The 50,550-nt window shown below is 65.6% G+C and carries 47 protein-coding genes and 1 pseudogene; 20 read left to right on the forward strand and 28 right to left on the reverse strand.

The window, feature by feature from the left end; genetic code table 11:
• Window positions 1-192 precede the first annotated feature (192 nt).
• The 5 genes from ACVOLO_RS13930 to msrB form a co-directional block, all read right to left on the reverse strand.
• Window positions 193-468 (reverse strand): DUF4031 domain-containing protein, encoded by a 276-nt coding sequence (locus ACVOLO_RS13930; protein WP_481570910.1) that lies wholly within the window; start codon window positions 466-468, stop codon window positions 193-195.
• A gap of 14 nt (window positions 469-482) precedes the next feature.
• On the reverse strand, window positions 483-968 hold the full coding sequence (locus ACVOLO_RS13935) for a hypothetical protein (protein ID WP_481570911.1): 486 nt from the start codon (window positions 966-968) through the stop codon (window positions 483-485).
• A 467-nt stretch (window positions 969-1,435) separates the two neighbouring features.
• Window positions 1,436-2,389, reverse strand: coding sequence for a flagellar motor protein MotB (gene motB / locus ACVOLO_RS13940; RefSeq protein ID WP_481570912.1), 954 nt, complete (start codon window positions 2,387-2,389; stop codon window positions 1,436-1,438).
• Window positions 2,390-2,399: 10 nt separating this feature from the next.
• Entirely contained in the window at window positions 2,400-3,254 is an 855-nt protein-coding gene (gene motA / locus ACVOLO_RS13945; RefSeq protein ID WP_481570913.1) for a flagellar motor stator protein MotA, read from the reverse strand.
• A 226-nt stretch (window positions 3,255-3,480) separates the two neighbouring features.
• The gene (msrB, locus tag ACVOLO_RS13950; RefSeq protein ID WP_481570914.1) at window positions 3,481-3,948 is read right to left on the reverse strand and encodes a peptide-methionine (R)-S-oxide reductase MsrB; all 468 of its coding nucleotides are present in this window, start codon (window positions 3,946-3,948) and stop codon (window positions 3,481-3,483) included.
• A gap of 135 nt (window positions 3,949-4,083) precedes the next feature.
• On the opposite strand from msrB, the gene ACVOLO_RS13955 reads away from it, so the two are divergent.
• On the forward strand, window positions 4,084-4,503 hold the full coding sequence (locus ACVOLO_RS13955; protein WP_481570915.1) for a classical arabinogalactan protein 4: 420 nt from the start codon (window positions 4,084-4,086) through the stop codon (window positions 4,501-4,503).
• A 193-nt stretch (window positions 4,504-4,696) separates the two neighbouring features.
• On the opposite strand, the gene ACVOLO_RS13960 is transcribed toward ACVOLO_RS13955, so the two are convergent.
• Entirely contained in the window at window positions 4,697-5,176 is a 480-nt protein-coding gene (locus tag ACVOLO_RS13960; protein ID WP_481570916.1) for a winged helix-turn-helix transcriptional regulator, read from the reverse strand.
• A gap of 148 nt (window positions 5,177-5,324) precedes the next feature.
• Here ACVOLO_RS13960 and ACVOLO_RS13965 point away from each other — a divergent pair, with 148 nt between their 5' ends.
• Complete coding sequence (locus ACVOLO_RS13965; RefSeq protein WP_481570917.1) at window positions 5,325-6,590, forward strand: D-amino acid dehydrogenase; 1,266 nt, start codon at window positions 5,325-5,327, stop codon at window positions 6,588-6,590.
• Complete coding sequence (alr, locus tag ACVOLO_RS13970; protein ID WP_481570918.1) at window positions 6,590-7,666, forward strand: alanine racemase; 1,077 nt, start codon at window positions 6,590-6,592, stop codon at window positions 7,664-7,666. The genes ACVOLO_RS13965 and alr overlap by 1 nt, the downstream gene beginning before the upstream one ends.
• 418 nt (window positions 7,667-8,084) lie before the next feature.
• Here the strand turns inward: alr and ACVOLO_RS13975 are convergent, their stop codons facing one another.
• Window positions 8,085-8,654, reverse strand: coding sequence for a DUF3016 domain-containing protein (locus ACVOLO_RS13975; RefSeq protein ID WP_481570919.1), 570 nt, complete (start codon window positions 8,652-8,654; stop codon window positions 8,085-8,087).
• 181 nt (window positions 8,655-8,835) lie between these two features.
• Between ACVOLO_RS13975 and ACVOLO_RS13980 the strand changes: the two genes are divergently transcribed.
• From ACVOLO_RS13980 to ACVOLO_RS14000, 5 genes are all read left to right on the forward strand, one after another.
• Window positions 8,836-10,851 carry a hybrid sensor histidine kinase/response regulator gene (locus tag ACVOLO_RS13980; RefSeq protein ID WP_481570920.1) on the forward strand — a complete coding sequence of 672 codons (2,016 nt, stop codon included), beginning with the start codon at window positions 8,836-8,838 and terminating at the stop codon, window positions 10,849-10,851.
• Window positions 10,852-10,916: 65 nt separating this feature from the next.
• A complete protein-coding gene (locus ACVOLO_RS13985; RefSeq protein WP_481570921.1) occupies window positions 10,917-11,213 on the forward strand; it encodes a DUF3247 family protein in 297 nt (98 codons plus the stop codon).
• A 210-nt stretch (window positions 11,214-11,423) separates the two neighbouring features.
• Entirely contained in the window at window positions 11,424-12,479 is a 1,056-nt protein-coding gene (locus ACVOLO_RS13990) for a class I SAM-dependent methyltransferase (RefSeq protein WP_481570922.1), read from the forward strand.
• On the forward strand, window positions 12,476-13,177 hold the full coding sequence (locus tag ACVOLO_RS13995; protein WP_481570923.1) for a pseudouridine synthase: 702 nt from the start codon (window positions 12,476-12,478) through the stop codon (window positions 13,175-13,177). Before ACVOLO_RS13990 ends, ACVOLO_RS13995 begins: the two co-directional genes overlap by 4 nt.
• Entirely contained in the window at window positions 13,174-13,875 is a 702-nt protein-coding gene (locus ACVOLO_RS14000) for an HAD family hydrolase (protein WP_481570924.1), read from the forward strand. The genes ACVOLO_RS13995 and ACVOLO_RS14000 overlap by 4 nt, the downstream gene beginning before the upstream one ends.
• Window positions 13,876-14,105: 230 nt before the next feature.
• Here the strand turns inward: ACVOLO_RS14000 and ACVOLO_RS14005 are convergent, their stop codons facing one another.
• Complete coding sequence (locus ACVOLO_RS14005; RefSeq protein WP_481570925.1) at window positions 14,106-14,672, reverse strand: DUF1415 domain-containing protein; 567 nt, start codon at window positions 14,670-14,672, stop codon at window positions 14,106-14,108.
• Window positions 14,673-14,874: 202 nt separating this feature from the next.
• Here ACVOLO_RS14005 and ACVOLO_RS14010 point away from each other — a divergent pair, with 202 nt between their 5' ends.
• Together ACVOLO_RS14010 and ACVOLO_RS14015 are read left to right on the forward strand one after the other, a co-directional pair.
• Window positions 14,875-16,338, forward strand: coding sequence for a benzaldehyde dehydrogenase (locus ACVOLO_RS14010; protein ID WP_481570926.1), 1,464 nt, complete (start codon window positions 14,875-14,877; stop codon window positions 16,336-16,338).
• 15 nt (window positions 16,339-16,353) lie between these two features.
• On the forward strand, window positions 16,354-17,484 hold the full coding sequence (locus ACVOLO_RS14015; RefSeq protein WP_481570927.1) for a helix-turn-helix domain-containing protein: 1,131 nt from the start codon (window positions 16,354-16,356) through the stop codon (window positions 17,482-17,484).
• 18 nt (window positions 17,485-17,502) lie between these two features.
• On the opposite strand, the gene ACVOLO_RS14020 is transcribed toward ACVOLO_RS14015, so the two are convergent.
• On the reverse strand, window positions 17,503-17,988 hold the full coding sequence (locus ACVOLO_RS14020; protein WP_481570928.1) for a YajQ family cyclic di-GMP-binding protein: 486 nt from the start codon (window positions 17,986-17,988) through the stop codon (window positions 17,503-17,505).
• Between the two features lie 1,000 nt (window positions 17,989-18,988).
• On the opposite strand from ACVOLO_RS14020, the gene ACVOLO_RS14025 reads away from it, so the two are divergent.
• The 4 genes from ACVOLO_RS14025 to ACVOLO_RS14040 all read left to right on the forward strand — a co-directional run bounded on the left by ACVOLO_RS14025 (window position 18,989) and on the right by ACVOLO_RS14040 (window position 22,716).
• Window positions 18,989-19,888, forward strand: coding sequence for a DMT family transporter (locus tag ACVOLO_RS14025; RefSeq protein WP_481570929.1), 900 nt, complete (start codon window positions 18,989-18,991; stop codon window positions 19,886-19,888).
• Window positions 19,889-20,148: 260 nt separating this feature from the next.
• The gene (locus ACVOLO_RS14030; protein WP_481570930.1) at window positions 20,149-21,156 is read left to right on the forward strand and encodes a methionine ABC transporter ATP-binding protein; all 1,008 of its coding nucleotides are present in this window, start codon (window positions 20,149-20,151) and stop codon (window positions 21,154-21,156) included.
• A complete protein-coding gene (locus tag ACVOLO_RS14035) occupies window positions 21,153-21,842 on the forward strand; it encodes a methionine ABC transporter permease (protein ID WP_481570931.1) in 690 nt (229 codons plus the stop codon). Before ACVOLO_RS14030 ends, ACVOLO_RS14035 begins: the two co-directional genes overlap by 4 nt.
• 79 nt (window positions 21,843-21,921) lie before the next feature.
• Window positions 21,922-22,716 carry a MetQ/NlpA family ABC transporter substrate-binding protein gene (locus ACVOLO_RS14040; RefSeq protein WP_481570932.1) on the forward strand — a complete coding sequence of 265 codons (795 nt, stop codon included), beginning with the start codon at window positions 21,922-21,924 and terminating at the stop codon, window positions 22,714-22,716.
• Window positions 22,717-22,840: 124 nt separating this feature from the next.
• On the opposite strand, the gene ACVOLO_RS14045 is transcribed toward ACVOLO_RS14040, so the two are convergent.
• From ACVOLO_RS14045 to ACVOLO_RS14110, 14 genes are all read right to left on the reverse strand, one after another.
• Complete coding sequence (locus ACVOLO_RS14045) at window positions 22,841-24,193, reverse strand: sensor histidine kinase (protein WP_481570933.1); 1,353 nt, start codon at window positions 24,191-24,193, stop codon at window positions 22,841-22,843.
• 10 nt (window positions 24,194-24,203) lie between these two features.
• Window positions 24,204-25,547, reverse strand: a complete 1,344-nt coding sequence (locus ACVOLO_RS14050; protein ID WP_481570934.1) for a sigma-54-dependent transcriptional regulator — start codon at window positions 25,545-25,547, stop codon at window positions 24,204-24,206.
• Between the two features lie 54 nt (window positions 25,548-25,601).
• Entirely contained in the window at window positions 25,602-26,333 is a 732-nt protein-coding gene (locus ACVOLO_RS14055) for an FtsX-like permease family protein (RefSeq protein ID WP_481570935.1), read from the reverse strand.
• Entirely contained in the window at window positions 26,240-26,815 is a 576-nt protein-coding gene (locus tag ACVOLO_RS14060; protein ID WP_481570936.1) for a hypothetical protein, read from the reverse strand. The genes ACVOLO_RS14055 and ACVOLO_RS14060 overlap by 94 nt, the downstream gene beginning before the upstream one ends.
• A 13-nt stretch (window positions 26,816-26,828) precedes the next feature.
• Window positions 26,829-28,160, reverse strand: coding sequence for an ABC transporter permease (locus ACVOLO_RS14065; RefSeq protein WP_481570937.1), 1,332 nt, complete (start codon window positions 28,158-28,160; stop codon window positions 26,829-26,831).
• Window positions 28,157-28,651 (reverse strand): nuclear transport factor 2 family protein, encoded by a 495-nt coding sequence (locus tag ACVOLO_RS14070; RefSeq protein WP_481570938.1) that lies wholly within the window; start codon window positions 28,649-28,651, stop codon window positions 28,157-28,159. The genes ACVOLO_RS14065 and ACVOLO_RS14070 overlap by 4 nt, the downstream gene beginning before the upstream one ends.
• Window positions 28,652-28,683: 32 nt before the next feature.
• The gene (locus ACVOLO_RS14075; protein WP_481570955.1) at window positions 28,684-29,907 is read right to left on the reverse strand and encodes an ABC transporter permease; all 1,224 of its coding nucleotides are present in this window, start codon (window positions 29,905-29,907) and stop codon (window positions 28,684-28,686) included.
• A 457-nt stretch (window positions 29,908-30,364) separates the two neighbouring features.
• Window positions 30,365-31,678, reverse strand: a complete 1,314-nt coding sequence (locus ACVOLO_RS14080; RefSeq protein ID WP_481570939.1) for an ABC transporter permease — start codon at window positions 31,676-31,678, stop codon at window positions 30,365-30,367.
• A 24-nt stretch (window positions 31,679-31,702) separates the two neighbouring features.
• A complete protein-coding gene (locus tag ACVOLO_RS14085; protein ID WP_481570940.1) occupies window positions 31,703-32,926 on the reverse strand; it encodes an ABC transporter permease in 1,224 nt (407 codons plus the stop codon).
• A gap of 128 nt (window positions 32,927-33,054) precedes the next feature.
• A complete protein-coding gene (locus ACVOLO_RS14090) occupies window positions 33,055-34,359 on the reverse strand; it encodes an ABC transporter permease (protein ID WP_481570941.1) in 1,305 nt (434 codons plus the stop codon).
• Between the two features lie 17 nt (window positions 34,360-34,376).
• Window positions 34,377-35,594 (reverse strand): ABC transporter permease, encoded by a 1,218-nt coding sequence (locus ACVOLO_RS14095; RefSeq protein ID WP_481570942.1) that lies wholly within the window; start codon window positions 35,592-35,594, stop codon window positions 34,377-34,379.
• 2 nt (window positions 35,595-35,596) lie between these two features.
• On the reverse strand, window positions 35,597-36,922 hold the full coding sequence (locus ACVOLO_RS14100; protein WP_481570956.1) for an ABC transporter permease: 1,326 nt from the start codon (window positions 36,920-36,922) through the stop codon (window positions 35,597-35,599).
• A gap of 15 nt (window positions 36,923-36,937) precedes the next feature.
• Complete coding sequence (locus ACVOLO_RS14105; RefSeq protein ID WP_481570943.1) at window positions 36,938-37,660, reverse strand: ABC transporter ATP-binding protein; 723 nt, start codon at window positions 37,658-37,660, stop codon at window positions 36,938-36,940.
• A 200-nt stretch (window positions 37,661-37,860) separates the two neighbouring features.
• On the reverse strand, window positions 37,861-39,129 hold the full coding sequence (locus ACVOLO_RS14110) for an efflux RND transporter periplasmic adaptor subunit (protein WP_481570944.1): 1,269 nt from the start codon (window positions 39,127-39,129) through the stop codon (window positions 37,861-37,863).
• A 215-nt stretch (window positions 39,130-39,344) separates the two neighbouring features.
• On the opposite strand from ACVOLO_RS14110, the gene glmS reads away from it, so the two are divergent.
• Both glmS and ACVOLO_RS14120 read left to right on the forward strand, forming a co-directional pair.
• On the forward strand, window positions 39,345-41,177 hold the full coding sequence (glmS, locus tag ACVOLO_RS14115; RefSeq protein ID WP_481570945.1) for a glutamine--fructose-6-phosphate transaminase (isomerizing): 1,833 nt from the start codon (window positions 39,345-39,347) through the stop codon (window positions 41,175-41,177).
• Window positions 41,178-41,704: 527 nt separating this feature from the next.
• A complete protein-coding gene (locus ACVOLO_RS14120) occupies window positions 41,705-42,136 on the forward strand; it encodes a CBS domain-containing protein (RefSeq protein WP_481570946.1) in 432 nt (143 codons plus the stop codon).
• A 136-nt stretch (window positions 42,137-42,272) separates the two neighbouring features.
• On the opposite strand, the pseudogene ACVOLO_RS14125 reads toward ACVOLO_RS14120, so the two are convergent.
• The 3 genes and pseudogenes from ACVOLO_RS14125 to ACVOLO_RS14135 all read right to left on the reverse strand — a co-directional run.
• Window positions 42,273-42,418, reverse strand: a pseudogene (locus tag ACVOLO_RS14125) (VOC family protein); the annotation flags it as partial.
• A gap of 33 nt (window positions 42,419-42,451) precedes the next feature.
• A complete protein-coding gene (gloA, locus tag ACVOLO_RS14130) occupies window positions 42,452-42,970 on the reverse strand; it encodes a lactoylglutathione lyase (protein WP_481570947.1) in 519 nt (172 codons plus the stop codon).
• The gene (locus tag ACVOLO_RS14135) at window positions 42,967-43,230 is read right to left on the reverse strand and encodes a hypothetical protein (protein ID WP_481570948.1); all 264 of its coding nucleotides are present in this window, start codon (window positions 43,228-43,230) and stop codon (window positions 42,967-42,969) included. The genes gloA and ACVOLO_RS14135 overlap by 4 nt, the downstream gene beginning before the upstream one ends.
• Window positions 43,231-43,400: 170 nt before the next feature.
• Here ACVOLO_RS14135 and ACVOLO_RS14140 point away from each other — a divergent pair, with 170 nt between their 5' ends.
• The 4 genes from ACVOLO_RS14140 (at window position 43,401) to ACVOLO_RS14155 (ending at window position 49,179) form a co-directional block, all read left to right on the forward strand.
• Entirely contained in the window at window positions 43,401-43,796 is a 396-nt protein-coding gene (locus ACVOLO_RS14140; protein WP_481570949.1) for a CopL family metal-binding regulatory protein, read from the forward strand.
• Window positions 43,797-43,905: 109 nt separating this feature from the next.
• On the forward strand, window positions 43,906-46,614 hold the full coding sequence (locus tag ACVOLO_RS14145; RefSeq protein ID WP_481570950.1) for a TonB-dependent receptor: 2,709 nt from the start codon (window positions 43,906-43,908) through the stop codon (window positions 46,612-46,614).
• Between the two features lie 55 nt (window positions 46,615-46,669).
• Entirely contained in the window at window positions 46,670-47,362 is a 693-nt protein-coding gene (locus ACVOLO_RS14150; RefSeq protein WP_481570951.1) for a PepSY domain-containing protein, read from the forward strand.
• The gene (locus ACVOLO_RS14155; RefSeq protein ID WP_481570952.1) at window positions 47,359-49,179 is read left to right on the forward strand and encodes a 2Fe-2S iron-sulfur cluster-binding protein; all 1,821 of its coding nucleotides are present in this window, start codon (window positions 47,359-47,361) and stop codon (window positions 49,177-49,179) included. Before ACVOLO_RS14150 ends, ACVOLO_RS14155 begins: the two co-directional genes overlap by 4 nt.
• 353 nt (window positions 49,180-49,532) lie before the next feature.
• Here ACVOLO_RS14155 and ACVOLO_RS14160 read toward each other — a convergent pair whose 3' ends face one another.
• Together ACVOLO_RS14160 and ACVOLO_RS14165 are read right to left on the reverse strand one after the other, a co-directional pair.
• Window positions 49,533-50,072 (reverse strand): DUF411 domain-containing protein, encoded by a 540-nt coding sequence (locus tag ACVOLO_RS14160; protein WP_481570953.1) that lies wholly within the window; start codon window positions 50,070-50,072, stop codon window positions 49,533-49,535.
• A gap of 55 nt (window positions 50,073-50,127) precedes the next feature.
• The gene (locus tag ACVOLO_RS14165) at window positions 50,128-50,424 is read right to left on the reverse strand and encodes an EF-hand domain-containing protein (RefSeq protein ID WP_481570954.1); all 297 of its coding nucleotides are present in this window, start codon (window positions 50,422-50,424) and stop codon (window positions 50,128-50,130) included.
• Window positions 50,425-50,550: the final 126 nt, after the last annotated feature.

Raw genomic sequence — 50,550 nt, forward strand, 5'->3', positions numbered from 1 at the left:
TGGAGTGCGGCGCCCCAACTCCTACACGTGCTTGTGCGCACCGCGGCATAACGGGCTGCCGCACTCCGCTCTCACCTGCAAACCTACTCCGGTGGCAGACACAAGCGGCCTTGGCCGCGAAGCACGTGCATTGTCGGATTGCGGGTCGCCCCCGCTGGCGTATTGCCATCGGTTTCGCGGCCAAGGCCGCTCCTACGGCTGGTACAACGCCCGTGCATTGGCGATCACCCGGCGCATCATTTCCCGGTCGGTATGCCGCGAAATGGCCTGCGCGCCCAATGCGATGGCCTGCTCACGCAGCGGCGCCGGCACGTCGTAGTGCACGCCGCTGGCGCGGTTCTGGAACGCGCGCCGGGGGATCCCGAGCTGCTGCGCCATGGCATGCAGCTCGGGCAGGGTGTCGGCCATCAGATGCGCCCAGCGCTCACCGCGCCAGGGGTGTACTGCATCGTCGATATAGACCGTCACGATGGGCCTTTGGCTCAGGCCTTGGGCTTGTCTTCGGCGTCAGCGTCCGCTGCAACCTCCGCAGCCGGGGCCGCATCGGCCTCGATCACGTCAGTGGCTTCGACGGCTTCCTCGCCATCGACACCCTCGAACTCGGAGACCAGGTTGGCCAGGTAGTCGTCGGCTGTCTTGCCTTCGTCGGCGGCCAGGTCGTCGATCATCTGCTGCAGCTGCGCGGAGTATTCCAGGCTGACCTTGCGGCCTTCCTTCTCCTGCACGTTGGCCAGGTGCTTGAGCATGGCCAGCATCGGCACGGGGTTGTCGGCATTGCCCATGGTCTGGCCACCGATGGCCAGCAGCCATTCGCTGCCCTGCAGGCCGATGGCGGCCACCACCTGGCCTTCTTCATTCACCAGCACGGCGTGGTTCTGCACCTGCTGCTGGGCATTGAGGCGGGCGAACGGGCGGCGCGGGGCCTGCTTCTTGCGCTTGTCGCGCTTGGCTTTGGAGAGCTTGGACATGGGTAAGGGTCGTAGGAGAAAACAGCGCCCATTGTAGGCGTCCACGCGGTATGTGCCCTGACTTGGTGGGTGAAGGCGGCCGGAAGTGGCGGAAAACTGCGGCTTTTTGGCCTTTGGGGTGTGCAAAAGCACCCCTCCCCAGCCCTCCCCTCCGCCTTTGGCGCAAGGGAGGGGGCAGAAGCATGGCTGCGCTGCGGGCTGATCGAACTGCATGAGCCGCTCCCTCCCCACCGCCTTCGGCGCAAGGGAGGGGGCAGAAGCATGGCTGCGCTGTGGGCTGATCGAACTGCATGAACCGCTCCCTCCCCACCGCCTTCGGCGCAAGGGAGGGGGCAGAAGCATGGCTGTGCTACGAACTGATCGAACTACATGAACCGCCCCCTCCCTTGCGCCGAAGGCGGAGGGGAGGGCAGGGGAGGGATAGCTTCTGCTCCGCTCCCCACCGGACAGCGCAGCCAATAGCGCCGTCAGTCGACGGCCGCAGCCGTCGGTGCAATAACCGCGTCCGCAGACGGCGCAGACGGCGCAGCCGATGCAGGCAATGCCATCGAACCGCTCTCGTTGAGCGCGGCAGCTTCGGCATCCCTGGTCATCACCACGATGCTGATGCGGCGGTTGATCGGGTTCTGCGGGTTGGCCTTGTCGAACAGCACCGACGAGGACAAACCGACCACGCGCGCCACCTTGGCCTCGTCCATGCCGCCTTCCAGTAGGGTGCGGCGGGCGGCATTGGCGCGGTCGGCGCTCAGCTCCCAGTTGCCGTAGCCCCGTTGCGTGGAATAGGCGGTGGTGTCGGTGTGGCCGGTGATGCTGATGCGGTTGGGCACCTGGTTGATGAAGTGCGACAGCTCGACCAGGATCGCCTGGGTGTAGGGCATCAGGCGTGCGCTGCCCAGGTCGAACATCGGCCGGTTCTGCTGGTCCACGATCTGGATGCGCAGGCCTTCGGGGGTGATGTCCAGCAACAGCTGGTCCTTGAACGGCTCCAGCGCCTGGCTCTTGCTGATGGCTTCCTGCAGCTCCTGTTTCAGCGCTTCCAGCCGCTGCTTCTCGCGCTCGCGTTCCTGCACGGGCGTCGGCACGGCTTCCTGCTGGTTCTGGAAGGGATCGTTGCTGTTGCCGCGCGAAACATCGGTGGCGCCGCCGAGCTTGATCATCGAGGTGCTGGCGCCGCCCGGGCCGGCCATGCCGGGAGCGGGTGTGCTGCTGGCACCGCTCAACGGGCTGGGGTTGCGGAAGTAGTCGGAGATGGCCGCACGCTCGGGCTTGGTGGTGGCCGCCAGCAGCCACATCACCATGAAGAACGCCATCATCGCGGTGACGAAGTCGGCGTAGGCCACCTTCCACGAACCGCCGTGGTGGCCGCCTTTCTGCACCTTTTTCACCCGGCGCACGATCACCGTTGGCTTGGTCTCGCTCATGGCGCGCGCCTTACTTGACCGACTTCAGGTGCTGCTCGAACTCGCTGAAGCCCGGACGCAACGCTGACGGTACGGTCTTGCGCGCGAACTCCAGGGCGATCTTCGGGTTGTAGCCGCGCAGGCAGGCCAGCAAGGCGGTTTTGACCGACTCGTAGATGCGTGCGTCCTGCTCGGCGCGTGCTTCCACCGCCGCCGCCAGCGGGCCGACAAAGCCGTAGCCCAGCAGGATGCCCAGGAAGGTGCCGACCAGTGCGCCGGCCACATGCGCGCCCACTTCCTTGATGTCACCGCCGATGGAACCCATGGTGATGACGATGCCCAGCACCGCCGCGACGATGCCGAAACCGGGCAATCCGTCAGCCACCTTGTTGAGCACATGCGCCGGTTCCAGCGCCTCGTGGTGGTGCTTGTCCAGCTCCAGTTCCAGCAGCGGTTCCAGTTCGTGCGGCTCGATGTTGGAGCCGATCATCAGCCGCAGGCAGTCGGTGATGAAATCCATCAGGTGGTGGTCGGCCAGGATCTTGGGGTAGTTGGCGAACACCGCGCTGTCCTGTGGATTCTCGACATGGTCTTCCAGCGCCATGAAGCCCTCGCGGCGCGCCTTGTTGAGCAGTTCGTACAGCAGGCTGAGTACGTCCAGGTAGTCCTGGCGCTTGTACTGCGGCCCCTTGAACGTACCGAGCACGGCGCGCAGGGTCTGCTTGACGGTCTTGAGCGGGGTGCCGATCAGGAACGCACCCAGTGCCGCGCCGCCGATGATGACCAGTTCGTAGGGCTGCCACAGCGCGCCAAGGCGGCCGTGGGCGCCGACGTAGCCGCCAAGCACGCTGAGGATGACGATAAGCAGGCCAACGAGGATGAGCATGGTGCGGACACGGCAGGGGGGACACCCCGTTGTCGGCACCGGGGCCTGCTTCTGAAGTGTGAAGTGGGTAAACGGCCAAATTGCGATCGAACTCGGCTGTCCGGCAAAAGCGCGATCAAAAATGAGAGGTCAATCCGCCAGCCTGTAGAGCGGAGCCGTGCTCCGCTGAGGCATTACAGGTGAAGCCCCTGCCGAGCATGGCTCGGCACTACGAAACCAGCGCCCCTCAACCAACCAACAACGCCTCGGCACCACCGCGTTGCAGCGGGTTCGGATAGGGCTCGCCCAGGCCGACGAAGCCCAGTGATACCGAATTCAGGCAATGCCGCTCGAAGGTCGGCGGCGGGCCATCGGGGAAAACGTGGCCCAGGTGGCTGCCGCAACGCGCGCAGACAATTTCCGTGCGCACCATGCCGTGGCTGGTGTCGCGGATTTCGCCGACATGCGCCGGGTCGAACGGTGCAAAGAAGCTGGGCCAGCCCGTGCCCGAGTCGAACTTGGCGCTGGAGCGGAACAGCGGCAGCGCACACAGCCGGCAGCAGTAAACGCCGTCGCGCTTGTTGTCCAGGAACACGCCACAGAAAGGCGCCTCGGTGCCGTGATGCAGCAGCACGCGCTGCTCTTCGTCGTTGAGCCCGGCGACGAGTGCGTCGCGTTGGCCGGCGGTGGGCGGGGTGAGGTCGAAGGCGGTCATGGCGATGGCTTCGTGGGGCAGGGCGTCATGGTAGGCCGATGCGACCCCCGCACCAATCCACCGTGCGCCGTGCGTTCACTCATGCGCCAGCCACGTCGGCGCATGCTGGGCGCAGGATTCAGGCAGGGGCGGCGGATGAAACGATGCACCGGATGGATGCTGTTGGCGGCGCTGTTGCCCGGCGTGGCCGTGGCCCAGCTCAAAACACCGCCGCCGCCCACGGCGACGCGGTCGGTGCAGTTGCCGCCGCCGCCGACCCCAACACCGAAAGCGGACGACCGCAGCCAGGCGGCCGAGAACGCTCGCCTGCGCGAGCGGTTGGAAAAACCGGCGCTGCGTACCGCGCCGGTCAACAAGCCCACGCCGATCACCCCGCCAACAACGCCGCGCCCGGTCTACGGCAGCAATGGGCAACCGTTGAGCCACATGCAGCAGGCCGGCCCCAACCGGGTGATGGACCGCCGCACCGGCAAGTACTACGACACCGTGCCCAGCGGTAACGGCCAGCGCGTGGTGCCGCCGCCGAAGAGCAGTCGGCCGGCCGGTGGTGAGTGAGGGTGGAAGCAGAAGCAACAGCACCCCTCCCCGGCCCTCCCCTCCGCCTTCGGCGCAAGGGAGGGGGATGCAGTCGCAGGCCTGAGCGGCGATCTGCCGGAGTCGGAGCGGGTGCCTCCTCCCTTGCGCATCGCGCAGGGGAGGATTGAGGAGGGGTGCCTATGCAGTCGCCATTACTCAACCCACACCAACCTCAATCATCAATCGGCAGGCACAAGGTCTCCTTCACCTCTTCCATCACGATGTAGCTCTTGGACTCGCGCACATGCGGCATGGTCAGCAAGGTGCTGCCCAGCAGCTTGCGGTAGGAGGCCATCTCATTGATGCGGGCCTTGAGCAGATAGTCGAAATCGCCCGAGACCAGGTGGCATTCCAGCACGTTGGGCAGCTTCAGCGCGGCGCGGCGGAACTCCTCGAAGATGTCGCCGGATTTGTAGGCCAGGCTGATTTCCACGAACACCAGCAGGCTGGCTTTGACGAACTGTGGATCAAGCCGGGCGTAGTAGCCGGTGATCACGCCCTCGCGCTCCAGGCGGCGCACGCGGTCGGTGCAGGGCGTGGTCGACAGGCCCACCCGTTCGCCCAGTTCGGTGAAGGAAATACGGCCTTCCTGCTGCAGGATGCGCAGGATCCTGCGGTCGATCTTGTCCAGTTCGCGGCTGCGGGTGGCCATGGCGCTCTGTTTTTGATGAACGAAACGGGAAATTACCCTGTTTGAGCGTTTCAATACAGAAGAAAACACTGGTCAGGCCTGAATATACTGCGGCGTTTCCAGTCCCTGGCCACCCTGGCGCAGGGAATGATGGGGTCAGGAGAAGACAATGCGAGTTCTCGTGCTCGGCGCCGGTGTGATCGGCACGACCAGTGCCTGGTATCTGCGACAGGCGGGCTTTGAGGTCACGGTCGTTGATCGCCAGCCCGCGCCGGCGCTGGAGACCAGCTACGCCAATGCCGGCCAGCTGTCGTTTGGCTACACCTCGCCGTGGGCCGCGCCGGGCGTGCCGTTCAAGGCCATCAAGTGGCTGTTCGAGGAACACGCACCGCTGGCCATCCGCCCCACCGGCGACCTCAACCAGTACCGCTGGCTGTGGCAGATGCTGCGCAACTGCACCTCGGCCCGCTATGCGGTGAACAAGGCGCGCATGGTGCGCATGTCCGACTACAGCCGCGACTGCATCAATGAACTGCGCGCGGCCACCGGCATCGATTACGAAGGCCGGCAGCTTGGCACCACCCAGTTGTTCCGCACCCAGCAGCAGCTGGATGCCGCCGCGCAGGACATCGAAGTGCTGCGCCAGTACGGCGTGCCGTATGAAGTGCTGGACCGCCAGGGCATCGCCCGCGTGGAGCCGGCACTGGCCAGCAAAACCGACATGCTGGTCGGCGCGCTGCGTCTGCCCGAAGACCAGACCGGCGACTGTGAGCTGTTCACCCAGAAACTGGCGGCGCTGGCGGCCGAAGCCGGCGTTGAGTTCCGCTTCGAGCAGACCATCACCGCGATCGAGCGTGACGGTGACCGCATCACCGGCGTGCACATCAACGGCAAGCGGGAAACCGCCGACCATTACGTGCTGGCGCTGGGCAGCTACTCGCCGCAGCTGGTAGCGCCGCTGGGCATGCAGCTGCCGGTGTATCCGCTGAAGGGTTACTCGCTGACCCTGCCGATCACCGATGCGGCGATGGCCCCCAATTCGACCATCCTGGACGAGAGCTTCAAGATCGCCATCACCCGTTTCGAGGACCGCATCCGCGTCGGCGGCATGGCCGAGGTGGCCGGCTTTGATCTGTCGCTGGAACCGCGCCGCCGCGCCACGCTGGAGAAGGTGGTCAACGACCTGTATCCCGATGGCGGCGACCTGTCCAAGGCCAGCTTCTGGACCGGACTGCGCCCGGCTACGCCGGACGGCACGCCGGTGATCGGCGCAACTCCTTATCGCAACCTGTTCCTCAACACCGGCCACGGCACCCTGGGCTGGACCATGGCCGCCGGCTCGGGCCGCTACCTGGCCGACCTGATCAGCGGCAAGCCGCCGCAGATCAGCACCGAAGGCCTGGATATCTTCCGCTACGGCAAGGGGCAGCACTGATGCGCCCGGCACAGGCACTGATCGACCTGGAGGCACTGCGCCACAACTACCGCCTGGCCAAGCAGTTGGGCGGTGGCAAGGCGCTGGCCATCATCAAGGCCGACGCGTACGGCCACGGTGCGGTGCACTGCGCCCGCGCGCTGCAGGACGAGGCAGACGGCTTTGGCGTGGCCTGCATCGAGGAAGCGCTGGAACTGCGTCAAGCCGGCATCCGTGGGCCGATCCTGCTGATGGAAGGTTTCTTCGACGCCGCCGAACTGCCGCTGATCGTCGAGCACGATCTGTGGACGGTGGTGTCCTCGCAGTGGCAGCTGGAAGCGGTGGAAGCATTCAGGACCGACGCCACGCTACGCATCTGGTTGAAGCTGGACAGCGGCATGCATCGGTTGGGCCTGTCGGTCGAAGAATTCCGCAACGCGCATGCGCGCCTGAGTGCGCTGCCCAACGTCGCCCCGCTGGTGCTGATGACGCACCTGGCCCGCGCCGACGAATTGGACAGCAACCGCACCGGCGAGCAGCTGGACGTGTTTGTCCGCGCCATCGACGGCCTGCCCGGTGAAACCAGCCTGTGCAATTCGCCCGCGTTGCTGGGCTGGCCGGACGTGCGCAGTGACTGGGTGCGCCCGGGCCTGATGCTGTACGGCGCCGACCCGCTGTACCCGCAACCCAGCCCGCATGCCGCGCAACTGCGCCCGGTGATGACGCTGCAGTCGCGGGTGATCGCGGTGCGTGAGTTGGCCGTCGGCGAACCGCTGGGCTACGGCGCCCGTTTTGTCGCCGACAAACCCACCCGCGTGGGTGTGGTGGCGATGGGCTATGCCGATGGCTACCCGCAGTTCGCCCCGAACGGCACGCCGGTGTTGATCGACGGCGTGCCGGGGCAATTGATCGGTCGCGTGTCGATGGACATGCTCACCGTTGACCTCACCGATCATCCGCAGGCCGCGCGCGGCAGCATCGTGCAGTTGTGGGGCAACGCCCCGACGATTTCCGAGCTGGCACCGCGTTGCAATACCAGCGCCTACCGGCTGCCCTGCAGCCTCAAGCGCACCCCGCGGGTGTATCTGAGCGAGTAGCCGCACCGCAATGCAGTGGGCCGGGGCAACAGCCTGGCCCACGATCACCACGCTCCGCGTAGGAGCGCCTTCAGGCGCGAAGCCGGTGTCGTATCCGGCATCAATGGCAGATGCGACGTGCAGGGTGCGGTTGTGGTTTTGTCGTGCTGGGTCAGCCTGTGTGTTTCGCGGCCGAGGCCGCTCCTGCGGGAGCCTGGCCGATGATCAGCATGCTTTGCGTAGGAGCGCCTTCAGGCGCGAAGCCGGTGCCGCATCCGGCATCAATGGCAGATGCGACGGGCAGGGTGCGGTTGTGGTTTTGTCGTGCTGGGTCAGCCTGCGTGTTTCGCGGCCGAGGCCGCTCCTACGGCAGCGTTTCCCGTATAGGCAAAAGGGCCGCTGGGCGGCCCTTCTGTGTACTGCACGTTCGGGATGGGGATTACAGCCCGGCGGTCTCGCGGGTTGGCTGCAGTTCGCGGCGCAGCCAATCGTCCAGCAGGCGCTTTTCGTAGCGCAGCGGGTCGGTGTTGCTCGGCAGTGAGCTGTTGAACAAATAGCCGGTGTCCGACAGCTTGCGCTCGCCCTGGTCGATCACCTGGCCATTGGCGTCGGTCAGGGTGAACTGCAGGCTGATGCGCGGCGGGTAGATGTCGCGCATGAAACGCACGTCGTCGAAGTTGGGGCCATGCCACGGCTCGTAGTCGCCGGCGCGCTTGATGTCGGTGATGGTCACGTCCAGCGACTGGCCGTCGGGCAACTGCTTGCTGGCCTGCTTGCGCAGGTGCTCGGCCAGTGTCTCCACCCAGTCGCCACGCTGGGCCTCCCAGCGGTTGCGGCTCTGGCGCAGTTCGGTGAACTGGGCCGGGTCGCCCCACTGTACCTGCACCGGCCCTTCCACTGTCAGGGCGCGCGGGGCTTCTGGATCGGCAACGTTTCGCGACTTGGCGTCAGCGCTGCCCACGGCAAGCAGGCAGGCCAGGGCAAGTCCAGTCACGGCAAGGGTTTTCATGACGAACTCCTGTGGCTTGGATGACGCCAGTGTGAGCTTGCAAGGCGAACGCGGCAATGAATGGCGGTGCCAGCGGCGCCGGGCAGTTGCTCAATGGTTCATCATCACACTGTGTAAATCGCGTGCTGCCCAGACTTTCCAGCGCGCCAGGATCCCGCCCTGCACCCTTTTGCCTGCATACATGCTCCCGCTCAATAGCGAACCGCCGCTGACCCTGGCCACCCTGGCCGAAGAAGATCTGGGTGACACCTCCCTGTACCGGGAGGTGTTTGATGCCGTGGGCTCGGGCTTCTGCGTGATCGAAATGGTGTTCGAGGAAGGCCGGGCGGTGGATTTCATCTACCGCCGGGTCAATGCGGCGTTCGAGCGGATCACCGGGCTGGAGGGCGTGAAGGGCCGGTCCGCGCGCAAGGTGCTGCCCGGCCTGGAGGAGTACTGGTTCCGTGTCCTGGGACGGGTTGCCACCGAAGGGGTGATGGCGCAGTTCGAGCGCGAGGTGCAGCAACTGGGCCGCTGGTATTCGGTGGAGGCCGTGCGCATTGGTGCCCCGGAGGACCTGCGGGTAGCGGTGCTGTTCTTCGACATCTCCGAGCGCAAGCGCATCGAGACCGACCTGGCCGAAAGCGAGGCGCGTTTCAGCGCGCTGGCCGATGGCCTGCCGATGCCGGTGTGGGTACTCGATGACCTGGGCCACGTGCGGTTTGCCAATACGGCGTTCACCGCGTTCTTCGGCATCGCCCAGGACAGTGACCTGGGCCCGCGCTGGTGGCGCCGGCTGCTGCATCCGGATGAACTGGCGCCGTTCGAATACGAACTGAAGGGCGCGCTGGTCGAACGCCGGGAGCTGCACATCAACGTGCGCGTGCGTCGCCATGATGGCCAGTGGCGCTGGCTGGAAATGAACGCGGTGCCGCGTTTCTCGCATGATGGCCGGTTCATCGGCCTGGCCGGCAGCAGCCCGGACATCACCGAGCGCCGCGAGATCGAGATGGCGCGCGAGGAGCTGCTGGAAGCCGAACGCGCCGCGCGCAACACCGCCGAAGGCATGGCGCGGATGAAGGACGAATTCCTGGCCACGTTGTCGCATGAACTGCGCACGCCGCTGACCACGATCCTGGGCTGGAGCGAACTGCTGCTGCAGCGCATGGAAAGTGACGACCCGATGCGCCGTGGCATGGAGGTGATCGCCAGCAGTGCGATCACCCAGAAGAACCTGATGTCGGACATGCTCGACCTGAGCAGCATGCTGCTGGGCAAGGTGCAGCTGGAAGTGGAAGTGCTGAACCTGGCCGAGCAGGTGCGCGAGGCGGTACGCGCGCAGGAGCTGGTGGCCGAAGGCAAGGCACAGACGCTGCGGGTGGTCACCCCGGACAAGCCGTGCCCGGTGCTGGGCGATGCCACGCGGCTGCGCCAGGTGCTGTCCAACCTGTTGTCCAACGCCATCAAGTTCACCCCGGTCGAAGGCCATATCGAGGTGGAGTTGTTGCAGGAAGAGGGGCACTACGTAGTGCGGGTGCACGACGACGGTGACGGCATTGCACCGGAGTTCCTGGAGCACTTGTTCAGCCGCTTCAGCCAGGCCGACGGCACCACCACGCGCCGCTACGGCGGCCTGGGGCTGGGCCTGGCCATCGTGCAGCAACTCACCGAGCTGCATGGCGGCACGGTATCGGCCGACAGCGACGGTGCCGGGCATGGCGCCACCTTCCATTTGCGCCTGCCCGAATTCCAGGTGCAGAAGGCGGCCAGCCGGCCACGCCGCAAGGTGCAGCGCGGCCGCATCGGCGACCAGGTAGTGGCGGCCAACGCGCTGCAGGGCGTGCGCATCCTGGCGGTGGAAGACCAGCCGGACATGCTGGGCTACATCCGCCGGGTGCTGGAAGAGCAGGGCGCCACGGTGGTTGCCTCCGGCAGTGCGGCCGAGGCGCTGGAGCTGCTGGACCTGCGCGGGCATACCGCGTTTGACGTGCTGATCAGCGACATCGGCATGCCGGGCATGGACGGCTACGGCCTGGTGCACACCCTGCGCGAAACCATGGGCGTACCCGGCGACGAACTGCCGGCGGTGGCAGTCACCGCTCTGGCGCGGGCCGATGACCGCAGGCGCGCGTTCTCGGCCGGCTTCCAGGGCCATATCGCCAAACCCTACAGCGTGGCCCAGCTGGTCGGTGCCATCCGCGACGCCCGCCTGCCCTGAGTTTCTTTGCATGGAGTTCACGCGTGACGGGGGTAGTGTGACCACGGTCACCTGCGGACGCCGTCATGGCCCAGTACGCGCCCCACGTCTATAGCGATCCCATGACGATCGCCTTGCTTGAAACCCTGGCGGGGGAACTGCCGGGGCAGGCGCGGGTGATGCTGGTGCTGGACTGTGGTGCGCGCGTGGCCGGCACCGTGACGATGCGCCCGGTGTTGCAGCATTTTGCCGACCGCGACGAATGCACCGGGGTGAACGCCACGGTGCGCCTGGACGACCTGGTCCGTACCTCCCAGCAGCACCTGCTGTGGCTGGACAACGTGCGCCAGGTAGTGCGGCTGCCGATGGCCGAGGTGCCGTAGGCGGTGGCAACTCATCCGGAATGACCCGGTGTTGCCGCCCCTGCCGCTTGCGCAAGAGGGCGGAGATCTTGGGCTTTCCCGCAGGTTGTGCTCCGTTTGGCGCCACGTTCCGCACAGGGCCAAGCGGCCAGGGAGCGGCTGTTTTGGCCCGTACGGGCCCGGTTACGGCCACGCCGGTAGAATGGACGCCCCGTTAGACCAAGTATCGGCATGCCCGCTCCGCACGACGCTCCGCTGGAAACCCTGTTCCTTCCCTTTTCCGCCTCCCATCTGCGCTGGCCGCAGGGGCCGGTGTTGTTCCTGCGGGCCCGCGATGGTTGGCCGCTGCGTGAGCATGCCGACGCCGCGCAGCTGGTCTGCGCGCAGAGCTTCCGCCCGTTTGCCGAGGCACTGGAGCGCAGCGGCTGGCAAGTGCGTGAAGAACAGGCGCTGGAGGAATCGGGCGAGCGTTACCCGCTGGTGCTGGTGCTGCCGCCACGGCAGCGCGACGAAGCCCGCGCCCTGTTCGCCCGTGCGCTGGACAAGGTGGCGCCGGGCGGCCAGATCGTGGCCTGCCAGTCCAACAACGAAGGCGCGCGCTCCGGCGAAGGCGACCTGCAGCAGCTGGCCGGGCTGGGCGGCAAGCTGACCAAGAACCACTGCCGCACCTACTGGACCGCGCCGCTGGACGGCGGCCATGACGAAGCCCTGCGCAAGCGCTGGGCCGCGCTGGATGCGCCGCGCGCGATCCTCGATGGCCGCTTCCGCAGCCGCCCGGGCGTGTTTGCCTGGGACCGCATCGACCCGGCCTCGGCGCTGCTGGTCGAGCAGTTGCCGGCCACGCTGGCCGGGCGCGGGGCAGACCTGGGCGCCGGCTGGGGCTATCTGTCGGCCGAAGTGCTGGCGCGCTGCCCGCAGGTCACCGCGCTGGATCTGTACGAGGCCGAGTCGCGCGCACTGGCGCTGGCCAGGCAGAACCTGGCCGGCGTTGCCGCCACGCTCGATTTCCGCTGGCAGGACGTCACCGCCGGTATTGATGGCCGCTACGACTTCATCGTCTCCAACCCGCCGTTCCACACGCCGGCGCGCGAAGACCGCCCGGACATCGGCCGCCGCTTCATCGCCGTGGCGGCGCAGGCGCTGCGCCCGGGCGGGCAGTTGTTCATGGTGGCCAACCGCCACCTGCCGTATGAGCAGATCCTCACCGAGAGCTTTGGCCAGGTGCGTGTTGCCGCCGAGCGCGATGGCTTCAAGGTCATCGTCGGCACCCGCGGGGGGCGTGCATGAAGCTGGTCAAGCACATCGCCAACCTGGGCTATGGCAGCCGCAAGCAGGTGCAGCTGATGTTCCGCGAAGGCCGTATCACCGATGCCGATGGCGAGGTGCTGTACGCCGATGACAAGGTCGAGCACGACGTCATCCGCATCGATGGCGAGCCGCTGGATCCTCCGCCCGGGCTGACCCTGATGCTGCACAAGCCGGCCGGCTATACCTGTTCCACCAAGGACCAGGGCCGGTTGATCTACGAATTGCTGCCGGAGCGTTTCCGTGACCGCGCGCCGGTGCTGTCCACCGTGGGCCGGCTGGACCGTGATACCAGCGGCCTGCTGCTGATGACCGACGACGGCGCGCTGCTGCACCGGATCATCTCGCCCAAGTCCAAGCTGTCCAAGGTTTACGAGGCCGAGCTGGCGCAGGACCTGCGGGGCGACGAAGCGGCCTTGTTCGGCAGCGGCACGTTGATGCTGGAGTCGGAAAAAACCCCGCTGCTGCCGGCCGAGTTGAACGTGCACGACCCGCGCCACGCGCAGCTGGTACTGCACGAAGGCCGCTACCACCAGGTACGGCGCATGTTTGCCGCCACCGGCAATCACGTCGCATCACTCCACCGCAGCCGCATTGGCGGCCTTGGCCTGGAAGGGCTGGAAGAAGGCCAATGGCGGCTGTTGACCCCCACGGATCTGGAAACCCTGTTCGCACCATGACCATGCTCGCTGCGCTGCCGTTCCTCCCCGACGCCGTCGTTTTCGACATGGACGGCCTGATGATCGACAGCGAGCGGGTATCCGTGGCGTGCTGGAGCCAGGCGGCCGAGGAGTTCGGGCTGACCCTGGAACGTTCCTTCTTCCTTGGCATGGTGGGGTTTGGCGACCGCGATTGCCGTGCGATGCTGCGCAGGCACCTGGCCGATGACGCGCAGGTGGATGCGATGAGTGAACGCTGCCACCTGCTGTACGACGAACGCACCCGCACCGGCCTGCCGCTGCGGCCGGGCATTGTCGAGCTGCTGGAGCTGCTCAAGGCGCACGACATCCCGCGTGCGGTGGCCACTTCCACGCGCCAGCCACGTGCCGACCACAAACTGGATGCGGCCGGCTTGCTGCCGTACTTCCATGCGGTGGTGACCAGCAGCGATGTGGCCCATCCCAAGCCCGCGCCGGATATTTACCTGCTGGCCGCGCAGCGGCTGGGGCACGCGCCGGCACGGTGCCTGGCGCTGGAGGATTCACCGGCCGGCATCCGCGCTGCACTTGGCGCGGGCATGACCGCCATCCAGGTGCCCGACCTGGTGCACCCGGATGAAACCGTGCGCGCGCTGGGCCACCGCATCGCCGGCTCGCTGCACGACGTGCGCGGCTTGCTGCAGCCGTGGCTGGGCAACTCCGAGATCGCCACCGCCTAGACGCACGCATGCTGCGCAACGCCATCCGTAGGAGCGGCCTCGGCCGCGAAACTGATGTGGTTGCAGCAGCGGGAATCCACGTGGCCTGCGAGTGCATGGGCTTCGCGGCTGAAGCCGCTCCTACTGCAATCCTTGGATAACTTCGCTGCTGCCGGAAACGGCACCGCCCTGCGCACCCTGGTTACAACTCCCGATTCCCGATTCCCGATTCCCCAATCCCCAATCCCCAATCAGTGCGGCTTGTCGTCGGTCAGCAGCCTGTTCCAGCCGTCGATTCCCAGCTTGTCCAGAGTCTGGATGTTGCGCTCGACGATCACGTCAGGGTCCGGGAAGGCGGCCACCGCACGTTCCACGCTGTCTTCGCGCAGCAGGTGCAAGGTGGGGTATGGCGCGCGGTTGGTGTAGTTGCTCACGTCCTCCGGCGCGGCACCGGCGAACTGGTACTGCGGGTGGAAACTGGCCACCTGCAGGATGCCCTGCAGATCCAGGGCTTCCACGGCCATTTCGGCGTTTTCCAAGAAATCGTTGTAGTCCAGGAAATCGGTCAGCACGTCCGGGTGGATGAGCAAGGTGGTGTCGATCTGCTCGGCCGGGGTGTCGCGCAACAGCACCAGTTCCTCGGCCAGTTGTTCCAGCAGTGCCTCGGGGGTGCTGGCATCGCTGAGCACGAAGCGCACCTGCTGCTTGACGTACACCGCCTTGGCGAAGGGGCACAGGTTCAGCCCGATGACGGCCTTTTCCAGCCAGTTCCGGGTGACGGCGATCGGGTCGGCGAGAGGAGTGGTGGCGTCGTTCATGGTGACCTTGCATGCATGCTGGGCAGGCGATTGTAGTGCCAGCACGGCCGGGTGCCGGTGTGAGTGTCCACGAACGGAACACCCATCACCGGCCAAATCCCTTGCATGACAAGGGTTTGGCCTGTTGCCACTGGCGGCCAATAGGCAACAGGCGTGGGCAGGTGTCCAATCGGCGAACTACCCCGCACTGGAGTTCCGCAAGATGACCACGCAAGCGTTTCTGCCGACCAAGCTGTGGTCGGGCAAGCAATTTGACGGGCAATGGAGCGCCGGCGGCCCGCTGCGGGACGCGGTGGAACCGGCAACCGGCGACGTGCTGGGCCATGTCGCGCTGGCCGACCCGGCGCAGGTGGCGCGCTCGGCGGCTGCAGCAGCGCAGGCACAGCGGTCGTGGGCCGAGGCCCCTTACGAAACCCGGGCCGGCGGGCGGCGCCGCGCGGCCGTGCTGGCCGAGGCGCATGCCGATGAAATCAAGGACTGGCTGATCCGCGAAGGCGGTGGCACCCGACTCAAGGCCGGTGCCGAACTGAACATCGTCATCCGCGCCCTGCATGAAGCCTCTGCCTTGCCGTCGCGGGCGGCGGGTGAAGTGCTGCCCGCGCAATCGGGCGGCCTGAGCCTGGCGCGGCGGCGCCCGCTCGGGGTGGTCGGGGTGATCTCCCCGTTCAATTTCCCGTTGTACCTGGCCATGCGCGCGGTAGCGCCGGCACTGGCGCTGGGCAATGCGGTGGTGCTCAAGCCCGACCCGCGCACCACTGTGTGCGGTGGTTTCGTCATCGCCCGGCTGTTTGAACTGGCCGGCCTGCCGGCGGGCGTACTGCATGTGCTGCCGGGTGAAGGCGACGCCGGTGCCGCGCTCACTGCCGACCCCAACATCCGCATGATCCAGTTCACCGGCTCCACTGCCGCCGGCCGCAAGGTGGGCGAGACGGCCGGCAAGCTGCTGAAGAAGATGTCGCTGGAACTGGGCGGCAAGAATTCGTTGATCATCCTGGACGATGCCGATCTGGACCTGGCCGTGGCCAATGCCGCATGGGGTGCGTACCTGCACCAGGGCCAGATCTGCATGGCCACCGGCCGTATCCTGGTACAGCGGGGCATCTATGAGCGCTTCCTGGAGAAATTTGTCGCCAGGGCCAAGGCGCTGAAGGTGGGTGATCCGGCGCGCGAGGATGTCGAGCTGGGGCCGCTGATCAACGCCCAGCAGCGCGACCATGCAGCGCAGGTTGTCGCCGACGCGTTGGCTGCCGGCGCGGTGCTCGCCGCGGGTGGGCATTACCGCGAATTGTTTTTTGAAGCGACGGTTTTGGCCGATGTCACCCGGGAAAACCCGGCATTTCGTGAAGAAGTGTTCGGCCCGGTCGCAGTGGTGGTGCCGTTCGACAGCGACGAAGATGCGGTGGCCCTGGCCAACGACACGGTCTATGGGTTGTCGATGGGCATCCTCTCCAGCGACGTTGGCCGTGCGCTCAAACTGAGCGAAAAACTGCACACAGGGCTTCTGCACATCAATGACCAGACGGTAAACGATGAAGCGATCAATCCCTTTGGTGGCGTCGGTGTATCGGGCAACGGGACCAGCATAGGCGGGCCGGCCAACATCGATGAGTTCACCCAATGGCAATGGTTGACCATCAAGGGCCAGGCACCGGCGTACTCGTTCTGAAGCAGGAACTCCCCCATGAGCGCAACCCGAGGACACGCCATGAATACTGCGGCGTTGGAACACCAGAAGTCGCTGGCTGCCGCACGCCGTGAATTTTCCAACGGCGCACCGCTGCCGGAAAACCTGCTGACGCCGCCGTTGCAGCGCTCTTGGGAGCGGCTGCGCGCCTCCGGCATGCAACAGCGTGAGGCGCCGTTCCAGCTGCCACGCGTAGCGCGCCCGCCGCAGCCCGAAGGCCACGCCGATCGCCGCCTGGCACGTTGCGCGCAGCACGACATGGATCAGTTGTGGTCCGCTTTTGGTGGCCGCCAATGGCTGATGTACTGCATCAACGCGCAGGGCGTGATCGTTGCCCAGCGGGAGCATGGCTTGACCGATTCGCCGCTGCTGCGTCCCATCCAGGTGGGCCGCCGCCTGCGCGAATCGCACCTGGGCACCAATGCACCCACCTGTGCGCTGAGCGAGGACACGCCAATACTGGTGCGTGGCAACGAGCACTATCTGGACCATTTCACCGCGATGTTCTGCCTGAGCGTGCCGCTGCACGGGCTGGACGGTGAAGTGACCGGGGCGCTGAACGTCACCGGCCTGGGTGAGCGCGATCCGGACTATCTGCTGGATTACTTCCGGCAGGGCGCGCTGTCCATCGAAAACCGGCTGCTGCAGGAGTGCCGCCCCTGTCACCTGCTGGCCCTGCAGCACGATGCGCGCTGGTTGAACACGCCCTTCCAGGGCCTGCTGGCCATCGAAGAGAACGGCCGCATCCGTGCTGCCAACCGCGTTGCACGGCGGCTGCTCGGCCTGCCGCGCCGTGGGCCGCTGCCGGAGGTGACGTTGGAGGAAGTGTTCGCCGGCGCCAATGTGCACCAACGGCGGCGTCTGCTGCAGGCCGGGCCGGCGCGGCGGGTGCCGTTTTCCGAAGACAGTGCCTTGCAGGTGCAGTACCTGCGGGCGCCGGTAACGCGACGCGGCAGCGTGGCCATTCCGGCCGCCGCACGCGATGCGGCCAGGGGTTCGCTGCGTGCGCAGGGCATCCAGGCCGTGCGCGATGCGGTGGACAGCCATCGCGGCAATGTCAGCGCCGCCGCGCGCAAGCTGGGTATTTCGCGTACCACGCTGTACCGCAAACTGCAGCAGGGCGACTGACCCTGCTGCAGCGGTGAATCAATCGCGGAAGTTGTCGAACTGCAGCGGCTGTTCGAACTCGTTCTTCTTCAACAGCGCGATGACTTCCTGCAGGTCGTCGCGCTTCTTGCCGTTGACGCGCAGCTTGTCGCCGTTGATCTGCGTATCAACCTTGATCTTGGCTTCCTTGATCTTGGCGGCGATCTGCTTGGCCAGCTTCTGCTCGATGCCCTGCTTGACGGTGACCTGTTGGCGCGCGCTGCCGAGGTTGGTCTCGATGTCGCCAAATTCCATGCAGCGGAAATCGATGTTCCGTGCGGACAGGCGCAGGCGCAGGATGTCGGCCATCTGCTTGAGCTGGAAGTCGGTGGGCGCGCTGAGCTTGATCAGCTTGTCGTCCTCCAGGTTGAACTTGGCATCCACGCCCTTGAAATCGAAGCGGGTGGACAGTTCACGGTTGGCCTGGTCGATGGCGTTGACCAGTTCGTGCTTGTCAACTTCGGAAACAACGTCAAAGGAAGGCATGGGCCGGCTCCAGTCAATGAAAACAGGCTCCATTCTAGGCGAACGGCCGCCTTCCTTCGTCAGAACGGGCAGGGAGCAGCGTCTCCGAGGCACACGAACGAAGGACAGCTCCTTCCCTTAAGGCTAGGGGAGGGTGGGAGGGAACGTTCGCGCAAAACCAAAAGCACCCCTACCCAGCCCTCCCCTGGGCTTGCGCCGAAGGGAGGGCGGGTCATGCAGGCCTGGCTTTTCCCTGCGTTCCTTCCATCGCGCAAACGGCAGGGAGCCTTTTCTAGAGTGTCGAAAAGCCTTTGCGTCCACCAGGCACGCAACAAGCTGCCGCCACAAAACCCAGGCGAAGAATCCCCCTCCCTTTCGCAAAGCGAAGGGGAGGGCCGGGGAGGGGTGCCGTTCGCGTAAAACCAACAGCACCCCTCCCCAGCCCTCCCCTGGGCTTGCGCCCAAGGGAGGGGGCGGATCGTGCAGGCCTGGTTTTTTCCTGTGTTCCTTCCATCGCGCAAACGGCAGGGAGCCTTTGCGACCGTGTCGAAAAGGCCTTGCGTCCACAAGGCATGCAACAAGCAGCCGCCACAAAACCCAGACGAAGAATCCCCCTCCCTTTCGCGAAGCGAAGGGGAGGGTCGGGGAGGGGTGCTGTTCGCGCAAAGCCAACAGCGCTCCTCCCCTGGGCTTGCGCCCAAGGGAGGGGGTGGTCATGCAGGCTTGGCTTTTCCCTGCGTTCCTTCCGTCGCGCAAACGGCAGGGAGCCTTTTCGACCGTGTCGAAAATGCCTTGCGTCCACCAAGCGCGCTACAAACAGCCGCCACAAAACCCAGACGAAGAATTCCCCCTCCCTTTCGCAAAGCGAAGGGGAGGGCCGGGGAGGGGTGCCGTTCGCGCAAAACCAACAGCATCCCTCCCCCGAGCCCTCCTCTGGGCTTGCGCCCAAGAGAGGGAGCGGAGCATGCAGCTCCACCGCTCGGAGATACCCGCAATCCGCATGACAGGGGATAATCCGCCCATGTCTTCTCCCACCCAATCCCCTGCGCGCGCCATCGTCTGGATGCTGGCGGCAGTCGCCTTTTTCTCGCTGATGGACGCCGGCATGAAGATGCTGGCCGCCAGTTATCCCACCCTGCAGGTCACCATGCTGCGCGGCGCGGCTTCGTTGCCGTTCGTGCTGGTGTGGGTGCTTGCCACCGCAGGGCCGCGCTCGATGATCCCGGTGCGCTGGGGCCTGCATCTGCTGCGTGGTGTGCTGGGCATGGTGATGATCGGCTGCTTCGTCTATGCGTTGCGCACGCTGCCGCTGTCCACCGCGTACACCATCTACTTCGTGGCGCCGCTGCTGGTGGCCGCCTTGTCGGTGCCGCTGCTGGGCGAATACGTTGGCCCGCGGCGCTGGGTGGCGATCGGCATCGGCCTGATCGGCGTGCTGGTGGTGCTGCGTCCCGGCGTGGACGGCATCATTTCCTTCCCCGGCCTGATGGTGCTGCTGGCGGCCGCGGCGTATGCCATTGCCGCCGTGACGGTCAGTCTGCTGACCCGAACCGACACCCCGCAGTCGATGGTGGTGTGGTTCCTGTTGATCATGGGCATCGGTGCCGGCGTGCTGGCCTGGCCGGAATGGCAGCCGCTGCAGTGGAAGCACGCCGCGCTGATCGCCGGCATGGGCCTGGCGGGCGCATTGGGGCAGATTGCGCTGACCCGGGCGTTCCAACTGGGCCAGGCCTCGATGATCGCGCCGCTGGAATACACCGGGCTGGTCTGGGTGATCGGCTGGGATCTGTTGCTGTGGGACAAGCTGCCCGACCGCTGGACCTGGGCCGGCGCGGCCATCATCGTCGCCAGCGGCCTGTACCTGTTGCATCGCGAGCGGGTACAGCGCGCCCAGCGGCCGGAGCAGATCGACCACCCCTGAGCGGCGGGAATCGGAGCCGGGCGCCAAGGCGACCCGTAACTTCCGTAGGAGCGGCCTTGGCCGCGAAGCCGCCGGTTCCGTTGGTGGGCTGGTTGCAAGCTCAGGCGGCCGCCTTGCTGGGTATCGCGACCAAGGGCGCTCCTACGACAGTCGCCTCTTAGAACTAAAAGGAATAAGCTTCGCCGACACAGCACGCGCGCCGGATGGCTGGCGCTGCTAGGCTGCACGCCCCCCTTTTTCCGCCCCCGGTTGCCCTGGCAGTGATTGCGTTCCAGAACCTGCAAAAATCCTACGCCGTCGATGGCCGCGCGATCACCGCGCTGCATCCGCTCGACCTGGAGATCCAGGCCGGTGAGGTGTTCGGCATCATCGGCCATTCCGGCGCCGGCAAGTCGACCCTGATCCGCCTGATCAACCGCCTGGAAGAACCCAGCGATGGGCGGGTACTGATTGACGGGCAGGATGCAACCGCGCTGGACGCCGATGGCCTGCGCGCCCTGCGCCGCCGCATTGGCATGATCTTCCAGCACTTCAACCTGCTGTCGGCGCGCACCGTGGCGGGCAATGTCGCCTTCCCGCTGGAACTGGCTGGCACGCCCAGGGCCGAGATCGACGCCCGCGTGGCCGAGCTGTTGCGCACGGTGGGGCTGGAAGCGCATGCAGCCAAGTATCCGGCGCAGTTGTCCGGGGGCCAGAAGCAGCGCGTCGGCATTGCCCGCGCGCTGGCCACGCGCCCGCAGATTCTGCTGTGCGATGAAGCCACCAGCGCGCTCGACCCGCAGACCACCGCCTCGGTGCTGGCGCTGCTGGGCAAGATCAACCGCGAACTGGGCCTGACCATCGTGCTGATCACTCACGAAATGGATGTGATCCGCCGCGTCTGCGACCGCGTGGCGGTGCTCGATGCCGGCCACCTGGTCGAGATGGGCCCGGTGACCGATGTCTTCCTGCATCCGCAACACGCCACCACGCGCCGCTTCGTGTCCGAATCCGAACACGTGGATGAAGGCGAGCAGTTGCAGAACTACGCTGCCGTGGGCGGCCGCATCATGCGCCTGACCTTCGTTGGCAATGACACCTACGAGCCGCTGCTCGGGCGCATCGCCCGCGACACGGGCGTGGACTACAACATCCTGTCCGGCCGCATCGACCGCATCAAGGACACACCTTACGGCCAGCTCACCGTCGCCCTGGTGGGCGGCGACCAGAACGCGGCGCAGGCCGCCTTCGTTGCTGCCGGGGTACATGTGGAGGAGCTGCGTCGATGATTCTTGCAACCGCGGGCGGCTTCTTCCGCCATCTGGACGCCGGCAAGTGGGCCGACATCGGCCAGGCCACGATTGACACGTTGTTGATGCTGGCCGGCTCGCTGCCGCTGACCATGATCATCGGCCTGCCGTTGGGCGTGCTGCTGTTCCTCACCGGCTCGCCACAGCTGCGGCGCCGGCCGCTGGTGTATGGGGTGACGGCGCTGCTGGTCAACCTGCTGCGTTCGGTGCCTTTCATCATCCTGATGATCGTGCTGATCCCGGTGACACTGGGCTTGATGGGCACCTCGCTCGGCGTGCGTGGCGCGATCCTGCCACTGGTGGTCGGTGCCGCGCCGTTCTACGCGCGCTTGGTGGAAACCGCATTGCGTGAAGTGGATCGCGGCGTCATCGAAGCCAGCCAGGCAATGGGTGCGACCACCGGCCAGCTTGTGTTCAAGGTACTGTTGCCGGAAGCGCGGCCCGGGCTGATTGCCGGTGCCACCGTCACCACCATTGCCCTGATCGGCTTCACCGCGATGGGCGGTGCCATCGGTTCCGGCGGCTTGGGCGATTTGGCCTTCCGCGATGGCTACCAGCGCTCGCACACCGATGTCGCACTGGTCACGGTGGTGCTGCTGCTGGTGCTGGTGCAGGTGCTGCAGATGCTGGGCGACCGCCTGGTCGCGCATTACAGCCGCAAATAATGGAATAAGGGCAGGGCGGCACAGCTGCGTTGGCCCTGTTAGCGTAGAACCACCCCTTTCCCGACGGGATATGTCACCGATGAACAAGCTGCTTGCCTTCCCCCTGCTTGCTGCCGCGCTGGCGCTTTCTGCCTGCGGCAAGCCTGCCGCCGACGATGCCCGGTTGGTGGTGGCCGCGACCGCCGTGCCGCATGCCGAGATACTGGAAGTGGTCAAGCCGCTGATGGAGAAGGAAGGCGTCAAACTCGACGTGCGCGTGTTCAACGATTACGTGCAGCCCAACGACCAGTTGGTGCAGAAGCAGGTGGATGCCAACTACTTCCAGACCGAGCCTTACCTGAAGGCCTACAACCTGGACCGCAAGACCGACCTGGTCACGGTTACCGGCGTGCATATCGAGCCGTTCGGCGCTTATTCGCGTCGTTTCAAGTCGCTGGCCGAGCTGCCCAATGGCGCTGACGTGGTGATCCCGAATGACCCCAGCAACAACAGCCGCGCGCTGATCCTGCTGGACACCGCCGGGGTCATCAAGCTCAAGGATCCGAGCAATGCGTTGTCCACCCCGCGCGACATCACCGAAAACCCGAAGCAGCTCAAGTTCCGCGAGCTGGACTCGGCCATGCTGCCGCGCGTGCTGGACCAGGTTGACCTGGCGCTGATCAACACCAACTACGCCCTGGATGCCGGCCTGAACCCGACCAAGGACGCGCTGGCCATTGAGAGCAGCCAGTCACCGTATGTGAACTTCCTGGTGGCGCGCCCGGACAACAAGGACGATGCCCGCGTGCAGAAGCTCGCCAAGGCGCTGACCAGCCCGGAAGTGAAAGCCTTCATCGAGCAGAAGTACAAGGGCGCAGTGCTGCCGGCGTTCTGATCCGCCTGGCCGTGCGGTGCCTGGCCTTGTGCCAGCACGGCACGGCCGTCTTTCCTGCGGGAATGCCGGGCTTGCCAGGATCGAACCCCGACACGGCGGGGGTGTTCAACGACTGCCCCTGTCCTCAATCGTGCGGCAGCAGGATGGACACGCACAGGCCGCCTTCATTGCGGTTCTGCAGTGAGATGCGGCCGCCGTGGGCCTCGATGATTTCGCGGGTCAACGCAAGCCCCAAGCCGGTGCCGTTGCGCTTGGTGGAATAGAACGGCATCAGCGCGTTCTGCAATACGGCTTCATTCATGCCGCTGCCACGGTCCAGCACTTCGATGCGCAGCCAGTGCGGCAGGCGGGCCACGCGCAGCTCGACCGCATCGTCGGTGGCGCCGTTGTCGCTGCTGGCTTCGTGCGCATTCTTGAGCAGGTTCAACAGCGCCTGCGAGAACTGGGCCTGGTCGATGCGGCTGCTGAGGTCTTCGGCCGGCGGTTCCATGCGGAAGGGAATCTGCTGCTGCAGGCCGTGCAGGAAATTGCGCCAGACCACGGTCTGCAGCTGCGGCTGTGGCAGCTTGGCAAAACGCGCATAGCCGCGGATGAAGCCTTCCAGGTGGCGGGCGCGTTCTTCAACGGTGGCGAAGATGTCTTCCAGGCGATCAAAGCGATTGCGCCGCACCAGCTCGGCGCCGGAGTGCGCCAGCGAGGCAATCGGTGCCAGCGAGTTGTTCAACTCGTGGCTGATGACGCGGATGACCTTCTTCCAGGTTTGCACTTCCTGGCGGCGCAGCTCGGCGGTGAGCAGGCGCAGCAGCAGCAATTCGTGCGGGCGGCCATTGAGATGGAAGTTGCGGCGCGACAGGTGATAGATCTGCTCGTCTTCGTCGTCGCCCTCAGGTGCATCGGGCTCGCGCACTGCGAACAGGCTGTCACCGCCGCGCGCGATGGCGTTGCGCAGCTCGATCGGCATGTTCTCCAGCAGCTCCTGCACGCGCTTGCCTTCCAGCTTCCAGCCGCCGTGCAGCAGCTTGCGCGCAGCGGTGTTGGAAAAGGCCACGCGCTGGATACCGTCGCCACCATCGGTGAGCAGCAGCATCGCCACCGGCGTGTTCTGCACCATCGTGTCCAGCAGCAGTTCGCGCTGCACCAGCGACTGCCGCTGCTCGCGAAGCACTTCGCCAAGCTCGGCGTGGGCCTTCACCAGTTGAGCGAACTCATCGTTGCTGCGCCAATGCACGCCAAAGTTGTACTCGCCGTCGCGGTAGCTGCTGGTGGTGCCGGACAGGGCGCGCAGCAACGAGCGGATGGGTGAGGTGGCGCGGTGCAGGGCATACCACATCAATGCCAGCAGGATGGCGGCGGAGGTGACCACCACGACCCAGCCGTGGTCCATCCAGTAGGCCAGCATCCACGGCAGGGCCGCGGCCAATGCAAGTACCGGCAGCAGGCGCAGGAACAGGCTGAAGGTAAAGGAGCGTGGTTTCACCGGGGCATTCTCATTCGCGCGGGATGCCGTGGCGATCCATGCGCCGGTACAGCGCCTGGCGGCTCAGGCCCAGCTCGGCGGCGGCCTGGGCGATGACGCCGCCGGCATGTTCGAGCGCTGCAATGATGCGCGCGCGGTCGGGTTCCTCGGCGCCGAGGGTGACGGGGCGCGACTGGGCACGCGGCAGGTTGAGGTCGGCCACTTCAATGCGCGCACCCTGTGCGAGCAGGCTGGCGCGCTGGATCACGTTGCGCAGTTCACGCACGTTGCCTGGCCAGTTGTGCCGCTGCAGCGCCTGTGCCGCCTGCGACGACAGGGCCTTGCCATCGTCGCCGAGGAAGTGCCGGGCCAGCGGCAGGATGTCCTCGCGGCGCTCGGCCAGCGGTGGCAGTGCCAGCTCCACGGTGTTGAGGCGGTAGTACAGATCCTCGCGGAAGCTGCCATCGCGGATCATCGTCGGCAGGTCGGCATTGGTGGCGCTGACCACGCGCACCTTGACCTGGCGCTCGCGGTTGGAACCCAGGCGCTCGAAGCGGCCGGTTTCCAGCACGCGCAGCAGCTTCATCTGGCCGGTGAGCGAGAGGTTGCCAATTTCGTCCAGGAACAGCGTGCCGCCATCGGCCGCTTCAAACTTGCCTTCGCGTGCCTTGTTGGCGCCGGTGTAGGCGCCGGCCTCGGCACCGAACAGTTCCGCCTCGATCAACTCGGAGGGAATGGCGCCACAGTTCAATGCCACGAACGGGCCTTTGTGGTGGGCCGAGTTGGCCTGGATGATCTCGGCGATTTTTTCCTTGCCGGCGCCGTTGGGCCCGGTGATCAGCACCGGCAGCTCCGAACGTGCCACCTGGCATGCCAGTGCGATCACACGTTCACTGGCCGGGTCGGCAAACACCAGTGAACGCAGGTCATAGCGCTCATGCAGGCGCTTGCGCTGGGCAAGCTCGCGCTGGCGGCGGCGGGCCAGCTCGCGGCGGGTTTCTGCCAGCTCCAGCAGGTTGTTGACGGTGGTCAGCAGGCGGCCGTCGTCCCAGGGCTTGGCCAGGTAGTCGGCGGCGCCGGCCTTGACCAGCTCCACTGCGCTGTCCAGGTGCGTCCAGGCGGTCAGCAGGATCACCGGCAGGTCCGGGTGCGCGTCGCGGATGTGGCGGAACAGGGCCTGGCCTTCTTCACCGGAGGTGGTGTCGGCAGTGAAGTTCATGTCCTGCAGGACCAGGTCGAACTCCTGCTCGGACAGCATCGCCAGCCCCTGCTCGGGCGAGGTGGCGTGGCGGGTTTCGATGTCATGCAGGGAGAACAGCACGTCCAGCGCGGTGGCCACGGCGGTGTTGTCGTCGATGATCAGGATCTGCGGCATCAGGGGTCACGGGAAGCGGTGGACAGGTGCCGGTACGTCGGCGAAGTCAGCACATTACACGCTGCGGGTGGCGCTGGCAGGTGGCAGGCGCGCGGCGCGGCGTGCCGGCAGCAGCACCGCCAGCTGGCCGAGCGCGGCCAGCAGCAGGGCCGCAGCGGGCAGATAGACCAGCGGCAGACGTGCCAGTTCGTAGTGCTGCATCAACCATTGATTGATCAGCACCGCCAGCAGCAGCCCGCCGAACAGGCCGACGCCGGTGAGCAGCAGGTTTTCGGCCAGGAAGTGGCGCAGGATCTGCCCACGCGTGGCCCCCAGGGCACGGCGGATGCCGATCTGGCGGGTGCGCTGCTGGATCCAGTAGCCGCTCAGGCTGGCGATGCCGATCAAGGTGATGGTGGCGACCACCGCATTGACGGTGACCAGCAGCCACACTGCGGCACGACGCGTGCGCAGGCCGTCCGCCCGCAGTTGTTCGTAATCGGCCACGACCGGCGCGAAACCTTTGGCCATCTGCCCGCCGTAGGTGCTCTGCAATACGCCGGGTACGGCCTTGAGCACCGCCTCGCGCTGCGCGGCGTCGGCACGGATGACAAAGCTGAGCATCGGCAGGCCTGCGGCACGGCGTGGCAGCAGGATGGCGTACTCGGCTTTGCCGTCGTCCAGCTCGGCCAGTTGATAGCGCATCAAATGCGCTACGACACCGACCACCACGTAGTGGCCGCTGTTGTCGCCGGCAGTGAGTGGCTGACCCACCGGGTTGTCATCGCCGAACAAGGTGCGCGCCAACGGATGACCGGCGTGGTCGCACTGTCATCGCCATCGCCCAGTTGCAGGTCACTGTATTCCTCGTCGAGGAAGTCGCGGCCACGGCTGAGCTGCAGGCCCAGTGTGTCGATGAGCCGGTCGCCGATGAAGCCGCTGACCAGCACCGTTGGCCCGGCGGCCGATTTGATGTCGTAGACCATGGTCAGGGTCTGCCGCATCGGCGCACCCACAACCGCAGAGGCGCGCTTCACCCCGGGAATGGCGGCCAGGGCGTCGGCACCGGCACGGGCTTGAGAGGCTGACCAGTTGCCGCCGCCGTTGACCAACTGGTCCACGACGATGACTTCGTTGCGGGCGATGCCATCGTCCACCAGCAGGGGGCCGGCCTGTTGCACCAGCAGGAACAGGGTGTTGCAGAGAATGGCGCTGGCCACGGCAATCTGCAGCACGATCAGCCACGGCATCAGCGGGTGGCGGCGCAGGGGGGAAAGAAGAAAGTTCATGCGGCGGTCCCGTTCATAGCGTTTTTACCTGCAGTGCAGGCTCCTGGCGAGCGGCACGGATGGCCGGCAGCAGGCCAACCAGCAGGCCGGTGAGCAGGGCCAGCAGCACCAGCAGCAGGAACAGGCTGGGATTGAGCCGCGCCAGTGGTGCGTAGGCTTCACCCTGCTGCCGCATCAGCCACAAGCCGGCCAGCGTCAGGGGCAGGGCCATGGCACCGCCGAGCAGGCCGGCGAAGGTGGACTCCACCATGCAGGCGGCGATGATGGCGCGGCGGGGTGCGCCGAGCACGCGACGCACGCCGTATTCGCTGGAGCGGCGCAGAAAGCGCGCAGCGAGCAACCCGGCCACGTTGACCAGGCACAGCACCAGCAGGCCGATGGCCAGCCACAGGTTCAGGCGCACGCTGTCGGGTACGACGCGGTTGTGGTGCAGCCATTGCGGCATCGACAACAGGCGGGTGAAGGCCGGGCGCGCGAAGATGCCGGCGGCGTGACGGTCGGCGGCGAAGGCCTGCAGGCTTTGCGCATAGCTGCGCTGCTGCTGCGCATCTTCCAGCTCGGCCCACAACACCAGCCAGCGGCACTGCTCGACGTTGACCTGGTCGAAGCGGAAGCCGCCAAAGCCGGTGCCGTCACAGATACGGGTACTGCTGATTTCAATGCCCGATGCCAGTGCGGCCTCGGCCGGCAGGAACACTTCATCGCCATCGCCGCGCCAACCGGCATCGCTGGCGGGCAGGAAGTGCGGGCGCGGCCGTGGCGCCCAGCGCTCGCTGATGCCGATGACGCGGAAACTGTGATTGCCCAGCCGCACTTCGCCGCCGGTGCCATCTTCGCGGCCGAGCAGGCGTTCGCTCAAGGCGCGGCTGATGACCACCACCGGCACACGCGAGGCTTCTTCCTCCGGCGTCCAGAAGCGCCCATGGCGCAATGGCACATCGAACATCGGCAGCATCGGGCCAAGTGCCATGGCGGCCGAAACATTCTTCTGTTTGCTGCCGTCGGTACTGCTGACGGTCACCGGCGCGGTCACCAGTGCCACCTGGCGGATGTCCGGGCGCAGCTGCTGCATGGCGCGCGCATCGGAGAGTTTCCACAGCGGTGGGATCGGCGAGCCATCCCCATAACTGTCGGTTTCGCCACTTCTTGCCGCCGCGCGGGAATCCGCCCAGGCAATGTGCAGTTTGTGGCTGACGCCAGGCAACGGATCAGCGCCCAGCACCGAGAGCAGGGTCAGCATCGTCATCACCGAGGCCAGGCCCAGGCCGAGCGTCAGCACCACCAGGGCCATCGTGCGTGGATGGCGCGCACAGCCGCGCAAGCCGGTTTCAAGCGTGTAATTCAATGGTTCGGCTCCTGCCTGTTGGCGCGATGCGCATAGCTCATCACGCGGGTGATCTGCCATTGCCCCTGCTGCTGCCGCCAGAGGATGGTGAAGTCGGCCAGGCCGTCGCAGCGGTGGGTTTGGCTGTCGCAGAAACGGTGCTGGCCACGGCTGAGTGCGCCGAAATCCTTGATTGCAAACACTTCCAGAGAACCTGGAATCAGCTCACGGGTGAAGTTGCCGCAGACATGCTTGCGGGTGTTGGCGAGCATGGCCTCGCGGGTCCAGGTGACGCCGCCGGTGTCGTGATAGAACTCCACCGCCGGGTCGAAGTAGCCGGCATGCTTGTGCAGCTGTGCGGGATCGGCGCAGCGGTTGAAGCTGTCAAACACCTGGAAATCCAGCGCGGCAATGGTGTCCTGCAGCGACGGGGTTGGAGTGTCCGCGGCGGAAGCGGTGGGAACCGCCAGCGGCGCCAGCGCAAGCAACAAGGTCAGCAGATGTCTGTTCATGGGAGCGAACCGGAGAAGGGGCTTTTGAAGGATCATGCGCTGCGCGTGGCCACGGCCGGTGGCACGGCGGCGGCACGGCGCGCCGGGCCGAACACGGCCACCTGGCCGAGCACCCACAGCAGCAGGGCGCTGGCGGGCAGGTAGCTCAACGGCAGGCGTGGCAGTTCATAGCGGCTCATCAGCAGCATGTTCAAGCCATAGGCAAGCAACAGGCCGATGACGATGCCGGCGCTGCTGAGAATGAAATTCTCCAGCTGGAAGTAGCGCAGGATGTGCCGTTGGGTGGCGCCCAGCGCCCGCCGGATGCCGATCTGCTTGGTGCGTTGCTGCACCCAGAAGCTGGCCTGGCCAATGATGCCGAACGCGGTCACCGCCAGCAGTGCAAGGCATACGGCGAGCAGCAGCCAGATCACCGCGCGGTCGCGGCGATGGAAGTCGGCACGCATTTTTTCCAGCGTGTCCTTCTGCTCGATGATGCGGTTGGGGTCGGTGCGGTTGAGTGCGGTGACGGCAGCAGCCAGCACGGCGTCGCGCTGGTCCGATGTGGTGCGCAGTACATAGGCGCCATTGGAGACGCGGATCGGGAACACCATCGAGTGATAGCGATTGGCGAAGGTGCCGGCTTCGCCGGGCGTCATCAGGTCGCTGACCACGCCAACCACCGGCGAGGGCGGCTGGTTTTCGCCCCACACATAGACATGCTTGCCGACGGCGCTCTGGCCGGGGAACAAGCTTCGGGCCAGCGACTTGCCCAGCAGGATGGCCGGAACCGACGAGCCGATCCGGTTGGGATCGAACGCACTGTTTTCCAGATACTCGTCGGCATTGAAAGCGCGCCCTTCGAGAACCTGCACGCCGAGTGTCTGCAACAACTGGCCATCGTCCATGTAGAGCGAGGCATGCACGCTGGGCCGGTTTTGGCCCGCTTCCAGGCGCACATCCGAACCCCAGATGTTGCCGCCGTAGGGAACCTGGTTGACGCTGCTGGCGGCCTTCACGCCGGGCACGGATGAAAGTGCATGCACGTCCTGTTTGCGCAGGGCGTCCATGTTGACGTCGGGCAACAGGCTGCTGGTCGCCAGATAGACCAGCTCGTCATTGGCCACGCCGCTGTCGAGCTGCAACTCGGCGATGCGGTTGCTGATGATGAACACCGCATTGCAGATGATGGCGCAGCTCAGCGCGATCTCAAGCACGATCAGCAGCGCGGCGGTCTTGTGCCGGGACAGCGTGATGAGAATGGGGCGGATGTCGATGGTCGTTCTCCTTGGACCGTTGGGCTGCGATGCATTGCCCAGTGTTCAGAAGCTGGGTGCGGAGGAATGCCGAAGCGGGGTCTGCAAAACAGTGGATATGCCAGGAAGCAGTGGAGAGGAACCAGCAACCGCAGCGTGTGCAGCTTGGCTCTGCGCCCGCGGGTTGTTGGTTCCTCTCCGCTGGTTCCTGCGATCCGGCGGAAGTGGATGAGCTTCGCTCTGGTGGTTGCTTGCGTGGAGGGAAGAGCACGGCAACGGCACCCCTCCCCAACCCTCCCCTTGCCTGCGGCAAAGGGAGGGAGTGGTCTCTTGTGCGTTGTCAGGCCGCGGCGAAGTCCGCTCTTGCCCCCTCCCTTGCGCGTAGCGCAGGGGAGGGTTGGGGAGGGGGGCTGTTTGCACACGCACACGCACCAGCCGCAACACGCCCATCCTGCCGATCTTCATCATGCTCTCCACCTCATTGGCTCTTGAGCTGCAACGCAGGCGGAATGCGCATCGCCCGCCAGGCCGGCAACAACCCGGCCAACAGGCTGACCAGCAGCGCCAGGGCAAAGGTCAGCCACAACGTGCTCAGGTCCATGTGCGCCAGGCGTGCGTACTCATCCGGTTGCTGGCGGATCAACCACAGGCCGACGGCGGCAAGCCCCAGGCCGATGGCGCCGCCGAGCAGGCCGATGGTGCCGGCTTCGACCAGGCACTGCTTGAAGATGTCGCTGCGCGATGCGCCCAATGAGCGGCGCACGCCAATCTCGCCGCTGCGGCGCAGGAACTTGGCCAGCAACAGGCTGACGGTGTTGATCATGCACACCAGCAGAAAGCCGAACGCCAGCCACATCTGCAGGCGCACGTCGTTGGGCACGATGCGGTTGAAATCCAGCCAGCCCATCACGTTGAGCAGGCGCACGTTGTTGGGGCGCTCGAAGCGTCCACTTGCGCGCTGTGTATCGGAATAGTCGGCCAGGTACTTCAGGTAGTCGGCGGCCTTCTGCGGCGTATCCAGCTCCACCCAGTACTGCAGCCACGCGCATGGCGCGTTGAGGCTGTAGTTGCCTTCGGTTTCGTCATTGCTGATGCCCCAGCAGTTCACGCTGCCCTGTGTATCCAGCCGCAGGTCGCGCGAGGTGGAAAAGGGCAGGAAGACCTGCTCCACCGCGCCGTAGCGCTGGTTGCTCAGGTCGTAGAAACGAGGGGCTGGCTTCCAGTCTGCCGACACACCGACGACCCGGAAGGTGCCTTGCGGCAAGCGCAGTTCCCGGCCGACGGCCTCCTCCGTGCCGAACAGCCTGGAAGCCAGCGTGCGATGGATGACGGCCACGCGTGCATGGTCGTCATCGTCCTTGTTGCTCCATGCGCTGCCGCCGAGCAGCGGCACGTCGAACATGGGGAAGAAATCGGCCGAGGTGTAGCGGGCCGAGACACGGAACGGTTGGGTGATGTTGCCGCCGGGCTGCAAGGTCACCGAGCCACCGCTCATCACCGCCTGGCGATCGGCACGCTTCTGCCGCAACAGTTCCTCGGCGTCGTAGCGGCTCATCTGCTTCAGCGGATCCTTGTCCAGCGTGGCGTTCTTGCCGAGGCTGCGTGGCTCCAGCTGCGGATAGAACAACTGCGCACTCTTGTGTGGAATGGGATCACCCGAGAGCACGAAGTACACGGCCAGCGTGGTCATCGTCGCGCCGATGCCGACGGCGATGGTCAATACCATCAACGTGGTCAGCACCTTGTTGCGGCTGAAGCTGCGCAGCGCCAGTTGCAGGTAGTAGCCGAGCATGCGGTCCCCCTTGATCGTCCGTACTCAGGTGCTGCGGGTGGCCACGGCCGGCGGAATGGCGGCGGCCTTGCGGGCCGGGCCGAACACCGCAACCTGCCCCAGCAGCCACAGCGCAGCCGCACCGATTGGCAGGTACAGCAGCGGCAGGCGCGGCAGCTCGTAGCGGCCCATCAACCACTGGTTGAGCAGGTAGGCCAGCAGCATGCCGACCACGATGCCGATGCCGGCCAGCAGGAAGTTCTCGGTCTGGAAGTAGCGCAGGATCTGCCCGCGGGTAGCGCCCAGGGCACGGCGGATGCCGATCTGCTTGGTGCGCTGCTGTACCCAGAAGCTGGCCAGGCCGATGATGCCCAGCGCGGTCACCAGCAACAGCAGGCCGCTGACGATCAGCAGCAGGCCGATCATGTCGCGGTCATTGGCGAAGTGTTTGGTGCGCTTCTCCTCGATGGTCTGCTTGGTCAGGACCAGCCGGTTGGGATCGTTCTTGTCCAGCGCGGCAAGGGCCTGCTTGAGGATCTCGTCGCGGCGTGCCGGTTCGCTGGTGCGGATGATGTAGCGGCCGCCGTTGGCGAAGTTCATCCGGATCGGGAAGATGATCGAATGGGTGCGGTTGTTGCTCTGCATGTTCGGGCGCAGCAGGGTTCTGGCCACGCCGACGATGGTGACCGGGATGTTCGCCATGTACAGGGTCTTGCCGATGGCATCGCCCCCGGGAAAGAACTGCTTGGCCATCGCTTCGGTAAGGATCACCGGCGCACGCAGGGAGCCGAGGTCTTCCACCTTCTCCAGCACGTCGCTGCTCTGGTATTCGTCGGCGTTGAAATCGCGGCCGGCAACGAGCTGGATGCCCAGGGTCTTGAGCGTGTTCTCGCCGACCATGTACTGGGCGCCGTTGACCGACTGTGCGTCGGGGTCCGTGCTGGCCGCAAGCGAGGTGTTCCAGGAGCCGCCCTGGAACGGCATCTGGTTGACGATGGCCACGCTCTCCACGCCGGGGATGGCGCGCAGCGAGGCGATGTCCTCGACGGTGCGTGCATCGGCATCGACTTGCTCGCCGATGCCGCTGAGCCCGATCTCGATCAGTTTGTCGTCATCAATGCCGCTGGCCAGCTGCATGGTTTCCACGCGCTGGGAGACGATGAACAGTGCATTGCAGATGATTGCGCAGCTCAGCGCGATCTCCAGCACGATCAGCGCGGCGGCGGTCTTGTGCCGCGTCAGCGTGGAGAGGATGGGGCGGATGTCCATGAGGTTTCTCCGGGGGAGCGTGGAGCTGGGAATGGGGTTTGGTTGGGAGGCGAGGGCGGCTGCAACTGCTGAAAGCACCCCTTCCCAGACCTCCCCTGCGCGTCGCGCAAGGGAGGGGGGTTATGGCGTCACTGGCTCTTGAGTTGCAGTGCCGGAGTCACCTGCATGGCGCGCCAGGCCGGGAGGATGCCGGCCAACATGCTTGCAAGGACCGCAAGCACGAAGGTGAGCAGCAGCATCGTGCCGTCCAGGTGGGCCAGCGAGGCGTACTCGGCTGGGCGCTGGCGCACCGCCCACAGGCCGAACAGCGCGAACACCAGGCCCAGCAGGCCACCGGCCAAACCAATCGTGCCGGCTTCGACCAGGCACTGCTTGAAGATTTCCGTACGGCTTGCGCCCAACGCACGGCGCACGCCGATCTCGCCACTGCGGCGCAGGAACTTGGCCAGCAGCAGGCCGACGGTGTTGACCAGGCACACCAGCAGGAAGCCGAAGGCCAGCCACATCTGCAGGCGCACGTCGCCCGGCACCGCGTTGCGGTACTCCATCAGTTCCATCACGTTGCGCAGGCGGGTGTTGGCCGGGCGCTCGAAGCGGCCGGTGGCACGCTGCTGCTCGGAGTAGTTGTCCAGGTAGCCCTTGAAGCCGGAGGCATCGGCGGGCGAATCCAACTCCACCCAGTACTGGATCCAGGCGCAGGGGACGTTCAGTGCCATCGCGTCATTGACCAGCTCGCGGCCAAAGCAGTTCATGCTGCCATTGCGGCCCAGCTTGAGCTCCAGCGCGGTGCTGAAGGGCACGAACACGTCTTCTTCCGAATCGAATTTGCCTGCGTACAGGTCGTAGAACTTCGGCGCCGGCTTCCATTCCTTCAGCACGCCGACAATGCGCAAGGCATCGCCTTCGATGAGGACGTCCTTGCCCACGCTGTTGGCACCCTTGAACAGCTTTTCGTTGAGCGTGGCGCTGATCACCGCGACGCGGCCACGGCCCTGGTCCTGCTCGCTGCTCCAGCCCTGGCCGAACGCGAACGGGGTGTCGAACATCGGGAAGAAGTCTGCCGAGGTGTAGCGCATGTTGATGCTGAAGGGCTTGAGCGCATCCACGCGTGGATCAATGATGCCGCCACCGCCGGTCATCATGGCCTGGCGCGGTGCCTTCTTCTGGCGCAGCAGTTCTTCGGCATCGAAGCGGGTCATCTGCATCTCCGGTTCCTCGCCCGGCACGTAGCCTTCGCGGTTGTGGGGGTCCAGCTGCACGTAGAACAGGCGGTCGCTCTTGTGCGGGATGGGATCGCCGGAGAGCACCTTGAACACGGTCAGGGTGGTCATCGCTGCACCAATGCCCAGCGCAATGGCCAGCACCATCAGCGCGGTGAGGATCTTGTTGCGGCCAAAGCTGCGGACTGCAAGTTTGAAGTAATAGCTGAACATGAGCGTTCCTTGGTCGGTCAGGCGCTGCGTGTGGCGACGATGGGAGGGATGGCCGCGGCACGCAGGGCTGGGCCGATGACGGCCGCCTGCCCGAGCAGCCACAGCAATGCGGCTCCCAGGGGCAGGTAGTACAGCGGCAGCCGCGGGATCTCGAAGTACTGCATCAACAACTGGTTGCCGGCATAGGCCATCAGCATGCCGAGCACGATGCCGATGCTGGTCAGCAGGAAGTTCTCGGTCTGGAAGTAACCGATGATCTGCCGGCGGGTGGCGCCCAGGGCGCGGCGGATGCCGATCTGCTTGGTGCGCTGCTGCACCCAGAAACTGGCCAGGCCGATGATGCCCAGCGCGGTGACCAGCAGCATTGCCAGGCAAACGCCCAGCAGCAGACGGGTCATGGCGCGGTCCTGCTGGAAGTAGGTATCGCGCAGCAGCGTCAACGGCCGGCTGTTGTCCACCGACAGGATGGCGTCGGGCGTTACCTTGGGCGCAGCGGCGATTGCATCGCTGATGATGCGTGGCAGGTCGCTGGCATTGGCGCGCAGCACATAGGTGCCACTTTGGCTGTGGGTGGTGACCGGCACGATCACCGAATACTGCGCACCGGCCACGCCGTCTTCGCTGCGGCCGGGGTCAGGCCGGGCGAAATGCTCCAGCACGCCGGCGACGGTGAGCTGGTGCTTGCTCATCCAGAACTGCTTGCCGAGCGGCGATTCACCGGGCCACAGGTGGTCGGCAAAGGCACGGGTGATCCACACCTGAGCGCTCTGCGGCAGGAAGTTGTCGGCGTCCTGGAAATCGGCATCGTTGAAGCTGCGGCCCTGTATCGGCTTGAGCTGCATCACCTCGATGGCGCCGGGGTCGAGCAGATAGAAATGCGGGACGCCACCGAAGTGCTTGCCTTCCGGGTCCAGGGTGATGCCGGCGACACCGGCGCGCGGGCCGAACGGCACCGCGTTGGCGACGCCCACCGCCTGCACGCCGGCCTGGCCGCGCAGTTGCTGCAACCAGCGGCCGTTGAGATCGGCCGGCTCGCAACCGTCACAGCCGTCAAGGCTGAGCGTGGCAACGGTGGATTCATCCACGCCGCTGTTCAAGCCGATCATGTCCATGCGTGAAACCGCAAGGAACAGCGCATTGCACAGCACGGCACAGGCCAGTGCGATTTCCAGGGTGATCAGGGAGGCCGCGACGCGGTGACGCGAGAGCGTGGCCAGGATGGGTTTGATGTCCATGCTCACAATGCCTTGATCTGCAGGGCAGGGTCGATGCGGGCGGCGCGCAGCGCCGGCAGCAGTCCCGCCAACAACGTGGTGACGATGGATGCGAGCAGGGTGACGCCGAGCATGGTGAGGTCCAGCTGCATCATGTCGGCATAGGCCAGCGGCTGCTGGCGCACGCTCCACAAACCAAACAGCGTCAACAGCAACCCGGCGATGCCACCAGCAAAGCCGATCAGTGCCGCTTCCATCAGGCATTGCTGGAACACCATCGCGCGGGTGGCGCCGAGGGCACGCAGTACGCCGATTTCGCTGGTGCGGCGCAGGAACTTGGCCAGCAACAGGCCGATGGTGTTGAACAGGCAGATGCCCAGGAAGGCCACCGCCATCCACGCCTGCAGGCGCACGTCACGCGGCACCACGCCGTTGAAGTCCAGCCACTGCATCAGGCTGGACAGGCGTGTCAGCTCCGGCTGGCTGATGCGGCCGAGCTGGTGCTGCTGCTGTGCGTAGCCCTGCAGGAATTGTTCGTAGGCCGCGACCTGGGCCGGGGTGTCCAGTTGCACCCATTGCTGCAGCCACACGCAGTTGCTGTTCTCCAGGTGGCCGGGCTGCTCGGGCAATCCCCAGCAGGTGAACTGCCGGAAGTTGCCGGCGTTGATCTGCAGGCCGGTGAAGAACGGCACCATCACTTCCTGCGGCGGACCGTAGAAGTCGGCGGTATCGCCCTGTGCAAAACGGCCACCGGCAACCCGGTAGTACAGCGGTGCCGGGCGCCACGGCTTGAGCACGCCGACGATGCGCACTTCGCTGTCGCGGATGCGCAGCATCTGCCCGACGCTGTCCTTGCCGGCGAACAGACGCTGGTTCAGCTCCCACGAAATCACGGCCACGCGCGCCCGACGCTGGTCGTCTTCGTGCGACCAACCGGCGCCATGGGCCATCGGCACCTGGAACATCGGGAAAAAGTCGGCCGTGGTGGCCAGCATCGCGGTGATGCTGGCCGGTGCGCTGCTGCCGGGCGCGGACAGCTTGATCGGGCTTTCGGAGATCAACACCTTGCGCTGCGCCGGGCCATCGCGCCACAGGTCGATGGCCGAGGTGTAGTCGAGCATGTCCAGCGGGTCCTTGCGCGCCTTCTCGCCACGCGGGGACGCGTCCACCTGCGGGTAATACAGGTGCTGGCTGCGTCCGGGCAACGGGTCGCCGGAGAGCAGGTGCATCACCGTCAGCGTGGTCATCGACGCGCCGATGCCCACGGCGATGGACAGCACCATCAGGCCAGTGAGCACCGGCGTGCGCCGCAGACTGCGCATGCCTTGTTGCAGGTAGTACGTGAGCAGGGACATGCCGGGTCCTCAGCCCTGCGTGTTGGTTGCGGCGATGCGCGAGGCATGCGCCAGCACCGGCTCGCGCAGCAGGTCGGTGGCCTGGCCGTCGACGATGTGCACGTTGCGCTGCGCGCGTGCGGCCAGCTCCGGATCGTGGGTCACCATGACGATGGTGGTGCCCTGGGAGTTGATCTCCTCCAGCAGTTCCATCACCCCGCGCGCCATCTGCGTGTCCAGGTTGCCGGTCGGTTCGTCGGCCAGCAGCAGGCGCGGGCTGCCGGCCAGGGCGCGGGCAATGGCGGCACGCTGCTGCTGGCCGCCGGACAGTTCGGCCGGGTAGTGCTTCATGCGCGAGCCCAGGCCGACGCTGGTCAGGGCCTTTTCGATGCGCTCGCGACGCTCGGCGGCTGCCATGCCGCGGTAGCGCAGCGGCACATCGACGTTGTCGAACAGGTTGAGGTCGGGGATCAGGTTGAAGCCCTGGAAGATGAAGCCGATCTTCTGGTTGCGCAGGCGCGAGCGGGCGTCATCGCCGAGGTGGCTCACGTCCTGGCCATCGAGCAGGTACTGGCCGCTGGTGAAGGTTTCCAGCAGGCCGGCAATGTTGAGGAAGGTGGTCTTGCCGGAGCCGGACGGGCCGGTGACGGCGACGAACTCGCCCTCGCGCACATGCAGGTCCAGCGAGCGCAGCGCGTGGGTTTCAACCTGTTCGGTACGGAAGACCTTGGAGACGGATTGCATCTGGAGCATGGGTATTCCTTTCAGCGACGGGGAATGTGGTGGGTGGAGCGGGAGCGGGGTTCTTGGACGGGGCTTGAATCGGTGATGCCAGGGCCGGCGACGGGGAATGGAATTTGAAGACTGGAGCGGTGACGGCCGGACGCACGACAACCTGGACGACTGCAGCGGTTTCCAATCCCGATTCCCGACTCCCCAATCCCTGCCTTCAATCAATTGATCGATACACGCTCGTTGTCGCCGAACAGGTCCGCGCCGGAGACAACGATCTTTTCGCCGGGTTGCAGGCCGGACACCACTTCAACTTCGCCCAGGCTGCTGACGCCGGTCTGGATCGGGCGACGGGTGGCGGTGCTGCCGTTGACGACGTAGGCATAGCGGCCACCGGACTGCTCGACGAACGGGCCGCGTTCGACCTTGAGCACGTTCTTGCGGGTGTCCAGCAGAATCCGCGAGCTCATCCGCTGGCTTTGGCGCAGGCCTTCGGGCTGCTTGTCGGAGAAGCGGATGCGGGCGACGACTTCACCGTTCACCACTTCCGGCGACACCGCGGAGATTTCGCCCGGGAACGGCTGGCCCGAGCCACTGGTTAGCTGCGCCGGCATGCCGATCGCCAGCTCGCGGGCAAAGCTTTCCGGCACCTTGATCTCAACCTCGAAGCGCGACAGGTCGACCACGCCCAGCACCGGCGCGTTGGCGATCACCTGGGTGTGCTGGGTGGCCTGCACCTGGCCAACCTGGCCGTCGAACGGCGCGCGCAGGGTCAGGGCATCGACCTGGCGCTGCACTTCATCCACCACGGCTTGCTGGCGCTCGGCCAGCAGCTTCTTGTTGCGGGCGTCCAGGTCGGCACCGCGGCTCTGCAGGCTTGCATCCTGATGGGCGTGCTGCAGTTCGATCTCGGCCTTCTTCAGTTCGTCCTGGGCCTTGGCCAGATCCACCTGCGGCACCGCGCCGCCGTCGAAGCCGCGCTGGTAGCGGTCCAGGTCGCGTTGTGCGGCGGTGCGCAGCAGCCCGGCCTGGTCGGACATCTTCTCGCCGGTGGCGCGCGCCAGCGTGGCATCCAGCGCGGCGCGGCCGGCTTCGGCTTCCAGGCCGGCCAGGGTGGCCTGTTCCTGCGCCAGCTTGCTGCGCAGTTCCGGACTGTCGATCACCGCCAGCTCCTGGCCCTGCTTGACCACGTCACCGGCGACCACCTTCAAGGTGACCGTGCCGGCGGAGATGGCGTACAGCACAGGGCTGTTGGCGGCGATGACGCGGCCATCGGCGGCGATGTCACGTACCAGGTCGCCGCGGCTGACCTCGGCGATGCGCAGGCGCCCGCCATCGAAGGAGCGGCTGGCGCCGAGCCAGCCACTGGCGACATAGCCGATACCGCCAACAACGACGACAGTGGCAACGGCGGGCCACAGCCACCGCCGCCACTTGGGCTGCGGGCGCTGGGTGGAAACCTGGTCCTGGGCGGAAGTGTCGCGGATCATCGGGGGCTTCGCTGCAAGGGTTGCTAACCATTAAGCAGGCCCCGTGCCAACTATAATTAATTGAATTTATTGAACATTTATAGAGCGATGCGGGTGTCCGGGTGTCCGCGGACACTTTCGCGGACAGTGTCCGCCGGCCACTTGTCCGTCGATGTCTGCTGCGTGACCGGATCGCTGACTTAGAATGTCCGATCACCAAAGTGGACGGATGAGCTATGTGCGGCATTGTGGGAGCGATCGCTGATCGCGACGTGGTTCCAGTACTGATTGAAGGACTCAAGCGGCTGGAATATCGCGGCTACGACTCGTCGGGCATCGCGGTGCTGAATGGAAATGAGGTCCGTCGCGTCCGCCGTACCGGCCGTGTGGCGGAGATGGAAAACGCCGCAGCTGCCGAGCAGTTCCAGGCCAGCCTGGGCATCGGCCATACCCGTTGGGCCACCCACGGTGGCGTCACCGAATCCAACGCCCATCCGCACATCAGCGCCGGCGTGGCGCTGGTGCACAACGGCATCATCGAGAACCACGAAGAACAGCGCGAGAAGCTGATCGCGCTGGGCTATGTGTTCGAGTCGCAGACCGACACCGAGGTCATCGCCCACCTCATCCACCACCACCTGCAGGCAGACCATGACGACCTGCTCGGCGCCTTGCAGCGCACGGTGAAGGAGCTCACCGGCGCCTATGCGCTGGCCGTGATCAGCCGCAAGGAGCCCGAGCGCATGGTGGTGGCGCGCATGGGCTGCCCGTTGCTGGTGGGCCTGGGTGACGGCGAAAACTTCGTTGCATCGGATGTATCGGCGATCCTGCAGGCCACCCGCCGGGTGATGTTCCTGGAAGAAGGTGACACTGCCGAGCTGACCCGCCAGGGCGTGCGCGTGTTCGATGGCAACGACGCTCCTGTGCAGCGTGAGCAGCGCATGTCCGATGTTTCGCTGGCCTCGCTGGAACTGGGCCCGTACCGCCACTTCATGCAGAAGGAAATCCACGAGCAGCCGCGCGCGCTCGGTGACACCATCGAAGCGGCGATCGATGCCGGTGGCTTCCCTGCCACGCTGTTCGGCAAAAACGCCGAAGCGGTGCTGAAGGATGTGGAAGGCGTGCAGATCCTGGCCTGCGGCACCAGCTACTACGCCGGCCTGACCGCGCGTTACTGGATCGAAGCCATTGCCGGCCTGCCATGCAGCGTGGAGATCGCCAGCGAGTACCGCTACCGCGCCGCCTACGCCAACCCAAAGCACCTGATCGTCACCATCTCCCAGTCCGGCGAAACCCTGGACACGATGGAGGCGCTGAAGTACGCCAAGTCGCTCGGCCACCTGCACACGCTGTCCATCTGCAACGTGCCGGAAAGCGCCATCCCGCGCGCCAGCGAACTGGTCTGCTACACCCGCGCCGGTGCCGAAATCGGCGTGGCCTCGACCAAGGCCTTCACCACCCAGCTGGCGGCGCTGTTCCAGCTGACCGTGGTGCTGGGCAAGCTGCATGGCAAGGTCAGCGCCGAGCAGGAAGCGGACTACCTGGAGCAGCTGCGCCACCTGCCGGGCAGCGTGCAGCATGCGTTGAACCTGGAGCCGCAGATCATCGCCTGGGCCGAGCGCTTTGCCGGCAAGTCCAACGCGTTGTTCCTGGGCCGTGGCCTGCATTACCCGATCGCGCTGGAAGGCGCGCTCAAGCTCAAGGAAATCTCCTACATCCACGCCGAGGCCTACCCGGCAGGCGAGCTCAAGCACGGGCCGCTGGCGCTGGTGGACGCGGAAATGCCGGTGGTGGTCATCGCCCCCAACGACAGCCTGCTGGAGAAGGTGAAATCCAACATGCAGGAAGTGCGTGCCCGTGGCGGTGAGCTGTTTGTGTTCACCGACCAGGACAGCAACTTCAATGCGTCCGAAGGCGTGCATGTGATCCGCACGCCGCGTCATGCCGGTGTGCTCAGCCCGGTGGTGCATACCATTCCGGTGCAGCTGTTGGCCTACCACACGGCCTTGGCACGCGGCACCGACGTGGACAAGCCGCGCAACCTGGCCAAGAGTGTGACTGTGGAATAACGGGTGTAACGAAAGCGTAACCATGGCCGCGGATAATCCCTTCCAGCAGCCCGGTTCTCTCTCTCTCCCCCGACGCTGTGAAGAAGCCCGGCCCTGAGCCGGGCTTTTCTTTGCGCGTCCGAGCACATGCTGATCGGATTGCGCCAGGCCTCGCCGACAGGATGGGCGGCCGGCTACGGCGATGTCCTCATGAAGAGCGGCGACATTCGTCCCGGCCCGGCCCGGCGGCTGCGGTGAGCGTTCAGTGCCGGTTTCGTTCGCGGTGCGATGCTGCGGATCGTCATCCGGTTCCACGACGAACCGTCCCATCCGTGGCGGCTTCCGCCCTCGGGAGGCAGACGTAGAATCGGGTTGACCGGGGCCGGCGCGTGTAGTGCCAGCCGCGTTCACGATGCAGCACTTCGCCTGCCGATGAACCTCGATGCAGGCAGGTGTGCCAACGTGCGCTGGAAGGTCTGTTCCTGGGGAGGGACGTATCGGCAGAGCACAACCCGACTTCAGTGGCCTGTAACAGGAAGCAAGAAAGAATGAACGTCCGCGAACTCCTGCAATCGAAGAAAGAAGCCGTCATCACCATCGACACCGAAGACACGATCGGTGCCGCCGCGCACAAGATGAGCGCGAACAGGATCGCCGCGCTGGTGATAATGAAAGACGATGCCCCGGTCGGCATCATTTCCGAGAAGGACATCGTGCGTGCCCTGGCCGACGATGGTCCGCAGGCGGGCCGCAGGGTGATCTCCAGCCTGCCGGCGACCGGCCTGGAAGGCATCGCGCCGGAGGCCAGCCTGAAGCAGGCGATGTCCCTGATGACGTACTCGCGGCGCCGCCATCTGATGGTCACCGAAGGCAACCAGTTGGTCGGCATCCTCAGCCTGGGCGATATCGTGAAGAACCTGCTGGGCGAGCTGGAGCTTGAAAAGGCCGTGCTGCAGGACATCTACATGGCCGCGCACTGAGGCAGCGGCCGATTCTTCAACGGGTATCTGATTGCGGCCAGGTGCATCTGCACTTGGCCGCATGCGTTTTGTTCGCCCGGCTACTGCCCGCCATCGGTTTGCTGCGGTGGAGTACGGGCGCAGGCATTCACGCGGATCAGAACGTGAGCTTCACCGAATCGGCGCTGTAAGCGCCGGGCCGTGCTAGACCACTTCGATGTTGTTGCCGTCCGGGTCCAGCACGAAGGCGGCGTAGCTACCGGGGTGGTAGGGGCGTTCGCCGGGCGCGCCATTGTCGATGCCCGAGACGCCGTGATCCTCCGATCTCCTTCGCGCTCAGGTGTTGGAGATGATCTCCACCCAGTAGCCATCCGGGTCCTTGATGAAGGCCAGGTTCTTCATGCGGCCATCGCTCAGGCGCTTCTGGAACGGCACCTGCAGCGACTCGAAACGCGCGCAGGCCGTTTCGATGTCCGGCACCGACACGCAGATGTGGCCGAAGCCGCGCGGGTCGCTGTTGCCGTCGTGGTAGACCGGGCCGTCCTGGTTCTCGGTGCCGTGGTTGTGGGTGAGTTCCAGCACACCGGGGAGGCCAGCCATCCACCGGCGGCGTTCGTCGTCATTGGCGGGTACCTGCGTGCCGGCCGGCACATAGGCCAGGAAGTACAGGCTGAATTCGGCTTCGGGGAAATCACGCTGGTCAATCAGCTGGAAGCCGAGCACACGGGTGTAGAAATCCAGCGACGCGCGGATGTCCTTGACCCGCAGCATGGTGTGGTTGAACACAAAGCCGTGGGTTTCGGCGGGAACCGATGCGGCAACGCCGGGTTGCTGACGGAGGGATTCAACGGTCATTGATTGCATCCTGTTGCAGTGAATGGGGGGGAGAAATGGACTGCGATGATGCGATCTGCAAGTTGCATCGGCAAGCAATCCGGCAGCAAAAAAGTTACACGAGAAACCTGTTTTTCAGGCAAAAGCAGCGGTTTCGTACGACGACAGAAAAAATCATCACTGCCATGACTTAACGCACCTTTGCGCTGACGAATGCGCTGGCTATGCTGCGACGCAGGATAGTCATTGATGTCATGCCTGCAACTGAAGTGCGATTGCATCGCGCTTGAACAGGGCACAGACGTCGCCGGTACAAGGGGTGTACCGGCACACGCGCAAGGCGCGCACCCAAGGACACACACACGCCGGATGCCAGGGTTGTTGACAGGCTTTGTCCGGACGCGCTATTCATTGTATGTATATACAAATAACGAGGTCCACCCGGAACCCCATGCCGTACCGTTTCTGGCTGCCATTGCTGCTGATCTGCGTGCTTGCGGCAGAAGGCGTGCTGGGTGCATGGGCCGGTGCGCGCATGGCGCTGGATTCGCTGGCCGAGGTGGCTGCCGATGGCAGCATGCTGGACGCGGACTGCGCGCCCGCCGAGCCCACACCGGCCACGGCACATGCCGGCCATGGCAATGAGGGCGGTGCCCGCCATCATGCCGATTGCACATGCGTGGACAGCATGGGCTGCGAATGCGTGTGCGTGCTGGTGCTGTATCCACCCACACGGGTGGCATTGTTTGCCGGTACCCATCCACCTGCCTCCCCCGATACCGCGTTGCCGGTACTGGAATTGCCGGCAAGCAAACTCTCGCGGGTATTCCGACCTCCCATCGCCTGAGCTGTGGTCGACGCGTCCCCCTGACGCAGCAGTGCCCCGTGTGCGCATGAACGTGCACGCACATCGCCCAGAGACAGCTTCCCCTGCGGGAGAGAGAGAGAACATGTACATGAAGTCCAATGCCCTGGCCGTGGCCATCGGCAGTTTGTTGAGCGTGGCCGTCGTCCAGGCCGCACAGGCGCAGGAAACACAGAACCAGGCCGAGGCCGCCCGCACGCTTGATGCCGTGCAGGTCACCGGCAGCCACATCAAACGCGCGCAGTTGTCCGGCGTCGGCCCGGTCAGCGTGGTTGATGCTGAAGCCATCGAGCGCTCCGGTGCCACCTCGGTGGAAACCCTGCTGCAGCGGTTGCCGGCGTCGGCCGGTTTTGCCGGCAGCCAGAGCAATGCCTACTGGGCCGAGAACGGCTACGGCACCACCCAGGTGAACCTGCGTGGCCTGGGCATCAACCGCACTCTGGTGCTGCTCAATGGCCGCCGCATCGTCAACGGCGGCACCGGCGCCAACAGCTCGGTTGATCTGAACATGATCCCGGTGGCGCTGATCGAGCGCGTGGAAGTGCTCAAGGACGGTGCCTCGGCCATCTACGGTGCCGATGCGGTGGCCGGTGTGGTCAACATCATCACCAAGCAGGGTTTCGACGGTGCCGAGGCGGCGGTCCGCTACGGCCAGACCACCAAGGGCGACGGCGACGAGACCGCGGTGGATTTCGCCTGGGGCGTCACCAGTGACCGTGGTTCGCTGATGGCGGGCATCAACTACGCCGAAGGTGGCACGGTGAACATGGGCTCGCGCGCACCGTGCGGCCTGGCCGAAGTGGACGGCAAGCTGGTCTGCTCGGGCAGTTCCACCACCGTGGGTGGCCGCGCGCTGCTGGCCGACGGCAGCCGGGTCAACTTCAACCAGGTGGCCGGCGGCAACGGTGACTTCTACGAGCCGTACTCGGCGGCCAAGCACAACTACAACGGCAACCCCACGCTCAACGCTGTCAACCCGATCAAGCGCATCAGCATGAGCGTGTTCGGCGACAGCCAGCTCAGCGAGAACACCACGGTGTTCACCGAGTTGATGTACACCAACCGCCAGTCCGACCAGCTGGCCGCGCCCGGCGGGCTGGGCGTGTACCGCCCGATCAACATTGCCGCTGACCATCCCACCAACCCCACCGGCCAGGACCTGCTGCTGCAGCGCCGTCGCCTGGAAGAAGCGGGCCCGCGCCATTTCTCGCAGGAGGTCAACACCTTCCGTGGCCTGCTGGGCGTGAAGGGCCAGTTCGGCACCGGCTGGGACTGGTCGGCGGCCTTCAACTGGGGACGCAACACGGGCGTGGATGCGTCGGACAACGTCGCCAACCTGGATCGCGTTGACCAGACCTTGAACCGCAGCATCTGCAGCCCGGTGCCGGGTGCGGCCATTCCCTGTGGTGATTACCTGGGCCACGGCGATCTGAGCCGCGAAGTGCTGGACTACATCCTGTATTCCTCGCGCGATACCGGCGGCAACGAACAGAAGAGCTTCACCGCCAACTTGAGCGGCCAGATTCTTGAACTGCCGGCCGGTTGGGTGGGGTTTGCCACTGGCGTGGAAGTACGCAAGGAGCGCGGCTGGCGCAACCCCGATCCGCTGACTGTGATGGGTATCGGCAACACCAACCAGCAGGACCCGATCGCCGGCGAATACACGGCCAAGGAAGTGTTCGCCGAGTTGGCCATCCCGCTGCTGCAGGACAGCGTCATCGCCGATTCGCTGTACCTCAACCTGGCCGGGCGTGCCTCCGACTACGACCTGTTCGGGCGTGACTACAACTACAAGGTTGGCCTGGACTGGCAGGTCAATGAATCACTGAAGCTGCGCAGCACCTACGCCACCGCGTTCCGCATCCCCAACATCCCGGAGCTGTTTGGCGGCGTGTCCGAGGGCAACCTGACCACCACCGACCCGTGCAGCAACTGGAGTGCGATGCCGGCCGATTCGGTGGTGCGCGGCAACTGCCAGGCCTATGGCGTGCCGGCCGGTTACGTGCAGCCGGGCAACACCATCCTGACCACCGCCGGCGGCAATGCCGAACTGGAACCGGAAGACGCCACCTCGTTCACCGCGGGCGTGGTGTGGACGCCGTCGTTCCTGTCCGGCCTCACGCTGACCCTGGATTACTACAACATCCGCATCAAGAACGCGATCCAGCGCATCGACGGTTCCACCAAGCTGGCCATCTGCTACAACACGCCGGGCCTGGCACACCCGTTCTGCGACGCCAGCAACTTCACCCGCAACCCGCGCACCGGCGAAGTGGACTTCCTGTCCTCGCAGCCGGTCAATGCGGCCAACGAGCGGGTTACCGGCGTTGACCTGGGTGCGTTGTACGAGTTCGACGTGGCCGGTTTCGATGCCAGCGTCAGCGCCGACGTCTCCTACCTGCAGCGTTACGACGTGCGTCCCTATGACGGTGCGGAGATGATCGAATACGCCGGCAAGATCACCGGCGGCCGCGGCAGCTACACCAAGTGGCGCGGGCTTGTGGCACTGAACGCGGCGCGTGACCAGTGGTCGGGCACGTGGTCCACGCAGTACATCGGCCGTGCCGAGGACATCAATGCATCGCGTGGCGACATCGGTGATCACGCGCCGTCGGTGTTCTATCACAACCTGCAGCTCAAGTACGCGGTGAGCAAGGCGTTTGATGTGTCGCTGGGCCTGGACAATGTCTTCGACAAGAAGGCGCCGTTCATCCAGAGCTACACCGATGCCAACACTGACACCATGACCTACGATCTGCTGGGTCGCCGCTGGTATGCACGCATCGGCTATCGCTGGTGACCGCAGGCGCCCCGCCGTGTGACGGCGGGGCGCAGCATTGATTGAGGAAGATTGGATGAAACCCGCATTCTGGGCACGCCGTGCCCACAAATGGATCGGCCTGGTCATCGGCGTGCAGGCATTGCTGTGGATGATCAGCGGCGTGTACATGACCGTGGTGCCGCTGGACGTGATCCACGGCGACCATCTTGCGCACGTGCACGGCGAGCCGCTGCCGCCGCAGGCAGCGCGCATCGATGCCGACGCGCTGGTCGCGCGCTATCCGCAGTTGCAGTCGTTCCGGCTCAAGCACGTGCTGGAACGTGAGGTGTATGAAGTGCGGCAGGGCGGGACGAAATTCCTGGTCGATGCGGCCAGCGGCGAGCGTGTGCCGCAGCTGGACCGTGAGGGCGCGATCACCCTGGCCCGTTCGCTGTACCAGGGCGAAGGGCAGGTCACCCGGGTGGAGTGGATCACCCAGGCGCCGTCGGAGGTCAAGACCCGGCCGGTGCCGATGTGGGCGGTGCATTTCAGTGGCGGTGGCGCCACCACGCTGTACCTGTCGCCGGATAGCGGCGAATTGCTCGCGCGTCGCCACAGCCTGTGGCGCTGGTTCGATTTCCTGTGGATGTTCCACATCATGGATTACGAGAACCGCACCGACGTCAACAACAACCTGCTGCGCGCCGCCTCGGTCATCGGCCTGGGTTTTGCGCTCAGTGGCATCTGGTTGCTGTTCTACAGCTTCGGCAAGCGGAGGTCCGCATGACGCCCTGGATGCGAACCCTGCACAAATGGGTTGGCTTGTTGATCGGCCTGCAGTTCGTGGTGTGGCTGGGCAGCGGCCTGATGATGAGCCTGCTCGACCCGGACAAGATTGAAGGCCGTGCACAGCGTGCACCGGCGCTGGAAATGCCGGCGTGGCCGGCCGATACCGTGTCCCCGGCCGAGGCGCTGCGCGCGGCCAAACACCCGGCGGCGACGCTGGACAGTGGCTGGTTGTTGCAGCAGCCGGTGTATCGCCTGCAGTCGCCGGAAGGCACCGAGGTGATTGATGCACGCAATGGCCAGCGCATCGACATCAACGCCGCACTGGCATTGCGGGTGGCGCAGGCCAGCTATCGTGGTGATGGCGTGCCGGCAACGCCCACGTACCTGGGCAAGACGCTGGAAACCCGCGCGAACCCCGACCCGGTGTGGCGCGTGGACTTCAGCGATGCACAGGACACGACGATCTATGTGTCCGCGCACAGCGGCCAGGTGATGGAGCACCGCACCGCGACGTGGCGCCTGTTCGACATCTTCTGGATGTTGCACATCATGGATTACACCGAGCGGGTGAACTTCAACAACCCGTTGGTGGTGGGCGTGGGCATTGGTGGCCTGTGGCTGGCGCTGACCGGCTTCTGGCTGCTGGTGGCCAGCTTCCACCTGCAGGAATTCATCCCGCGCCGCTGGCGCAGGCAGCGCCAGTTGATGGTGTTCGCCCCGGGCGGCGCGCATCTGCGCACGGTGACGGCAGCCAACGGTGACAGCGTCTATGTGGCCCTGGCGCGCGAAGGCGTGAACCTGCCATCGAACTGCGGTGGCGGGCAAAGCTGTGGCCTATGCGAAGTACGCGTGCGTGGCGGCGCCGACAAGGCCACTGCGGCTGATCGCTCGCATCTGCCCGATGCCAAGTTGAAAGTGGGTTGCCGCCTGGCCTGCAATCTGCCGGTGAACGAAGACCTGGAAATCGAAGTGGCCGGCGGCGCCAGCCTGTGGACCGAGCATTGGGCCACGGTGGTCAAGGTGGAGGCGGTGACGCCCTTCCTGCGCGAGATCCATCTGCAGCCCGAGCACGCGGCCGATGCCCAGTTCCAGCCGGGTTGCTACCTGCAGTTGCATGTGCCCGAGTACCAGTTGCCGCGCAGCGCGCTGTGGCATCCGGACGATCACCGCGATGACTGGAAGCCACTGCCGTTGCCGGCGACGCTGCACAACAAGGCAGCGGTGCGGCGCTCGTATTCGCTGGCAATGCCGGTCAATGCGAGCGATGGGCAGTTGGTGCTGCTGGCGCGTTTCAGCCCGGGCTGGCAGGAAAGCAAGCGCCATCCACCCGGCAAGGGCTCCACCTATCTGTACACGCTGCGCGAAGGCGACCGTGTGCGTTACAGCGGGCCGTTTGGTGATTTCGCCCTGAGCGGTGTGGAGCGCGAAAAGATATTCATCGGCGCGGGTGCGGGCATGGCGCCGCTGCGGGCGATGATCCAGCAACGCCTGGAAGAGGGTGGCGGTGAACGCATCCACTTCTGGTATGGCGCCCGCAATGCGCGTGACTGCCCGTATGCCACGCAGATGGAGATGCTGGCCAAGCAGCATTCCAACTTCAGTTGGCATCCGGTGTGGTCGGGCGAAGCGGAGGGAACTTCACCACGTCGCGTGCATGACGCGATTCATGAGGATCTGCTGCGCACGCATCCGGATCTGGCCGGTTGCGAGTTCTACCTGTGCGGGCCACCGGCGATGCTGGCAGCGACGCGGCAGCTGCTGCGCACGCTGGGCGTCGAGGAGGCGCGGATTGCGTATGACGATTTCAAGATCTGAGGACGGGGGGCGTGGTTAAAGCGGCCCTCACCCCAACCCCTCTCCCGCTCGCGGGAGAGGGGCTAGTGCTGCACGAGCGCTAGTGATGCTTGCTTCCCTTCTCCCCTTGCGGGGTGAGCACATGCGGCTTACGAGCCATTGGCTCGTGCATGCGCGAACGCTTCGCGTGTTACGCGAAGCCGGGGCGCAGAGCGAGGTGCCCGAAGGGCGGAAGAGGGGGGCTTCTTGCTCTATTTGCTTCAAGAGCGCCCTCTCCCCAACCCCTCTCCCGAGATGGGAGAGGGGCTAACGCTGCAGTTGCGCGTGATGCCTGCGCTCCTTCTACTACTTACACAGGCAAACGCTCACACGCATCAGTGCTTCGTGAACTCACTCAAGCTGCCATCCTCGGCCCACAGGGAAACCGTGTAGGGGCGGCTGAAGCCATCCGGTGATTCCATGCCCGGCGAGCCGATCGGCATGCCCGGCAGTACCAGGCCGCGGGCCTTCGGGCGCTCGGCCAGCAGCTTCTGTACGGCGCTTACCGGCACGTGGCCTTCAATCACGTAGCCATCGATCTCCGCGGTGTGGCAGGACATCATGTTGTCGGCAATGGCCAGGCGTGCCTTCACCGTGCCCATGTCGTCGGTGTTGTTGACCTGCACCGGGAAGCCGGCGGCCTGCATGTGCTCGGCCCAGCCGCCGCAGCAGCCGCAGTTCGGATCCTTGTGAACCCTGACCACGGGCAGGTTTTGTTTCACTGCGGCGGCTGCAACTTCGGCCACCGCGGCCGTGGCCGCGCCGGTGGTCGCGGCAACGGTGGACGTTGCAGGCGTTGCGTTGCAAGCGCTGATCAGCAGCGTGCTGCCAGCCAGGGCCAGGCCGTAGAGGGACATCTTTGATTTGATTTTCATGGTGTTTGTTCCTTGCAGAAGGTCGCGCCGGGATACCGCGGCGCGACGGGAGAGATCAAAGCATGGACAGGCCGCGCTTGAATTCAGTGAGGTCGAGCTTGCCGTCGCGGTTGGCATCGCTCATGTCGAAATGCGGCAGCAACGGGTGCTTGGCCGGCAGTTCCTGGCGGGTGATGAAGCCGTCGTTGTTGGCATCCAAACGCTTGAACATGGCGTCGCTGTCAGCGGCCGCCGGCTTGGCCTGGTGTGCGCTGTGGTCGTGCGCGCCGTGACCGGCGTGTTGTGCGTTGGCCAGTGCGACCGGGATGAACGCAGCGGCGGCGCCGAGCAGCAGGGTGTGCAGAATCTTCATGTTGTTGTCCGTACGCGAAAGAGAGGGCGGCACCCCCAGCGGCGGGCCCCCGCGGGGCTGCACCCCAGATACGCCAGCCGGCGCCGCAAAGGGCAGCGGGCGCACCATAGCCGGCGGCGCGGGGCC

The organism is Stenotrophomonas sp. STEN056 (assembly GCF_056759635.1).

What these genes read in the sequence shown, in the direction of transcription:
- ACVOLO_RS13935 (WP_481570911.1), bottom strand. Translation starts at nt 968, where the DNA reads ATGTCCAAGCTCTCCAAAGCCAAGCGCGACAAGCGCAAGAAGCAGGCC.
- motB (WP_481570912.1), bottom strand. Translation starts at nt 2,389, where the DNA reads ATGAGCGAGACCAAGCCAACGGTGATCGTGCGCCGGGTGAAAAAGGTG.
- motA (WP_481570913.1), bottom strand. Translation starts at nt 3,254, where the DNA reads ATGCTCATCCTCGTTGGCCTGCTTATCGTCATCCTCAGCGTGCTTGGC.
- msrB (WP_481570914.1), bottom strand. Translation starts at nt 3,948, where the DNA reads ATGACCGCCTTCGACCTCACCCCGCCCACCGCCGGCCAACGCGACGCA.
- ACVOLO_RS13955 (WP_481570915.1), top strand. Translation starts at nt 4,084, where the DNA reads ATGAAACGATGCACCGGATGGATGCTGTTGGCGGCGCTGTTGCCCGGC.
- ACVOLO_RS13960 (WP_481570916.1), bottom strand. Translation starts at nt 5,176, where the DNA reads ATGGCCACCCGCAGCCGCGAACTGGACAAGATCGACCGCAGGATCCTG.
- ACVOLO_RS13965 (WP_481570917.1), top strand. Translation starts at nt 5,325, where the DNA reads ATGCGAGTTCTCGTGCTCGGCGCCGGTGTGATCGGCACGACCAGTGCC.
- alr (WP_481570918.1), top strand. Translation starts at nt 6,590, where the DNA reads ATGCGCCCGGCACAGGCACTGATCGACCTGGAGGCACTGCGCCACAAC.
- ACVOLO_RS13975 (WP_481570919.1), bottom strand. Translation starts at nt 8,654, where the DNA reads ATGAAAACCCTTGCCGTGACTGGACTTGCCCTGGCCTGCCTGCTTGCC.
- ACVOLO_RS13980 (WP_481570920.1), top strand. Translation starts at nt 8,836, where the DNA reads ATGCTCCCGCTCAATAGCGAACCGCCGCTGACCCTGGCCACCCTGGCC.
- ACVOLO_RS13985 (WP_481570921.1), top strand. Translation starts at nt 10,917, where the DNA reads ATGGCCCAGTACGCGCCCCACGTCTATAGCGATCCCATGACGATCGCC.
- ACVOLO_RS13990 (WP_481570922.1), top strand. Translation starts at nt 11,424, where the DNA reads ATGCCCGCTCCGCACGACGCTCCGCTGGAAACCCTGTTCCTTCCCTTT.
- ACVOLO_RS13995 (WP_481570923.1), top strand. Translation starts at nt 12,476, where the DNA reads ATGAAGCTGGTCAAGCACATCGCCAACCTGGGCTATGGCAGCCGCAAG.
- ACVOLO_RS14000 (WP_481570924.1), top strand. Translation starts at nt 13,174, where the DNA reads ATGACCATGCTCGCTGCGCTGCCGTTCCTCCCCGACGCCGTCGTTTTC.
- ACVOLO_RS14005 (WP_481570925.1), bottom strand. Translation starts at nt 14,672, where the DNA reads ATGAACGACGCCACCACTCCTCTCGCCGACCCGATCGCCGTCACCCGG.
- ACVOLO_RS14010 (WP_481570926.1), top strand. Translation starts at nt 14,875, where the DNA reads ATGACCACGCAAGCGTTTCTGCCGACCAAGCTGTGGTCGGGCAAGCAA.
- ACVOLO_RS14015 (WP_481570927.1), top strand. Translation starts at nt 16,354, where the DNA reads ATGAGCGCAACCCGAGGACACGCCATGAATACTGCGGCGTTGGAACAC.
- ACVOLO_RS14020 (WP_481570928.1), bottom strand. Translation starts at nt 17,988, where the DNA reads ATGCCTTCCTTTGACGTTGTTTCCGAAGTTGACAAGCACGAACTGGTC.
- ACVOLO_RS14025 (WP_481570929.1), top strand. Translation starts at nt 18,989, where the DNA reads ATGTCTTCTCCCACCCAATCCCCTGCGCGCGCCATCGTCTGGATGCTG.
- ACVOLO_RS14035 (WP_481570931.1), top strand. Translation starts at nt 21,153, where the DNA reads ATGATTCTTGCAACCGCGGGCGGCTTCTTCCGCCATCTGGACGCCGGC.
- ACVOLO_RS14040 (WP_481570932.1), top strand. Translation starts at nt 21,922, where the DNA reads ATGAACAAGCTGCTTGCCTTCCCCCTGCTTGCTGCCGCGCTGGCGCTT.
- ACVOLO_RS14050 (WP_481570934.1), bottom strand. Translation starts at nt 25,547, where the DNA reads ATGCCGCAGATCCTGATCATCGACGACAACACCGCCGTGGCCACCGCG.
- ACVOLO_RS14060 (WP_481570936.1), bottom strand. Translation starts at nt 26,815, where the DNA reads ATGAACTTTCTTCTTTCCCCCCTGCGCCGCCACCCGCTGATGCCGTGG.
- ACVOLO_RS14070 (WP_481570938.1), bottom strand. Translation starts at nt 28,651, where the DNA reads ATGAACAGACATCTGCTGACCTTGTTGCTTGCGCTGGCGCCGCTGGCG.
- ACVOLO_RS14080 (WP_481570939.1), bottom strand. Translation starts at nt 31,678, where the DNA reads ATGCTCGGCTACTACCTGCAACTGGCGCTGCGCAGCTTCAGCCGCAAC.
- ACVOLO_RS14085 (WP_481570940.1), bottom strand. Translation starts at nt 32,926, where the DNA reads ATGGACATCCGCCCCATCCTCTCCACGCTGACGCGGCACAAGACCGCC.
- ACVOLO_RS14090 (WP_481570941.1), bottom strand. Translation starts at nt 34,359, where the DNA reads ATGTTCAGCTATTACTTCAAACTTGCAGTCCGCAGCTTTGGCCGCAAC.
- ACVOLO_RS14095 (WP_481570942.1), bottom strand. Translation starts at nt 35,594, where the DNA reads ATGGACATCAAACCCATCCTGGCCACGCTCTCGCGTCACCGCGTCGCG.
- ACVOLO_RS14105 (WP_481570943.1), bottom strand. Translation starts at nt 37,660, where the DNA reads ATGCTCCAGATGCAATCCGTCTCCAAGGTCTTCCGTACCGAACAGGTT.
- ACVOLO_RS14110 (WP_481570944.1), bottom strand. Translation starts at nt 39,129, where the DNA reads ATGATCCGCGACACTTCCGCCCAGGACCAGGTTTCCACCCAGCGCCCG.
- glmS (WP_481570945.1), top strand. Translation starts at nt 39,345, where the DNA reads ATGTGCGGCATTGTGGGAGCGATCGCTGATCGCGACGTGGTTCCAGTA.
- ACVOLO_RS14120 (WP_481570946.1), top strand. Translation starts at nt 41,705, where the DNA reads ATGAACGTCCGCGAACTCCTGCAATCGAAGAAAGAAGCCGTCATCACC.
- gloA (WP_481570947.1), bottom strand. Translation starts at nt 42,970, where the DNA reads ATGACCGTTGAATCCCTCCGTCAGCAACCCGGCGTTGCCGCATCGGTT.
- ACVOLO_RS14135 (WP_481570948.1), bottom strand. Translation starts at nt 43,230, where the DNA reads ATGCAATCGCACTTCAGTTGCAGGCATGACATCAATGACTATCCTGCG.
- ACVOLO_RS14140 (WP_481570949.1), top strand. Translation starts at nt 43,401, where the DNA reads ATGCCGTACCGTTTCTGGCTGCCATTGCTGCTGATCTGCGTGCTTGCG.
- ACVOLO_RS14145 (WP_481570950.1), top strand. Translation starts at nt 43,906, where the DNA reads ATGAAGTCCAATGCCCTGGCCGTGGCCATCGGCAGTTTGTTGAGCGTG.
- ACVOLO_RS14150 (WP_481570951.1), top strand. Translation starts at nt 46,670, where the DNA reads ATGAAACCCGCATTCTGGGCACGCCGTGCCCACAAATGGATCGGCCTG.
- ACVOLO_RS14155 (WP_481570952.1), top strand. Translation starts at nt 47,359, where the DNA reads ATGACGCCCTGGATGCGAACCCTGCACAAATGGGTTGGCTTGTTGATC.
- ACVOLO_RS14160 (WP_481570953.1), bottom strand. Translation starts at nt 50,072, where the DNA reads ATGAAAATCAAATCAAAGATGTCCCTCTACGGCCTGGCCCTGGCTGGC.
- ACVOLO_RS14165 (WP_481570954.1), bottom strand. Translation starts at nt 50,424, where the DNA reads ATGAAGATTCTGCACACCCTGCTGCTCGGCGCCGCCGCTGCGTTCATC.